The sequence below is a fragment of the Dysgonomonas sp. 521 genome (genome assembly GCF_010501055.1).
Lineage (GTDB): Bacteria > Bacteroidota > Bacteroidia > Bacteroidales > Dysgonomonadaceae > Dysgonomonas.
The window spans coordinates 57,672-111,925 of the sequence record NZ_QVMO01000003.1 but is presented as its reverse complement, the minus strand read 5'-3'; the positions used below and the strand labels follow the sequence as shown (position 1 = coordinate 111,925).

38 protein-coding genes (1 of these 38 only partly in view) are annotated in these 54,254 nt (G+C 42.9%); 26 read left to right on the top strand and 12 right to left on the bottom strand.

Annotated features, from left to right (window positions below; all coding sequences use genetic code 11):
- Nucleotides 1-521: 521 nt before the first annotated feature.
- Complete coding sequence (locus tag D0T84_RS02320) at nt 522-4,766, bottom strand: two-component regulator propeller domain-containing protein (RefSeq protein ID WP_163305526.1); 4,245 nt, start codon at nt 4,764-4,766, stop codon at nt 522-524.
- A 227-nt stretch (nt 4,767-4,993) separates the two neighbouring features.
- Here D0T84_RS02320 and D0T84_RS02315 point away from each other — a divergent pair, with 227 nt between their 5' ends.
- The 9 genes from D0T84_RS02315 to D0T84_RS02275 all read left to right on the top strand — a co-directional run bounded on the left by D0T84_RS02315 (nt 4,994) and on the right by D0T84_RS02275 (nt 23,016).
- Complete coding sequence (locus tag D0T84_RS02315) at nt 4,994-6,007, top strand: glycoside hydrolase family 43 protein (RefSeq protein ID WP_163305523.1); 1,014 nt, start codon at nt 4,994-4,996, stop codon at nt 6,005-6,007.
- Between the two features lie 96 nt (nt 6,008-6,103).
- On the top strand, nt 6,104-7,648 hold the full coding sequence (locus D0T84_RS02310; protein WP_163305520.1) for an alpha-N-arabinofuranosidase: 1,545 nt from the start codon (nt 6,104-6,106) through the stop codon (nt 7,646-7,648).
- Between the two features lie 34 nt (nt 7,649-7,682).
- Nucleotides 7,683-9,164, top strand: coding sequence for an arabinan endo-1,5-alpha-L-arabinosidase (locus tag D0T84_RS02305; RefSeq protein WP_163305518.1), 1,482 nt, complete (start codon nt 7,683-7,685; stop codon nt 9,162-9,164).
- Nucleotides 9,165-9,232: 68 nt separating this feature from the next.
- Nucleotides 9,233-11,026 carry a LamG-like jellyroll fold domain-containing protein gene (locus tag D0T84_RS02300; protein WP_163305516.1) on the top strand — a complete coding sequence of 598 codons (1,794 nt, stop codon included), beginning with the start codon at nt 9,233-9,235 and terminating at the stop codon, nt 11,024-11,026.
- Nucleotides 11,027-11,134: 108 nt separating this feature from the next.
- Nucleotides 11,135-14,269 carry a TonB-dependent receptor gene (locus D0T84_RS02295; RefSeq protein WP_163305514.1) on the top strand — a complete coding sequence of 1,045 codons (3,135 nt, stop codon included), beginning with the start codon at nt 11,135-11,137 and terminating at the stop codon, nt 14,267-14,269.
- A gap of 10 nt (nt 14,270-14,279) precedes the next feature.
- Nucleotides 14,280-16,037, top strand: a complete 1,758-nt coding sequence (locus D0T84_RS02290) for a RagB/SusD family nutrient uptake outer membrane protein (RefSeq protein WP_163305512.1) — start codon at nt 14,280-14,282, stop codon at nt 16,035-16,037.
- A gap of 15 nt (nt 16,038-16,052) precedes the next feature.
- Nucleotides 16,053-19,238 (top strand): TonB-dependent receptor, encoded by a 3,186-nt coding sequence (locus D0T84_RS02285; RefSeq protein ID WP_163305510.1) that lies wholly within the window; start codon nt 16,053-16,055, stop codon nt 19,236-19,238.
- Nucleotides 19,239-19,258: 20 nt separating this feature from the next.
- Nucleotides 19,259-21,088: a RagB/SusD family nutrient uptake outer membrane protein gene (locus D0T84_RS02280; RefSeq protein WP_163305506.1), complete on the top strand. Its 1,830-nt coding sequence runs from the start codon at nt 19,259-19,261 to the stop codon at nt 21,086-21,088.
- Nucleotides 21,089-21,111: 23 nt separating this feature from the next.
- Nucleotides 21,112-23,016, top strand: a complete 1,905-nt coding sequence (locus tag D0T84_RS02275; protein ID WP_163305503.1) for an arabinan endo-1,5-alpha-L-arabinosidase — start codon at nt 21,112-21,114, stop codon at nt 23,014-23,016.
- Between the two features lie 417 nt (nt 23,017-23,433).
- On the opposite strand, the gene D0T84_RS02270 is transcribed toward D0T84_RS02275, so the two are convergent.
- From D0T84_RS02270 to D0T84_RS02250, 5 genes are all read right to left on the bottom strand, one after another.
- The gene (locus tag D0T84_RS02270) at nt 23,434-25,179 is read right to left on the bottom strand and encodes a sodium:solute symporter (protein ID WP_163305501.1); all 1,746 of its coding nucleotides are present in this window, start codon (nt 25,177-25,179) and stop codon (nt 23,434-23,436) included.
- Between the two features lie 92 nt (nt 25,180-25,271).
- On the bottom strand, nt 25,272-26,939 hold the full coding sequence (locus D0T84_RS02265; RefSeq protein WP_163305499.1) for a ribulokinase: 1,668 nt from the start codon (nt 26,937-26,939) through the stop codon (nt 25,272-25,274).
- A 169-nt stretch (nt 26,940-27,108) separates the two neighbouring features.
- Nucleotides 27,109-28,611 carry an L-arabinose isomerase gene (gene araA, locus D0T84_RS02260; protein WP_163305497.1) on the bottom strand — a complete coding sequence of 501 codons (1,503 nt, stop codon included), beginning with the start codon at nt 28,609-28,611 and terminating at the stop codon, nt 27,109-27,111.
- Nucleotides 28,612-28,771: 160 nt separating this feature from the next.
- Nucleotides 28,772-29,455, bottom strand: a complete 684-nt coding sequence (araD, locus tag D0T84_RS02255; protein WP_163305495.1) for an L-ribulose-5-phosphate 4-epimerase — start codon at nt 29,453-29,455, stop codon at nt 28,772-28,774.
- Between the two features lie 541 nt (nt 29,456-29,996).
- Complete coding sequence (locus D0T84_RS02250) at nt 29,997-30,389, bottom strand: barstar family protein (RefSeq protein WP_163305493.1); 393 nt, start codon at nt 30,387-30,389, stop codon at nt 29,997-29,999.
- A 657-nt stretch (nt 30,390-31,046) separates the two neighbouring features.
- Between D0T84_RS02250 and D0T84_RS02245 the strand changes: the two genes are divergently transcribed.
- Both D0T84_RS02245 and mazG read left to right on the top strand, forming a co-directional pair.
- Entirely contained in the window at nt 31,047-33,098 is a 2,052-nt protein-coding gene (locus D0T84_RS02245; RefSeq protein ID WP_163305491.1) for a cytochrome c biogenesis protein CcdA, read from the top strand.
- A gap of 62 nt (nt 33,099-33,160) precedes the next feature.
- Nucleotides 33,161-33,943 (top strand): nucleoside triphosphate pyrophosphohydrolase, encoded by a 783-nt coding sequence (gene mazG / locus D0T84_RS02240; protein WP_163305489.1) that lies wholly within the window; start codon nt 33,161-33,163, stop codon nt 33,941-33,943.
- An 80-nt stretch (nt 33,944-34,023) separates the two neighbouring features.
- Here mazG and glgP read toward each other — a convergent pair whose 3' ends face one another.
- Together glgP and D0T84_RS02230 are read right to left on the bottom strand one after the other, a co-directional pair.
- Nucleotides 34,024-36,609, bottom strand: coding sequence for an alpha-glucan family phosphorylase (glgP, locus tag D0T84_RS02235; RefSeq protein ID WP_163305487.1), 2,586 nt, complete (start codon nt 36,607-36,609; stop codon nt 34,024-34,026).
- A gap of 163 nt (nt 36,610-36,772) precedes the next feature.
- Nucleotides 36,773-38,425 (bottom strand): glycogen/starch synthase, encoded by a 1,653-nt coding sequence (locus D0T84_RS02230; RefSeq protein WP_163305485.1) that lies wholly within the window; start codon nt 38,423-38,425, stop codon nt 36,773-36,775.
- A gap of 142 nt (nt 38,426-38,567) precedes the next feature.
- Here D0T84_RS02230 and D0T84_RS02225 point away from each other — a divergent pair, with 142 nt between their 5' ends.
- The 9 genes from D0T84_RS02225 (at nt 38,568) to D0T84_RS02185 (ending at nt 43,805) form a co-directional block, all read left to right on the top strand.
- The gene (locus D0T84_RS02225; RefSeq protein ID WP_163305483.1) at nt 38,568-38,849 is read left to right on the top strand and encodes a hypothetical protein; all 282 of its coding nucleotides are present in this window, start codon (nt 38,568-38,570) and stop codon (nt 38,847-38,849) included.
- Nucleotides 38,846-39,388, top strand: a complete 543-nt coding sequence (locus D0T84_RS02220; RefSeq protein ID WP_185155673.1) for a 1-acyl-sn-glycerol-3-phosphate acyltransferase — start codon at nt 38,846-38,848, stop codon at nt 39,386-39,388. The genes D0T84_RS02225 and D0T84_RS02220 overlap by 4 nt, the downstream gene beginning before the upstream one ends.
- A 51-nt stretch (nt 39,389-39,439) precedes the next feature.
- Nucleotides 39,440-40,225, top strand: coding sequence for an amidohydrolase (locus D0T84_RS02215; RefSeq protein WP_163305479.1), 786 nt, complete (start codon nt 39,440-39,442; stop codon nt 40,223-40,225).
- 44 nt (nt 40,226-40,269) lie between these two features.
- The gene (locus tag D0T84_RS02210; protein ID WP_255495132.1) at nt 40,270-41,058 is read left to right on the top strand and encodes an META domain-containing protein; all 789 of its coding nucleotides are present in this window, start codon (nt 40,270-40,272) and stop codon (nt 41,056-41,058) included.
- A 200-nt stretch (nt 41,059-41,258) separates the two neighbouring features.
- On the top strand, nt 41,259-41,729 hold the full coding sequence (locus tag D0T84_RS02205; protein WP_163305475.1) for a DUF4252 domain-containing protein: 471 nt from the start codon (nt 41,259-41,261) through the stop codon (nt 41,727-41,729).
- 43 nt (nt 41,730-41,772) lie between these two features.
- The gene (locus tag D0T84_RS02200) at nt 41,773-42,276 is read left to right on the top strand and encodes a DUF4252 domain-containing protein (protein WP_163305473.1); all 504 of its coding nucleotides are present in this window, start codon (nt 41,773-41,775) and stop codon (nt 42,274-42,276) included.
- Between the two features lies 1 nt (nt 42,277).
- Nucleotides 42,278-42,775 carry an RNA polymerase sigma factor gene (locus D0T84_RS02195; RefSeq protein WP_163305471.1) on the top strand — a complete coding sequence of 166 codons (498 nt, stop codon included), beginning with the start codon at nt 42,278-42,280 and terminating at the stop codon, nt 42,773-42,775.
- Nucleotides 42,772-43,329 carry a hypothetical protein gene (locus tag D0T84_RS02190; RefSeq protein WP_163305469.1) on the top strand — a complete coding sequence of 186 codons (558 nt, stop codon included), beginning with the start codon at nt 42,772-42,774 and terminating at the stop codon, nt 43,327-43,329. Before D0T84_RS02195 ends, D0T84_RS02190 begins: the two co-directional genes overlap by 4 nt.
- Complete coding sequence (locus D0T84_RS02185) at nt 43,326-43,805, top strand: DUF4252 domain-containing protein (protein WP_163305467.1); 480 nt, start codon at nt 43,326-43,328, stop codon at nt 43,803-43,805. Before D0T84_RS02190 ends, D0T84_RS02185 begins: the two co-directional genes overlap by 4 nt.
- Before the next feature lie 295 nt (nt 43,806-44,100).
- Here the strand turns inward: D0T84_RS02185 and D0T84_RS22760 are convergent, their stop codons facing one another.
- Nucleotides 44,101-44,235, bottom strand: a complete 135-nt coding sequence (locus D0T84_RS22760) for a hypothetical protein (RefSeq protein ID WP_255495131.1) — start codon at nt 44,233-44,235, stop codon at nt 44,101-44,103.
- Nucleotides 44,236-45,785: 1,550 nt separating this feature from the next.
- Between D0T84_RS22760 and D0T84_RS02180 the strand changes: the two genes are divergently transcribed.
- The gene (locus D0T84_RS02180) at nt 45,786-47,924 is read left to right on the top strand and encodes a S9 family peptidase (RefSeq protein ID WP_163305464.1); all 2,139 of its coding nucleotides are present in this window, start codon (nt 45,786-45,788) and stop codon (nt 47,922-47,924) included.
- Between the two features lie 347 nt (nt 47,925-48,271).
- Here the strand turns inward: D0T84_RS02180 and gap are convergent, their stop codons facing one another.
- The 3 genes from gap to D0T84_RS02165 all read right to left on the bottom strand — a co-directional run bounded on the left by gap (nt 48,272) and on the right by D0T84_RS02165 (nt 51,542).
- Nucleotides 48,272-49,276 carry a type I glyceraldehyde-3-phosphate dehydrogenase gene (gap, locus tag D0T84_RS02175; protein ID WP_163305461.1) on the bottom strand — a complete coding sequence of 335 codons (1,005 nt, stop codon included), beginning with the start codon at nt 49,274-49,276 and terminating at the stop codon, nt 48,272-48,274.
- 263 nt (nt 49,277-49,539) lie between these two features.
- A complete protein-coding gene (rluF, locus tag D0T84_RS02170) occupies nt 49,540-50,418 on the bottom strand; it encodes a 23S rRNA pseudouridine(2604) synthase RluF (RefSeq protein WP_163305458.1) in 879 nt (292 codons plus the stop codon).
- Nucleotides 50,419-50,528: 110 nt separating this feature from the next.
- Nucleotides 50,529-51,542, bottom strand: coding sequence for an NAD(P)-dependent oxidoreductase (locus D0T84_RS02165; protein ID WP_163305456.1), 1,014 nt, complete (start codon nt 51,540-51,542; stop codon nt 50,529-50,531).
- Nucleotides 51,543-51,724: 182 nt separating this feature from the next.
- Here D0T84_RS02165 and rpmB point away from each other — a divergent pair, with 182 nt between their 5' ends.
- The 5 genes from rpmB to rimO form a co-directional block, all read left to right on the top strand.
- Nucleotides 51,725-51,964: a 50S ribosomal protein L28 gene (gene rpmB, locus D0T84_RS02160; protein WP_163305453.1), complete on the top strand. Its 240-nt coding sequence runs from the start codon at nt 51,725-51,727 to the stop codon at nt 51,962-51,964.
- Between the two features lie 18 nt (nt 51,965-51,982).
- Entirely contained in the window at nt 51,983-52,171 is a 189-nt protein-coding gene (gene rpmG / locus D0T84_RS02155) for a 50S ribosomal protein L33 (RefSeq protein ID WP_163305450.1), read from the top strand.
- A gap of 13 nt (nt 52,172-52,184) precedes the next feature.
- Nucleotides 52,185-52,346: a DUF4295 domain-containing protein gene (locus D0T84_RS02150; protein WP_006842173.1), complete on the top strand. Its 162-nt coding sequence runs from the start codon at nt 52,185-52,187 to the stop codon at nt 52,344-52,346.
- A 155-nt stretch (nt 52,347-52,501) separates the two neighbouring features.
- Nucleotides 52,502-53,455, top strand: a complete 954-nt coding sequence (ftsY, locus tag D0T84_RS02145; RefSeq protein ID WP_163305448.1) for a signal recognition particle-docking protein FtsY — start codon at nt 52,502-52,504, stop codon at nt 53,453-53,455.
- A 3-nt stretch (nt 53,456-53,458) separates the two neighbouring features.
- Nucleotides 53,459-54,254 carry the 5' portion of a 30S ribosomal protein S12 methylthiotransferase RimO gene (gene rimO, locus D0T84_RS02140; protein WP_163305445.1) on the top strand. Its footprint extends 500 nt past the window's final position, so the window shows 796 of its 1,296 coding nt (coding positions 1-796); it begins with the start codon at nt 53,459-53,461; its stop codon lies off the right edge, out of view.

The window sequence follows — 54,254 nt, the reverse complement described above, 5'->3', positions numbered from 1 at the left end:
AAACTCATGGCTCAAAGAAGTAAACAGGCATAAAATGCAAGTATGCTACCATCCGGGAATTATTCTTTTTATCAAGAGAATCACCAATATTTGGTCTACCTTTCTTTGAAGCAAGACTCAACAGCAAGTATATTAACATTAGTTGAACTGGTGCTACACTGCCATGAGTTTTTTTCAAAGAAAAGATTTTTATCGTCATTATCGTTTGGTTTATTGGTAAATAATGAGCACTCAGCATGACAAAGAGGAAAAAACTTAACTTAATGACATTGAGGGCTATCCTCTGTCTTGACATTGCGTTGCAACTCCGTGCATAAGTTCCGTTGGTGGGTCGCCGAGGGACGAAGCACTAGCCTTTTGCTTCCTTTTGGGCAATGCCAAAAGGAAGGGCAAGCCCGGGAGGGCGCGGCAGTATGAGCCAATGCTAAAAAGTTTAAACCATGATGGTTTTTGTGCAGAAAATTAAAGAACGTTTATATGAAACATATCTTCCAACTACAGATTGACATGAATAAGTAAGATTAATCCCTGTTGTCACTTTTATTTACCATGCTTGGGCTTACTCCGAAGTGCTTTGTAAAGCATCGGGTAAAATACTTGGGATCGTTAAACCCTACCTCGTAAGCAACTTCGGAAATATTCATGCTGCCCTGACTTTTGATTATTAATTCTTTGGCAATATTCAGTCGGTAATTGCGAATGAAATTACCTGCCGATTGTCCGGTCAGGGTTTGCATTTTCTTATTCAGAAGGCTTTTGCTGACACCCATTTCATCGATAAAATCACTAACCTCATAATATGTGTTCTTATAATTGGCTTTGACCGTTTCCACAGCTTTACGCAGGAACTTATCATCGTTCGATTCTTCGGATATGTTCAGTTCATCAACATTCATTTCCAGGCTGAACTTGCGTTGGTATGTTTTACGCGATTCGAGTATATTGTTTATCCGGGTAAGCAGCAGTTCTTCTTCGAATGGCTTGGGTAAGAACTCATCCACTCCTATTTTATAGCTGCTTATCTGTGTTTCCAGAGAGGTTTTCGCTGTAAGCATCAGGAATGGGATATGCGATATCGAAAGGTCGGCTTTTACCTTTTGCGATAGTTCCAGTCCATCCATCACGGGCATCATCAGGTCGCTGATGATAAAGTCTACCGTCTTTGATTTCAGTATTTTTAGGGCTTCCTGTCCGTTTTCAGCCTCTTCTACTTTATAGTAGTCGGTTAATACCGAACATATATATTTTCGCATGTCGGTATTGTCTTCAACCACAAGAATTACTAATTTCTGTCCTTTTTCCATAGAGGTTTCTTGCAGAGAAACCCCCGGAATGGAATATGTAATATTTGCCTCCTCTTCCAAAGCCGCAGTTTCAGGAACATTTTCGCGTATTATGGGCAGGATAACCCTTAGCGAAGCTCCTGTTGTAGGATTGTTTTTGGCATATATTTTACCGCCAAGCATTTCCACTATGCTTTTGCACAAGTATAATCCTATACCTGTACCGCTTTGCCCGTAAATAGCATATTTGTCGTTCCCTTTCGACTGATAGAACTTGTTGAATACACGGTTGAGATCTTCTTTTTTTATTCCCGAACCGGTATCTTGTACACATATATATAGTTTCTCATTGTTTGTCTTTCTGTCTGTAAAAGAACAAATATATAACGTAACGGAACCGTTGTCGGGGGTAAACTTTATCGCGTTGGACAATAGGTTGGTAATAAGTTTCCTGATCGCTTCCTCATCGAACATTATATAAAGATGTGCCATCCTGTATTTCTCTATTATCCTTATGTTTCGCTCGTTGGCGTGGGACTCGAACGGAGTGAGTATTTCTTTTATCAGGTTTAGTATGTTTCCGGTGGCAAGGCTTATCTTCATCCTGTCCGATTCCACCTTTCTGAAGTCCATCAGCTGGTTGACCAGCGACAGCAAGTGCTTAGAGTTTCGCGCTACGTATTGTAATTGTTCTATTACTTTAGGGTTTGTGCTCAACTTTAAGGCGCGGTCTATCGGACCTATAATAAGGGTAATAGGAGTACGGAATTCATGGGTAATATTTGTGAAAAAAGACATCCTGTCGGCCATTGCCTCCTGTACCTTTTTCGACATGTCCATCAATTGCTTACGCTGCGATGTTATCTTTTCGTTTTGGGTGAATAAGATATTGTTTTGCAGCTTGAGTTCCATTGCTTGTTCTTCGAGCAATTTCTTTTGGTTCTCCAGTTCTTTTGTTCGCTCTTCGACTTTTTTATGCAGCGTTTCGCGTTGTTTTTTCAGAGAAGTGATTCTCCATCTGTAAAACTGTACGGCGAGGATAACTATTAATAATATGCAGATACCTATAAACCAGCTGGTCTTATAGAAAAAAGGATGAACGACTATCTCCAGTTCCGCTATGTCATTCGACCAGTCATAGGCTTTCGACATGCATCTTACCTGCAATGTGTATGTGCCGGGCTGCAGATTCGTATAGCTGATAAATCTCCGGTTGGCTTCCACATCTATCCATTTCTCGTCAAAGCCGACCAAGCGGTACGAGTAGGCTACGGTAGTGGGATTGTCATAATCCAAAGCGGAGAATTCGATTGAAAATGATTTGTCCCTTTCGTGTAGATCAATACGGTTTGTATAGGCAATATCTTTGTTGATATAATCTTTTCCGTTGAACCATACGGTTTCATTCAGGATCTGCAATTTGGTAAATGTAACCTTCTTCTGCTCTTGCTCTTTATCCTGCGGGTTGCTTTTTATCAGGGTAAGCCCCGCAAGGCTGCCGAAATACAAATCTCCGTTGCGGGGCGACTTGTAGCTGGCGTTCCAGTAAAACTGGTCGTTGAGCAATCCATCGTTTTTGGTGTAATTTACAAACCTTTCCGTTTGTGGATTATAACTCGATATTCCCTTGCCTGTACTCGCCCATATCAGGCCTTGCTCATCTTCCAGAAGTCCAAAAACCGTATTATTAGCCAGTCCTTGCGCTGTAGTATATGATTGCGCTGTATATTTATCCTGATATTTAATTAGCCTGCACATTCCGTAGCCATTACTGCCCATCCATATTGAGCCGTCTTTAGCCTGATACAGGCAGGTAATATTCTTCGTGAAAAGCGGCGTTATATTCTGGTTGTCCAGCTTTAAGTATTCTGCCTTATATTGTGCGCCGGAGTGATTATAGGATTTGAGATCGACAACAATTAAGCCTTCGGATGTCCCTATCCATAGTTTATCGTCATTGTCTGTCATAGAGCCTAATGTACCCAATATGTTCCGGGCTATATTTTCAGGCAATGGGTTTCTTATAGAGTTTGTTTGAATGTCGTAAAAGAAAATCTGCCGGTTGGTGCCGATCCACATCCCGTGGTTGATGGAGTCATACCTCAGGAATCCGATATAGCTGAATTCCACATCGGTATATTTATTGTGTATATTCGGTAGTTTGTTTATATCCAATACAGTGATACCGCCTCCCCATGTGCCTACCCACAGATGACCGTCTTTGTCCTGTTCGAGGGCGCTTACAGAATTATGGCTGAGGAATCCGTTACCGGAAGTATAATGTATAAAACGGTTTTCGCCTTTTCGTTTCAGGTTGAGCCCACCTTCGACCGTACCTACCCAGAGATCTCCTTTCCAATCTTCATATATGGCATTGACCGGATTGGGCGATATACTGTTACTGTTATTCGGGTCGTTTGTATAGTTCTGTATGGCCAGTTTCCGGATTGTCATTTTGTTGATTCCGCCTGCTTCGGTGCCTATCCACAGGTTGTTGCCATCCGGCAGCATAGAATTTACAAAATCGTTATTCAGTGTGCTTTCATCTGTACAGTGCGATATATGCTCAAAGCTATCGGACGACGGATCATAAAAGTTTAACCCCATGAGGGTGCCTGCCACCAGTATGCCATCATTTGTCATGCATAGTTCCGTCACCATGTTTTGTGATATCGATGTCTCATCTTTCGGGTTATGAGTATAGAGCTTTATATTTTGGTTCTTTGTGTTGTATTTGTATAAGCCGTTGTCAGCGCCTATCCATATATTATCCCGGTCTTTTAATATAGTAGAAATGAATGTATTTATACCTAAAGATGGTATTTCCTGTATCGGTTGCAGTCTTAGGTTATCCGTTTGGTTATCTGTGATATGAAAGATAGAACCACCGTTGCTTACCCATGTTTCCCCATCTACTGCGTTGATCGTAGTAAATGAAAAGCCGGGAGAGTCCGGCGTTGTGGATATGCGCTGTATGTCGCCTTTGCCATCAAAGCTTATTTTGTATATCTTACCTGTGGTCAATAGCCATATCGAGCCTTTCAGATCCTTATATATTCTGTTTGGTGCTGTATCCAGTACCTTTGCTAATATATCATTTTGCTTAGATATCTTGCTTTCACTCATTGTAGGCAGGTCGATAATATTGATTCCGTTATTGGATACGACCCACAACCTGTCGAAATTGTCCTCGCATGTTTGCCTTATAAAGTTGCTTTTAAGGGAAAATGGGAAACTGTTCACATTGAAGGATACAAATTCATACCCATCGTAGCGGCTCAATCCTCCTCCCTGTGTAGATATCCATATAAAGCCGTGATTGTCCTTATAAATATCGTCTACAAAATTCAGCGGCAGCCCTTCATTGATTGATATAACACTGAAGATATATCTGGAGGCAATATTATTCTGTGACTTGATCCGTTGGCCCGGAAAAAGGAGCAATGAGAGAATGAAAATAATTGTATAGATGATGCTTCTCATGGTTTCAGACTTATAGTGGGGATAAAGATATAAATATTTTGTTAAAAATGTATTTTTTACACTTAAAATACATTTGTCCACCTTAAATGGTCAAATGTCCACCTGTGTATTCTTTATACATTTATATATTTGCCGTAGGAATCAAGAACTGAACCGGTAGAACAAAATAACCAAATGAACCTATATGTAAGTTTGTAGACATTGAATATACACAAAACTATTTAACCATGAAAATCTATAAATCTATTTTTTTATCCATATCCGTAATCATTCCTTCACTATTATATAGTGCAATACAAGATACCGTATTCTATGCACAAGGCAATCCTATAATAAAACATAAATATACAGCTGACCCTGCTGCATTGGTTTATAATGATAAGGTGTATCTGTATGCAGGGCACGATGAGTGTCCTCCACCACACAATCATTATGTATTGAACGAATGGCTGGTGTTCTCTTCCGAAGATTTGGTTAATTGGACAGAACATTCAGTGCCTCTTCGTCCGGACGAATTCAAGTGGGCTAAAGGAGAAGCGTGGGCTTCTCAGGTTATCGAACGCAATGGCAGGTTTTATTGGTATGTGACGGTTGAACATGGTACAATTCAAGGTAAGGCTATAGGTGTAGCTGTCGCAGATAATCCGCTCGGACCTTTTAAAGACGCCAGAGGGTCAGCTTTAATTACAAATGATATGACTACCGAATATACAAAAATCGGCTGGGACGATATCGACCCTACTGTTTGGATAGACGATGACGGGCAGGCATACCTGTTTTGGGGCAATACGCAATGCTATTACGCCAAGCTGAAAGAAAATATGACCGAACTGGATGGCCCTGTTATGACGGTAGATTTGCCGAACTTTACAGAGGCTCCGTGGATACATAAGCATAATGGCTGGTACTATCTGTCATACGCCCAGTTCTTCCCCGAAAAAATCGGTTATTCCATGAGCCGCAATATCAACGGGCCTTGGGAATATAAAGGCATATTGAATGAAATTGCCGGAAACTCCAATACAAACCATCAGGCTATAATAGAATTTAAGGGGCAGTGGTATTTTATATACCACAACGGTGCTATTCCTACACAGGGTGGCAGTTTCCGCCGTTCGGTCTGTATAGACCGCCTCTACTATAATGCGGATAATACTATAAAAAGGATACAGATGACATCCGAAGGGGTGTGTCCCCTAAATTCCCCGAAGGGGGAGCTTACAAAGAGAGTAATTGATTAAAAATTTAAACAGTTTCTTATAAGCATAACATTTATACGGCTTTGCCAAGTCCCCCTTTGGGGGATTTAGGAGGCTTAACTTATAACTTAAAATATCATGAAAAAAAACTTATTGATTTATTTATCTCTATTTGTATGTATAACGGCTTTTTCTCAGCAGAAGGCTGAAGTCGTTGTAAACAATGATCAGGGAAAATACCGGATTAACAAGCATATTTACGGTCATTTTTCCGAGCATCTGGGACGTTGTATCTACGATGGCCTATGGGTTGGCGAAAAGTCTAGTATCCCAAATGTTAATGGTGTTAGAAAAGATATTATCGATGCGTTAAAATATATAAAAATACCGAACCTGCGTTGGCCGGGAGGCTGTTTTGCCGATGAGTATCACTGGATGGATGGTATTGGCCCCAGAGCAGAACGCCCGAAGATGGTAAATACACACTGGGGTGGGGTAGTGGAAGACAATAGTTTTGGTACACACGAATTCCTTAACCTGTGCGAAGCTCTGGAAACCGAAGCCTATATCTGTGGTAATATGGGTAGCGGCACAGTAGAAGAAATGTCTAAATGGGTAGAGTATATTACATTCGATGGTGAAAGCCCGATGTCGAACCTGCGCAAGAAAAACGGCCGTGAAACACCCTGGAAGGTTTCCCTGTGGGGAGTGGGTAACGAAAACTGGGGTTGCGGTGGGAATATGACCGCCGAAGGTTATGCCGAAAACTATCGCCGTTATGCTACGTACTGCCGCAACTATGGTGAAAACAGTCTGTATAAAATAGCCGGAGGGCCAAATGTAGATGATTATCACTGGATGGAAATAATGATGAAGAATATACCTCATCACATGATGAAGGGGGTATCTGTACATAACTATTCGTTTACTTACGCATGGGAAAATAAAGGGAATGCACTGGGATTCAATGAAGACGACTACTTCTCACTGCTGGAACATGGTATGAGAATGGACGAAATAGTAACAAAGCATGCCGCGATCATGGACAAATACGATCCTGAAAAGAAAATAGCTATGATAGTAGATGAGTGGGGCGCATGGTACAACGTAGAACCGGGAACAAATCCGGGTTTCCTTTACCAACAAAACACACTGAGGGATGCTTTGCTGGCCGGAACGATATTGAATATATTCCACAAGCATTGCGACAGGGTACAGATAGCGAATATCGCTCAGTTGGTAAACGTGTTGCAGGCTTTATTCCTTACCGAAGGCGATAAAATGTTACTGACCCCTACATACCATGTGTTCGATATGTACAAAGTACATCAGGATGCGACTATGCTGCCGGTGGACGTAGCAAGCCCGGTATATAGCCGTCTGGGTAAAGAAATAAAATCCGTATCGGCTTCCGCGTCAAAAGATGCAAGCGGGAAGATACATATATCTTTTGTGAATATAGACCCTAACCAGTCTGTGGAAATAACATGTAACCTTAAAGACTTGAAAAACGGAAAACTTATTTCAGGAAACATAATCACTGCGTCTCAGACCGATTCTCACAATACATTTGATAATCCTAATGAGGTAATATTAAAAGATTTTAAGGATGCAAGCTTCAAAAACGGAACAGTGACCGTGAAGATTCCGGCCAAGTCTTTGGTAACATTAGAACTTAATTAAGGAAAGCGTTTACTACACACACTTGCGGTATATTATGAAAACATTATTAAACACCTTATTTATGGGGTGCTGTGCACTCTTTGTCTCTTGTTCACAGCAACCTTTCGAACCGGTACAGCACAAAAACCCCTGGGTTGACGACTATAAAGCTATATCCGGGATGAAAGACTACAAGCAATGGGGGACATACAATGTACACGACCCATCATGTTTGCTGATAGGCGATACATACTATATGTACTCTACCGATGCTATATTCAGGGAAGATAGCGCGGCAATCAAAAATGACAGCTTACCGTTCGGATATATCCAGATGCGCAAATCGAAAGATTTAGTGCATTGGGAATTTGCCGGATGGGCATTCAAAGAAATTCCACAGGAAGCCAAAGCCTGGGTATTGCAACAGAGCGGCGGGGTAGGAGCCACTAACATCTGGGCGCCGTATATACAGGAGTATAAGGGCAAATATCGCCTGTACTACAGCGTGTCGGCTTTCGCAAAACAAACATCGTATATCGGACTGGCAGAATCGCATTCCCCTGAAGGGCCTTGGGAACTTAAAGGCTGTGTTGTGAAAACAAAGACCGGGGACGTGATGAACGCGATCGATCCGAGTATCGTTACCAATCCCGATAATGGCGAACAATGGATGCATTACGGGTCTTACTTCGGAGGCTTACATTGTGTTCAGTTGAATCCCGAAACAGGACTGGCATTGAAGGAAGGAGATCAGGGACATTTGACCGCACGCCGCTTCAATGGGAAGAAGAACAATATAGAAGCACCCGAAATTATCTATAATCAGGATCTGAAAAAATATTTCCTGTTCGTTTCTTATGACCCGTTGATGACAACTTACAATGTGCGTGTAGGCAGATCGGACAAACCGGAAGGCCCGTTCGTTGATTTCTTTGGAAATGATATGCGTGAAGAGGCCGACAATTACCCTATTCTGACCTATCCTTACCAGTTCAAGGGGCATCAGGGATGGGCTGGTACAGCACATTGCTGCGTATTCAAGGATGCCAAAGGAAGCTTCTACATGGCACATCAGGCACGCCTGCAACCGGATAACCACATGATGGACTTGCATGTGAGGGATATGTACTGGACAGCAGACGGATGGCCTGTAGTTTCGCCCGAAAGATATGCGGATACACCTCGAAAGGACATGTCGGAAGGTTATCTGCTTGGCGACTGGGAACTAATAGAAATACATGGAGATGAGCCGGAGCGTAATCTGGAAGCCGGCCAGATACTATGGGGCGAAAACAAGTTGAAAGACAAGGAAGTGAATATGTCGAAAGTAGTGACCTTGAACAAAGATTTCACGCTGACGGGAGAACTCACCGGAAACTGGGCATATCAGGACAATACGCTTATGATTACCATAGCTGATACGGTTACCAATGTACATCTCTTTATGGGACAGGACTGGGAAAATCAAACACAAACTATACTCTTTTCGGGGCTTACACCGAAGGGTTATTCGTTGTGGGGTAAAAAAGTAAAATAAAGGGATTTATACCTTTTTCTAATATATATTTTTTGAAAAATTATTGTTTAACTAAATGGATATTAACAATGAAAAACATTTTTAAACTGTTGACTGTATTCACTGTTATTTGTTTTTCTTCTTGTCAGGAATGGGGAGAGTGGGACGAGCCCGCCGGTAACCAGGTATATCCGACATTGGAAAAACTGGCTACTTATGCATTCGACGAAGAACTTGAATTCGAAACCTTTGAACATCTACTTTATCCGGATGGTAATAAACCGGAACTCATCGAAGACAATGAGCGCGATACCGTGCTTCATCTTAATGGGGGCTATGTAAGAATTGCCAACCCGCTGAATAGCGTGGAAGTACAGAGTGCTGTTTCGCTCACATTCTGGTATAAACAGGCTGTTGCTGAAGATGGGTCACAAGATTTGCAAGGGGCTATTTTCTCTTTCGGTAACGAGGATATTTCGCAACGGATGTTCTTTACGGCCAACGGCTGGTTGAATTACAAAGGCGTGGATGGAACTTATAGCTACAATGATCCTGCATCTGTAAAAACCGGAATGATAACACCGGGCGAATGGCATTATGTAGCGATTTCTGTAACGAATAGCGGATATTATGTATATGTAGACGGGGAAAGAAAAATAGACAGGAACGAGACTGGCTTCGATTGTTCAAAAATCGTACAATCTATGGCGTCTCTGCCTTATTTGTATATTGGCTATGGCTCGGATGTACAGACAAGTGAGATGTGGATCGACGACTTGACCATTTATCGTAATGAGATTACCGATGCCCAGATACGAGTTCCCGATAACGGTGGTGGCGAAGTAGATAATAAGAATTATATTATCGTAGGTAATGAAGATTTCTCTACCGGTTGGTGGTCTGCTTTCTCCGATCTGGTAAGGATGAAAGGCAACAATACTACACATTACGGTTTCTATAACTACACCAATGGCAATGCCAACTGGAACAACTGGCTATTGGTAGCTACCAATGGTAAAGATAGGAACGAAGCAGGCTATGCCGAATACTTCGTAATGCGTGCCGATGCTTTCGGATGGGGAGATGGCAACTATAACGGAGACAATATCTCTCACAACTTCAACTTCGACGATGGCAGCTTTACTACCGATATGCAAGGCGCTTATGTTGACTTAACTGTGAAACGTACAGATAACCGTATAGATATGAAAGCTGTAGTAACCGCAACTAATGGTACAGTTTACACATACACATACTACTATGAGGGCGATGTGGCCGAATCTATCGGTACATTCCTTACTTGCGAGGGTTCTTACCTGAAAATCGATCCGGAAGCTGTGTTTATCGGAGAATCATATACGCCCGGTTCTTATCTGGTGGGTCCTGCAGACTGTAGTGCCGGATGGTGGTCATCCTTCTCCGATTTCTCGAAAATATCGGATGCTTACACCACTTATCCGTTTGTATACACCTTCATCAACAACAATAACAATGGCGCCAACTGGAACAACTGGTTATTAGTCCTTACCAATGGTAAGAACAGGGACGAAGTAGGCTATGCCGAATATTTCGTATTGCGTGCCGATGCCTTCGGATGGGGAGATGGCAGCTATACAGGAGACAATATCTCTGCAAGCTATAACTGGGATACCTATGTGGGACAGATGAAAGGTGCAACCTGTAAGATAATACTGACACGTAGCGGCGACCGTCTGGATATGACGGCTAAGGTTACTACCGCCGAAGGCGAAGAACTGGAAGATTATACATTCTACTATCAGGGGATTACAACTTCCGAAATCGGTATGTTCCTCACTGTAGAGTTAGCTAGCTTGGATATGCGTGCGGTAGGTTACTATCCGTTCTGGTCTGCTATCGAATAATTAAACACTTCTGATGAAACAACGCATGTCTTTTGATGTATGTATGACAAATATGAGGGACAAAAGACATGCGGGTTTCATACAGTCCAAAAAATAAATTAGTATCGTATGAAAAATAAACGAACAAAAGAAAAAGCCTCGCGGAGCAATTTGCTCCTGCGATTGCTGCTGGTGGTTGCCTTGATATTCGCCGGACAAAGCGCGTGGGCGCAATCCAAGCAGGTTTCGGGACACGTGTCAGATAGTAAAGGGGAAGAAATTATCGGAGCCAGTGTAGTAGTGAAAGATGCTCCTACAGTGGGCACTATAACAGATGAGAACGGAGACTTCCAGCTCTCTGTCCCTGCCAACGCCGTCTTGATAATACGTTATTTAGGTTTCCAGACGCAGGAAATTCCGGTAGGTAGCGAAACCCGCTTCCGTGTTATTCTCGAAGAAGACTCGGAAATGCTCGGCGAGGTAGTTGTGGTAGGCTACGGTGAGCAGAAGAAAGAAAGTGTGATCGGTGCCATTTCTACACTCTCGTCTAAAGAGTTATTGAAATCGCCTGCCGCTAATATTTCTCAGGCTATAGCCGGAAAAATTCCGGGAGTTATTACTTCTCAGACATCCGGTGCTCCGGGTGCTGACGATGTGCAGATATTTATTCGTGGTAGGGCTTCTTTTGCCGGAGATAACCAGCCACTGATTATGGTAGACGGGGTTGAACGTGCTTTTTCGCAGATTGCCCCCGATGATATCGAAAGTATCAATACCCTGAAAGATGCTTCTGCTACTGCGGTGTATGGTGTGCGTGGAGCCAACGGTGTTATATTGATTACTACAAAACGTGGCCGGATGGAACAAAAGCCTGTGGTGAGCCTGACTGCTAACTGGCAGTACCAGTCGCCTACAAGGAAAAATACATACCTGAATTCCTACAACTCGGTTTCATTACTCGAAGAAGCTTTGGCCAATGACGGGCTCGCTTCGCAGTACTCGGCCGCTGATCTGGAGATGTACAGGAAATCGTCTGCCGGACAGTTGAGCGGACTCGATGCAATGTTGTATCCGAATGTTGACTGGTACGATACAGTATTGAAAAATACAGCTCCCGCGCAGCGATACAACGTAAATATACAGGGAGGTACCAAACGTCTGAACTATTTTGCTTCGGCAGAATATTATCATCAGGATGGACTGTTCCGCAACTTTAGCCTAGACCAGTACGGAAACAAATCGAATTCGAGTTACAACCGTTACGCGTTCCGTGCCAATCTGGACTTTATCATGACACGAGATCTGACACTGTCGGTTAATTTCGGTACACGTTTCGAAGAGCGTAACGGGCCTAACACAGATGAAAGGCGTGACGGGGCTTTCAGCGAAGTGTATTACGAACTCAACCATACTCCGGGATGGATATTCCCTACCTCGTACAGTGTAGGAGAGGGCGAAGAGCGTCAAACGCTTTATGGAGGTAGCTCACAGTATCAGAACAATATTGTAGGACGGCTAGCCAAAGGTGGTTTCTACCGTGCGACTAATACAATAAACGAAACCAACTTTATCGCTAACTACAAAATGGACTGGTTGACTAAAGGCCTTTCGGCCAGAGCGATGGTCTCGTTTGACTACGATGCGTATTACATGCGATTATTCAGATCCGGTTTTGCTACTTACGAATTGAATGACCGTAACAATTATCAGTCTATAGATGCTTATAATAAATTTAATACTGATACTGAATTAGCTTATGCGGGTGATAACCAAACTACTACGTATAAACTCTATATGGAGGCTCAGTTAAATTATGCCCGCAAGTTCGGTAAGCACGATGTTACAGGTATGCTGATCTATAGCCAGAATGATTACCGTTATCAGGCCGATCTGGCAAAACGTTATCAGGGTATTGCCGCCCGTGGAACTTATGGATATGACGACCGTTATCTCGCTGAGGTAAATATCGGATACAATGGTTCGGAAAACTTTAAGAAAGGTAACCGTTTCGGATTTTTCCCTGCCTTCTCTCTCGGATGGCGTGTTACCAACGAGAAGTTTATGGAAAAGACGCAGGATTGGCTGACCAACCTTAAGATACGTGGATCGTACGGGGAAGTGGGTAATGATATCTACAAGGTAAATAATATACAACAACGTTTCTTATATCAGGCTGTATGGACACAGGTTAGCAACGACTATTATTTTGGTACCACGGGCAATACAGGTATATACGAAAGCCAGTATCCGAACTATGCTGTGACATGGGAACGTGCAAAAAAATACAATCTAGGTCTTGAATTTGGTCTATGGAACGGATTACTGAGCGGTAATGTCGATATTTTCCACGAAAGCCGCAAAGACATCCTTACGCAATATCTTACCCGTCCGCAATGGGTAGGGGTAAATATGGCTGCCGGAAATCTGGGTAAGACTAAGAATGCGGGTTATGAAATAGAATTGAAGCATAATCACAAAATAGGGAAAGACCTGTTCTATAATGTCGGATTCAATTTCTCCCATGCGCGTAACGAAATCATCAGCCGCGACGAACCGGACGGAACACCTGCATACCGTAAACAGGAAGGGCATCCGATCGAACAATACTTCGGGCTGATAAGTGATGGCTTTGTTACCTCCGCCGATCTGGCTGACCCTAATTTCCCGGTTTCAACTTATGGAAATGTGCAGGTGGGTGACCTGAAATACAAGGATATGAATGGAGATGGCTTTATTGACGACAGGGATATGACTTTCATCGGATATAGCAATATTCCTGAAAACACGTATTCACTTTCTTTAGGCCTTGAATACAAGGGTATTGGCCTTAGTGTGATGTTTCAGGGGGTAGATCATGTATCCCGTTATTATGATGCGGAAGCACAATTCGCCTTTGTAAATGGCGGTAAAGTAAAAGAACACCATCTTGGACGCTGGGATCCGGCTCTTTCCGAAGATCAGAACCTGCGTACGGCAACCTATCCGTTGCTTCACTACGATAGCAATGGCGACCACAATCAGCGTGCTAACTCATTCTTCCTCAAAAACGGAAAGTTCATCCGTTTGAAGAATATCGAATTGAGTTACTCTCTTCCTCTTCAGTTTATCAAGAAGTTTTACATGAATGAGTGCCGCTTGTATATCAACGCGAACAACCTCGTTACCTGGGACAAGCTGGATGGTCTTACCGACCCTGAAAGCCAGGGTTCGAACCGCTATCCGATCATGAAAACTGTAAACTTTGGTGTAAACGTCAAATTCTAATAGATAAAATATGAAAAAGACAATAATATATGCTTTAGTTCTTATATTGATGGGAACGGCAGTAACATCGTGTGAGGATGCATTTGGCGACTTTCTCGAAAAAGATCCGAGCAATGAACTTACCGAAGAAGAGGTATTCAGTGATTGGACTACCCTCAAGGCATTCCACTACGATACATATAACTTTTTACGGAACGGAGCCGGACGTGTAAACTATACATGGATGGATGCCGCTACCGATCTGGCTCATACGAGTTTTGCCTACGGTACGCGCACCAGTTTCAATATTGGTAACTATTACGCGACTTCCGCTTCCAACGAGCTAACCGGCACATGGGAACATTATTACAGAGGGATACGCAAGTGTAACATGCTTCTCGAACGTATCGAAGATGTGCCTAAAGCGACTGACCTTTCTAACGAGCAGTTCGCCATTGATAAAGCAAACTACATGGCAGAATCACGTTTTATGAGGGCTTTCTTCTATTGGGAAATGTTCCTGCGATATGGTACTGTTCCATTGGTAAAAGAAGTTCTCGATCCGGATGGAGACCTGTTGAGCGGATATACTACGCGCCCCGACCTGAAAACATATATAGACTGGGTGTTGCAGGAACTTGCCGAATGTGAGCCTAATCTGATGGATAATCCGCTTGCTATAGACCAGAAAGGACGTATTTGCAAAGCGATGGCAAGAGCCTTGGCTTCACGCATCAAACTATATATGGCAAGTGACCGTTTTAGCGCCCAGTCGGGTATTACATGGCAGGCTGCGGCCGATGCTGCGGGTAGCTTCATCGCTGATTATGGGAGCGGGTATGGCCTTTATGTAGGAGACGCAGACCCGAAAGCATGTTATGCAAACGCTATTCTGAAAAATGCGCACGATGAAAGCAACAACGAAGTAATCTTCTGGCGCAATGACCTTAAAATATCATGGTCTACAGTTTATTATGATACTCCGGTAGGCGAAGGAGGTATGGGCGGTTGCTGCCCGTCACAGAATCTGGTGGATATGTACGATATGGCCAATGGCTTATCTCCATTTACTACATACGACAAAACGGGCGCGCCTGTGTATAATGGCACTGCTGTTCCTGCTATCAATTCTGCCAGCGGATATAGCGACAGCGATCCGTATAGCAACCGTGACCCTCGTTTGGCGGCGTCTGTCCTCTTCAACGGGTCTAGCTGGGGCAATGGGGTTATCAATGTGATAAAGGGACAAAGGGACAACCCGGTAGGTAACGCAAACGCTACGCCTACAGGCTATTATATGCGCAAATATATGCCCGAGCAAGTCCTGAACAACAATCATACAGGTAGCAGCTATCGCAACTGGATATTCATCCGTTATGCTGAAATACTGCTGAACTATGCCGAAGCAATGAATGAAGCGAATGGCCCCGGCCCTGAGGTGTTCGACGCATTGCAGCAAATACGCGACCGTGTAGGGATGACAGCTAAGCTGGCCGACCGTGCCGACTTACAGAATAAAGAGGCATTACGCAACTTTATCCGCAAGGAACGTACTATCGAACTGGCCTTCGAAGACCATCGCGCCTGGGACGTACGGCGCTGGAATGTGGCTGTAGAAGCATTGGCACGGCCAATATACGGGATGGATATAGCTAGAGACGGTAATCAACTTACCTATACCCGCAAGGTGGTACAGAACAGGGTGTTCGATACAAAGATGTATCTCTATCCTATCCCTGAAACTGAAGTATGGAAAACAAACATAGAAAATAACCCGGGTTGGGAATAAATCATTGAACGCATTATGAAAATAAAACGTAAAAATATAGGGGCAGGATTTAAACACTTCCTGCTGGTAGCAGCCCTGATACTGACTGGTACTGCATGGGCGCAAGATGGAAGAACGTTGCAGGGACGCGTTGTCGATTCAGAGGGTAAACCTATAGTCGGGGCTATTGTTAACGTGGTAGAAGAGAGCCGTATCGTTATCACAGATAATGAGGGTAACTTCACGTTGAAGAATGTAATAAGCACTGACGATATATATGCAGCCTGTATAGGTTATAAATCGGAGACGATACCTGCCGATTTCGATCAGGATTTTAAAATCGTATTGTCGGCGGATAATGACCCGTATGCTGCAATGGCGCCGCTGCCGTTCACTCAGTTGCCGAAAAAGTTTGTAACCGCGTCTACTTCGGTAGTTACGGGAGAAGAACTTGAAAAACATCCGATAACTGTATTACAGAATGCTTTTACTTCCACTGTGACCGGGGTGCAAACCTATGAGGCCCAGTCGGAACCGGGATGGAGTGAGACATACATGTATATCCGTGGACCTAGAACGATGAATTACTCCCTGAATGCGCGCAGCCCGCTTGTTATTGTAGATAACGTGGAACGCGACCTCTCATTCCTCGATGCTTATCCGATAGAATCTATCACCATAGTGAAAGACGCTGCGGCTACAGCCATATATGGTATGCGTGGTGCCAATGGGGCTATCTTGGTTACTACAAAGCGCGGTAAAGCCGGAAAAACAAAAATCAGCTTTACTCAGGAGTTTGGCTATCAGACATCTGCCGGCATTCCGGAGTCTCAAAACTCATACAACTATGCCTTGACCCGTAACCAGGCGGCTTATCTGGATGGACGCTCCCCTGAATTCTCGGCTACCGATTTGGAATATTACCGCAGGGTATCCAATGGGGAGACACTGGAAGGAATGGCAAAGTATAAATATTTCAACACCAACTGGCATGATGTTATGTTGCGCGATTTAGCTCCGCAGATGCGTACCAACTTTTCGGTAAGTGGCGGCAATGACCGTGCCAGATACTTTGTTTCATTTTCTTATCTCCGTCAGGAAGGTCTTTTCGATTCTAAGTGGACAGAGTGGAACGATGAAGGATACAGCACACAGATGAAGCTGAACCGTTTCAACCTGCGTTCTAATGTGGATATAGATGTAAACAAGTTTCTGAATGTATCACTGGATTTGGGTGGACGTATCGACAATATCACCCAGCCGGGTATCGATATGTGGAATATATTCACATGGGGAGCAGGCGAAAACTTACCGATTTATCCGGTATTCACACCTAACGGAGAATTTTTCATGCCAACCAGTAGTGACAGCAAGAACGGCGCGGCTCAGATAGCCGGACGCGGTATTACTCAAAATCGACGTCGTAACTTGTATTCCACTATTACTGCTACCGGAGATTTGGGCAGTTTGGTTCCGGGATTGAAAGCTAAAATGACATTCAGCTTCGACTCGTATGAAACATTCCAGAAAACACAGGTGGCCGACGTCAATGTATATTACTATAATTTCATGGACAACGTAAACGATGTATCGGACTATACATATCAGCGTATGCGTACCTATATGGCATTGCCGAATGCTACGACTTCGCCGCGCGATTATTATTACAATATCAATATGAACGGAGGTCTTGAATATAGCCGCACTTTCGGTAAACATGCCGTAAATGCGCAGGCCTTTATCCGCTCGTACCAGAATGTAGTTCGCGGGCAGAACTCATCGAACCGTTACCTGTCCTTCAATGGTATGGCGTCATATATCTATGATAACCGATATATCCTTTCCGGTAATATTTCGCACATGGGTAGCGACAACTTTGCCGAAGGCGAGCGTTATGGTACATTCCCCGGAGTTTCGGCGGGTTGGGTAATGTCTGAAGAATCGTGGCTGAAAGATTCTCCGGTAAAATTACTGAAACTCCGCGCGTCTTACGGCCGGGCAGGTCAGGCGGTGATCGGTGGAAGCCGGTATCCATACCAGAGCAGCTTTGCTGAAGGAGGAGGATACAATTTCGGTACATCGCAATCGGTTGTCTCGGGAGCCTATGAGTCTACTGCCGGAAACAGCAATATAAAATGGGAGCTGTCAGATATGCTCAACTTGGGGGTTGACTTTGATATATGGAACAAGAAAATCTATGGTTCGGTAGATGTCTTTAAAGAATGGCGTTCTAATATATTGGTAAACCGCTCTACCATTCCTACCATGTTTGGTATTGCAGCTCCACGGGACTCATACGGGAAAGTAGAAACAAAAGGTACTGAAATTACACTCGGGCACCAGAATAAGGTTGGAAACTTTGAATATTTCATCGATGGTATGTTGACTTACAACACCAATAAGATTACCGAAATGGATGAACTACCCCCAGACTATGATTATCAGGCGCGCACCGGACAACGTATCGACCAGTCATTCCTTTTGAGATTTAAAGAATGGGCAAGCGATGAGTCCAGGATTCCTACAAGCCATCAGGATGCGATAGATAATCCGTGGAAATATCCATATAGCGCTGCCGGACAGTATAAGTTGGGTAATGCAATATTTCAGGATACCAATGGCGACCGTATCATCAATGATTATGATAAGGTAGCCACAGGATATGCGGCTACGGCACTGGATGCGGCTGCCGACAGATATGGCATAGCTGTTCCCGAACTGATACCTAGTGTACGTTTAGGCGTTTCGTGGAAAGGTATCGATGCCCGTGTTATACTGACGGCTTACCTGAACAGAAGTGTGCCTACCCGTGAGAATATGGACTACGGCTTTGGCTGGGGCGGAACAAGTACGCATGCAGTAACCAATACATGGGGTTATTACACTGACGATCCTACCGATCCGCGAAACATAAATGCGAAATATCCTCGCCTGTCTACTTCATTTAGTGACATAGACCGCAACTATCCGTACAATGAATCTGATATATGGGTAGTAAACGGAGATTTCCTGTCGCTGCGTAATGTAGAAATAGGTTATTCACTTCCGTTGAAGTTGATATCCAAATTGAGCATGACCAAGTGCCGTGTATACTTCAGCGGATACAATTTGCATACATGGAGCCATCTGCCTAAAGGGTTCGATCCTGAAAACCCTACAAACTACATTTGGGCGTATCCTAAGACCAAATCGTTTTCAGTGGGTGTAAATATTGAATTTTAACCTGAAAAACAATAACAAGTATGAAAAAAATATCAATATATATTGCAGCAGCGATTCTCCTTCTGGGAGGATTCGCCTGCAGCGATTATCTGGATAAGGAGTTCGACTCTTCATTATCCGAAGAAAAGACTTTCGGGAACGAAGCTCTTACCCGCGGTTTTTTGGCGAATATATATACCAACTTACCGGATGGATTTGCTCCTTTGGGCGACACCCAGTTTACAGGAGCCTCACGCGACTGTATGACTGATAATGCCGTTACTTCATGGGGGTTGCATTATTATACCAAGATTGGTAGTGATGGCTATACTGCGGCTAACCATCCATTGTTAGGATTCTGGAATACAAATACCTATGGTATCCGTAAGTGTAACCAATTTCTGAAAAACGCGAAAGTGTCAGTTGTTGGCAATTATGAAAGGGATGGGGATGATAATAAGCTCTACGACCGCTATTGTGCTGAGGCACGGCTGTTGCGTGCGCTTTTCCATTTCGATCTCGTATGTTGGTTTGGCGATGCTCCGCTTATTGGCGATGACGAAAATGGCGTTCCTGTCGTTTTCGATCTTTCAGATCCTGCGGCAATGAATCAGCCGCGTACTAAGGCCGCTGAAGTACTGGCATGGGTGGCTGCCGAGTGTGACAAGGTAAAAGATGTTCTGCCTTTCCGTTACTCCAACGAAACAAGTAACTGGGGACGTGTAAACGGAGCCGTAGCTTATGCCCTGAAGTCGAGAGCATTGTTGTACCGCGCATCGCCTCTGTACAATTCTTCGGGCGACAAAGCGTTGTGGGCCAGCGCGGCACAGGCGGCTAAAGATTTTATTTCGAGAAATCAACAGCAAAGCAGCCCTTACAAACTGTATAGTACAGGCAATACGGCTAACGACTATTATGAATGCTTTACTGCGAATCCGGTCTATAATAACGAACTTATTTTAGCGCGTTCGGTATGGAATACCAATCAGATAGAACATGTATTCATGCCTGTAGGCTTTACAGGTAGCTTCTCCGCTGCCGGGCGTACCAATCCTACCCAGAATTTCGTAGATGCTTATGAGATGAAGAATGGTAAGCGTATAGATGAAGCAGGTTCAGGATACGATGCTTCCAATCCGTATAAAGACCGCGACCCGCGTCTGGCACAGACCATCTTTTATCAGGGAATGGTGTGGGGGCGCGCCGACAAGGAAGAACAACGGGCTATAGATATGCGCTATACATCCGAGACCGACAAGGGTATTGATTATTCTTCATCTATGGGTGGTACGTACACCGGTTATTACCTGAAGAAATATGTAAATAATATTTCGTGTAAAGAACCTGCGACTTTCCCTCATTCATGGATTATATTCCGTTATGGAGAAATCTTGTTGAACGCGGCGGAAGCTGTTAATGAAGCGGAAGGCGCTGACAATGCCCGCCAGTATGTGAATGAGTTGCGTGCGCGTGCGGGGATGCCTGCTTACTCCGGTATGACTCAGGATCAGCTTCGCGAACGTATCCGCAACGAGCGCCGTATCGAACTCGGTTTCGAAGACCATCGCTTTGTAGACTCACGTCGCTGGAAACTGTTTGAAGGTGTAACTCTTGCCAATGAGAAATCAAAACCATATTACAACCAATTATTAAACCTGTATGGCGTACATATTACCGGTACGGAAAGTGCTCCGGTGTATACATTTGGCTTGGCGGAAACAGTAAATTCGAGGGTGTTTAACAATCCGAAGAATTATCATTTCCCTATTCCTGCCGACGAAGTGAAGCGGGCTCCTAACCTTGGACAAAATCCGGGATGGGAAACTAGCGGAACGGATGATGCGGAAACGGACGATACTGGTTCGGAATAAAGAAATATGGATATCTTTACATCATGAATAAAATAAAAATAATTATATTGTTGTTCTGCATGCTCGGTTGGGCATGCAGCGACGACAATAGTGACGGGGGAAGTACCCCTGTTTCTGTTATGAGTGTTAGTTATGCTAACCTCACATATAACAGTGTCACATTGTCTTCTTCTTACAAAGGAGAAAACCAAAATGTTACAAAGAAGGGATTCTGTTACTCCACCGAACCGAATGTAGATGTTTTTAAGCAAATACTCGAAGTTAGCGGCAGCGGTATGGATATTCGGGGAGAATTGACCAACCTGTCGGCAGGTACGACCTATTATGTAAAGGCATTCGCTATGGTACATAATGAATCTACTGTTTACTCGGCGGAAACATCGTTCACTACTCCCGGCCTTACCGAAAATGACGAACTGGCTAACTATAAGGCTCCCGAGTATGTTGACAATTATACAGGAATAGCCGGTTGGGCACAACGTAGCCAGTGGAATCTGGCCAATGTACATGACCCTACTGTAATGAAGGCCAATGATGGCTATTACTACATGTATCAGACCGATGCGTCGTATGGCAACGCGCATGACGGACACGGACATTTTCATGCCCGCCGTTCCAAAGATCTTGTCAACTGGGAATACCTTGGCGCTACAATGTCCGCCGCACCCGCTTGGGTAAAAACCAAGCTCAACGAGTACCGTGCTACACAGGGACTTGCCGCTATAGACAATCCCAGCTACGGCTATTGGGCTCCTGTAGCCCGCAATCTGGGCAATGGCAAGTACCGCATGTATTACAGTATAGTGGTAGACAACTACATCAAGACAGGCGCGGCCAATACGGCAGCCAACTTTGATAATTCGTGGACAGAACGCGCCTTTATAGGTATGATGGAAACATCAGACCCTGCAAGTAATACATGGGAAGATAAAGGCTTTATAATCTGCTCGTCTTCTGATAAGGCGATGGATGGATGGGCGCGCACTTCTACTTCCGATTGGTTCGCTTATTTTAAATACAACGCGATCGACCCTACCTATACTGTTACGAAGGAAGGGCAGCATTGGCTTACATACGGTTCGTGGCACAGCGGCATCGTTACCTTGCAGGTTGATGCTCAAACAGGGTTGCCGCTTACCCGGTTGGCTGCGCCGTGGGATATTACCGATGCTTCGGGCTATGGCTCTTTGATAGAAACAAGAGACAATGGCCGCTGGCAAGGTTCGGAAGCTCCGGAAATAATATATAATGCCAAAACAGGCTATTACTATCTGTTCGTTGCCTACGATGAACTTTCGGTAGCTTACAATACCCGTGTGGCGCGTTCTGCCAATATCAATGGCCCATATATAGGCATCGATGGTAAAAACGTTACCGAAGGAGGGGATATCTTACCTGTCGTTACTCATCCGTACAAATTCTCGGAAGGTCATGGCTGGGTAGGGATTTCACATTGCGCCGTGTTCGACGATGGCGCCGGTAACTGGTTCTATGCTTCACAAGGTCGTTTTCCGAATAATGTTTCGGGTATAAATGCAAGTAACGCCATTATGATGGGGCATGTGCGCAGTATCCGCTGGACTTCAGATGGCTGGCCGTTGGTAATGCCAGAACGTTACGGGAATGTTCCGAAGGTCGAAATAAAAGAGAGTGAGCTTGTGGGCAATTGGGAACACATCGACCTTTCTTATCGTTATGGAGAGCAGAGACCTGCGAATATGATGACCCTGAGTGCCGACCATAAGATTACAGCCGGTACATGGAAAGGAGGCACCTGGAGTTATGATGAAACGAACCAGATACTTACGGCGAATGGCGTAGAACTATACCTGCAACGCGAAGTAGATTGGGAAGCCAGTCCGCGTAAAGCGACCATTGTGTATGCCGGATACACTCCTTCAAAAACATATTGGGGAAAGAAGAAATAATATAAGGAAGTCGGTCTTAACTTTGTCCTGCCTTTCAGCCAACAGAACCAGACCTTCATAACCACAGGCAACGCTTCGCTCGCCTGCGGTTATGAAGGTCTGGTTTTTTCAAGTCATTCTTCACATACGCTTCGCGCCTGTGATCTTGATTCACATTATTGATAGAAAAACTAATTTTAAGTTAGCACTTAAGAGCCTGTTTAAATTTTAGCGAAAATTTTTATTACAGGTTCTGGCCAATAGTTCTTAGCAATTTTTTATGCTCTTTTTAGCGTCTTTTAAGGCGGTTATGAAGATTAAGTCCTTCGGGTTGAAACAGATACACCTAATTCAGATGATATCATTAAAGGTCAAAAAAAATAAAAGGCCATTTACTGGAAAAGTAAATGGCCTTTTGTATTTCGGTTTATCTATTTCTTACCAGAAATACCAATAGAACAATCCACATAGAGCAACAACACCGAGCGATGCGATAACATCCCACTTGTTCCAGCTCTTTCCGATCTGTTTTTTATAATCATCTGTAAACGTGATAGCTTCTATCTGCTGAGCAGTAGGTTTCGGTGTAAAGAACGACACTACAACCATCAGCAACATGATGAAGACAAGCAGCCATATCTCGAAGATAAGCCAGTTAGTCTGCCAAAACCATGTTGTACTTTCCCAGAATCCGCCTGTCATCACAGCTTTACCTGTATCGGTAAAGATATTGGTCAGCAAGCGCACCATACCAATGATAAAACCTACTATCATACCCACTTCACCAGCCTTAGGTGTAATTCGCTTGGAGAATATACCCAATGCAAATACAGCTACCATTGCCGGAGCAAGCAGTGACTGGATACCTTGCAGATAGTCGTAAAGGCTGCCCAGGCTCATCATGATAGGAATCCATACGATACCAAGTACCACTACAACCATAGTTGCAACACGGCCTACCATTACGTATGTAGTTTCGCTCTTTCCTTTGAACATTGGCTTATAGAAGTCTTCTGTAAACAGTGTAGCGCAAGAGTTGAAGAATGCCGCCAAAGACGCAACCAATGCCGATATAAAGCCAATGGTTACAATACCTTTCACTCCTGCTGGCAATACAAACTTAACCATCGAACCGAATGCGGTATCTGGGTCGTTGAGCGTGAAGCCACTGTCGGGACGCGCAGCCAGTGCCGCAGCTATCATACCTGGTATAAGGAACATAAACACAGGCAGCAATTTGAAATAACCGGCAGCGATAGTACCTCTGCGCGCACGTTTCATTACTTCTTCATTAGATTCGCCTTTGCGTTGTCCAAGTACACGCTGAACGATGTGCTGGTCGGTACACCAATACCAGAAACCGATAATAGATGCTCCGATAAATACCCAAAAGCCGGGATAGTCGTCATACAACGGGTCGCCCGTATTGAAGTGGAACATGTGGTTCGTACCATATGCAACGCCGTCTGCTCCTATATTCTGTGTCCTGGAAAATTCCATCATTGCAGTCCAGCCTTCGGTAATACTACCACCCCCGAGGGCTGCTAATCCTAAGAAAAGCACAAGGAAGGAACCAAGTATAAGGATAGGAGTCTGGATAGCAGAAAGAGTCATTACCCCTTTCATACCTCCCAGAACTGTAAAGATACCTGTCAGAACTATCAGGCCAATTGCTCCATACCAAAACGGCAAGCCAAGAAGACTTTCCATAAAGATACCTCCGGTGAATGCTGTTACACTCACTTTAGTCAACACGTATGCGATAAGAGTGATGATAGACAGCCACGAACCAGTCTTAGGAGTATAGCGGTATTTGAGGAAGTCCGGCATTGTGATGATTTTCCCCATCTTATTGTTCATAAGCTGGTAAAACGGCACAAAAAGCCATCCCAGAATAAGTATCATCCATCCTTGCATCTCCCAGTGCGCCATACCTACTCCCGATTTGGCACCCGTTCCGGCAAGCCCTACAAGGTGCTCCGAACCGATGTTTGCTGCAAAGATAGCCGCACCGATGATATACCACGGTTCACCTTTACCAAAGAGGTAATCTTCGCTGTCGGCGCCCTGCTGCAAACGCTTGTCTTTTTGTATCGAACGCCACACAGCCCACGATACGCCCAATATCCCAACTACGATAATCACCCAGTCGAGCCAAATAAATTCATGCGAATTCCAATTCATAGTATATTTAATTAAAAATGAAGAATTAAAAATGAAGAATTTGATTATCACCGTTTTGCGCGATTCTTAATTCTTCATTTCTAATTTTTAATTTATTGAAATAATTCTTTTTCTGTAAACTGACCTAGTTTCTGGTATTTAGCATATATTTTCATATATACCTCATGTTTTTCCATATCAGGCTTATATTCGAATGCAAAGCCCTGTCCCATTGCTTTCTGCGCAGCTTTGATATCCGGATGGATTCCTGCCGCCACCGAAGCAAACATGGCTGCACCGAATGCACAGGCCTGCTCAGATTTGGCAACCTTGATAGGCATACCTAGCACGTCAGCAAGTGTTTGCATCACCAATGGCGATTTCAGGGAAATGCCACCGATACCGATAACGCTTTCTATTTCAATTCCATTTTCCAGGAAACGGTCGACAATGGCCTTAGAACCAAAAGCAGTAGCCTCCACCAATGCTTTGAAAATAAGCGGAGCCGAACTAGCCAGGTTAAGTCCTGTGATCGTTCCTTTTACCATCTGATTGGCATCCGGTGTACGGCGTCCGTTCATCCAGTCGATAGCTAATGCGGAACTTTCTGTGGTCGGTATTTTCGCAGCTTCCTTCGATAGTTCAGGAATCATTTTGTCTAAAGCTTCTTCTATCAATTTAGCCTTTGTAGCTTCATCTACAAGTGACGATTCTTTCAATATCTTTTCGAATGGCCATGCCAGAACCGACTTGAACCATGCGTAGATGTCCCCGAATCCCGACTGTCCGGCTTCAAGACCTATCATGCCCGGAATAACCGAACCATCTACCTGCCCGCAAATACCCGGAACAAGCTTGCCATGCATATCTTCATACGAAGCTACCATAATATCGCAGGTGGAAGTACCGATAACACGCACAAATGTCTTTGGTTCTATCTCGGCTCCTACTGCACCCATGTGGCAGTCGAAAGCACCAACCCCAACGGCCACATCCGTGGTCAGTCCAAGCCTGTCAGCCCATTCCTGAGTAAGGTTACCTACCTTCACATCGCTGGTATATGTTTCGTGGAACAAGTGTTCTCTAAATCCTTTCAGTTCGGGAGCAATCTCTACCAAGAAGTCTTCTGTTGGCAGTCCGTCCCATTCTTTCAGCCACATCGCCTTATGTCCGGCAGCACAACGCCCGCGAACTATTTCGGCCGGTTTGGTCTTTCCTGTGATAAGGGCAGGCATCCAGTCGCAATGTTCCACCCAGCTATATGCGTCATTCACAATCGACTTATCAGCTTTCAATACATGTGCAACCTTAGCCCATACCCATTCGCTGGAGTAGATTCCACCTTCGTAGGCTGTATAGTCAATCGGCCATTTCTTTGCTATTTCGTTTATTCTGGCAGCTTCCTTAATGGCTGTATGATCTTTCCAGAGGATAAACATCGCATTCGGATTCTCTGCAAATTCAGGACGCAAAGCCAGTATTTGCCCGTCTTTATCTATCAATGCCGGTGTAGAACCTGTAGTGTCGAAAGACATACCAACCACAGCCTCGGCAGTGCCTGACGGGGATTTGCTCAGAGCCTCTTTTACAGATTCTTCCAGTGCTTCTATATAATCCAGAGGATGTTGCCTGTACTGGTTATTAGCAGGATCGCAGTATTTACCCTGCACCCAACGCTTGTAATATTTTACTGATGAAGCAACCTCTTTTCCGGTTTGTGCTTCAATGATTACCGCCCGACAGGAGTCTGAACCGTAATCAAGTCCGATAGTATATTTCATGTTTATATTAGTTTAGGCCCCCTCAATCCCCCAGAGGGGGAAGCCAGAGAGGCTATCGTTTTGTATTTGCAAATTTACCCCCTTTTTGCTGATTCCCCCTCCGGGGGACAGGAGGCTTAAAGTAAGTAAAGGGAGTATCACTACTCCCGATACTCAAAAAAACAATCTTTTAGCTTAACGCTTTATTTAATAAGTAGTATACTTCATTGACTTTTAGTTCAAACTTGAAGTTATTTATAGTAGTGTTCTTATCAATTGTAACCAATTCGATATTTGCTATTTCGGCATAATCTTCGAGCATTTCCGTTGTAACAGAGAATGAGAAGCTTGAATGGTGAGTTCCACCAGCTATGATCCAAGCGCCTGCACCTATCTCAAAGTTAGGCATTGGTTTCCACAATGCGCATGCAACCGGAAGTTTAGGAAGCGGTTTTGGTTCTTGTACCTCTACTTCGTTTACTATCATGCGGAAGCGGTTACCCATATCTACGATGGTAGCAGCAACACCTTCTCCCTTGTGAGCCTGGAATACCAGACGGGCGCAAGTACGTGCATCGCCAATTCCAAGGAAGTGTACTTCGATACGGGGTTTTGTGCCTGTAATATCCGGATTGATTTCCAGCATATGCGATTGAAGGATAGTGCTGTTTTCTCCATCGAAGTTCAATGTGTAGTCTTCAAGGAACGATTGTCCACCCGGAAGGCCTTGTCCCATTACCCACATTGTGCGTACAAGGGCAGCAGATTTCCAGTCTCCTTCGGCTCCAAATCCGTATCCTTCTGCCATCAGGCGCTGAGAAGCGAATCCCATCAATTGTTTCATACCTTCCAGTTCGTTGAAGCTGGTAGTGAAACCCTTAGCCCCCTTGTCCTGCAAGAAGCGGCGAAGTCCTATTTCCTGAGCTGCTGCATCGCGTACAAACTGGTGTTTTTCCGCACCTTTTTTGCAGTCGTCTGCAAAGTCATATATCTTTTCATATTCTGCAACAAGCGCATCTATTTCAGCATCAGTTACGGCCTCTATATAGGGAACCAGAGTTGCAATAGGAGCATTGTCAACATGATAACCCAAACGAATTTCGGCTTCCACTTTATCGCCGTCTGTTACGGCTACGTTGTTCATATTATCCCCGAAACGAACGATAAGCATATCCTGTGAATCTGCCCATCCTGCACACACACGCATCCATGATGCTATCTTGCTTTGTGTATCTTTATCTTTCCAGTAACCTACTACAACCTTACGAGGCTTGCGCAGACGGCTTGTAATATGTCCGAATTCGCGGTCGCCGTGAGCCGACTGGTTCAGGTTCATGAAATCCATATCGATTTCATTCCACGGAATTTCTTTATTGTACTGGGTATGGAAGTGGAGCAACGGTTTCTTATAATCCAGTAAGCCATGTATCCACATCTTAGCAGGAGAGAATGTGTGCATCCATGTTATCATACCCACACATTTGGTATCGCCATTAGCGGCGCGCATTATAGCGGATATTTCTGCTGACGAGTTGGCTGTACCTTTATAGACCACTTTGATAGGCAGGATGCCTGAATCGTTTAATCCTTTCACCATTTCAGTTGAATGTGCATCAACCTGAACCACAGCGTCGCCACCATAAAGTAATTGTGCTCCGGTTACAAACCAAACTTCTAAATCTTTGAAATCCATGATATTATGTTTTTAAATTATAAATTATGAGTTATGAATTAATGTGCCAATTTGCAAATATGCCAATATGCCAATGACGCAAGCGATGAATTATGAGTTATAAATAAGTGTTTTACTAAATTTCTTACTGTTGACTGTTGACTGCTAACTGTTTACTGTTTCACTGTCCGTAATAGGCACCCGGACCATGTTTTCTGAAAAAGTGCTTTTTAATAAGCTCGTCATTCATCTTCAGTTGAGGATTAACGTTGAATGAAATAAATGCCATTTTGGCCACCTGCTCCAGTACTACTGCATTGTGAACCGCTGTGTGCGCGTCTTTCCCCCACGAGAAAGGCCCGTGGTTGTTTACTAATACGCCGGGTGTATAGTCTGCGTTTAGTTCCGAAAAACGTTCAACAATGACATTGCCTGTCTCAAGTTCATACTTCCCTTCAATCTCAGCTTTTGTCATTTGTCTTGTGCAGGGAATCTCATCTTTGAAATAATCGGCATGTGTAGTCCCAATATTCGGAATATCGCAACCTGCCTGTGCCCAAGCCGTAGCATACGTTGAATGTGTATGCACGATACCACCCACATTCGGAAAAGCCTTATATAGTACAAGGTGTGTAGGTGTGTCGGATGACGGTTTCAGCTTTCCTTCCACGATGTTTCCATCCAGGTCGAGCACTACCATATCATCGGCCTTCATGGTATCATAAGATACTCCGGATGGCTTTATGACAACCAACCCCTTTTCCCTGTCTATCGCGCTAACATTGCCCCATGTAAATATCACAAGGCCATGCTTTACCAAATCTAGATTTGCTTCAAATACTTCTTTTTTGAGTGATTCCAACATGATGTTGCAAGTTTTATTAAATAAGTGTACTCTTTACACTTGCAATATTAATAATAAGTGTTTGATTCTACACTTATTTTTGTTATGTTGTAAAACATATTTTGAAAAAAGTATTTCCAAAATAAAAAAGAGAGTTTGAAGAGAGAGCTTGAAGTGATTCAGCACATTTTAGGAAGAGCCAGGGATTCCGCCACATATTTTCTTCGCTGTGAACTCTGGAAAAGGAAGCGGCCATACCATCGAAATTCATCGTGTGTTTGAGCATCTTCTTTTTCTTATGTTCGTTGCCACAGGTCATCCCTGCGAGAGTTTGTCTACTTTTAGCGTGAAATTTATCTTATTATAGAACGGTCTTTGAAATAATAATTTTAGTCTTTAACAGATGAAAAAGGTAACAATAACAAACTGTGGAATAGTTGTAACTTTTGTCACTTTTTTATTTATTGCCGGCGGTCTTATTTGTTTATAATTAGCATGTTATGGGATAAAGTGCCAAGGTGGATAGTGTCACTTTTTGCAGCGTCTTTCTAATGATGTTTATTTATTGGGCGATCAGTTTTATATTAGGATGCTCACTTATGATTTCCAGAATGATTTCGAAATAGGTTTTTCCTGTACCGTTCTCTAATTCGGCAAGCTTTTCAAGTATAAATTCCTGATTAAATACTGAAGGGGATGTTAATTTGTTTTGATAATAAGCTCTGGTAAGTTCAAGCCCTAAATCCTTTCTGTTTTGCTCAAAATCTTTCCAGATCAGGCAAATCTTTTCATTCCCTTTTATTTGGCCGTAACCACCATAAAACATGTCGTTGAGCGCATCCAGGCTAGCACCGAGTTTCCAGTCTTCGTCCGGCATAAATACGCGGTTTATTTCTTCGTAGAAAGAAGGTATATTATGTATCCTGCTGCCATCAATGATAATTGTCTTGTCCATAAATGTATGTTTTATGATTGTCAAAAGTAGTATTAGAATCAGATATTTCCAATTTTGGATTCCTAAGTAACTGTTTAAATTTTATACGAATATTTTATTATATCTTTTTCTTCGTTCATTTTTAGTCTGTTTTCGGCTGTTTTTTTCTTTCTCTCAACTCAAATAGCCCGCTATTATCGTTTCGAGGAAGAAAAAAACATCTCTAAAACATCTCTAAAAATTTGAACGAATAAAATTTAAACAGTTACTAAATAAAATGAAAAAGGAATGCTGTTATTTCCCTAATATACACTCTTTTTCTTAACTTTGCGTCCCTTGAGGCCTTGTGCCTGTGTATTGTTTTATATACACAACAGTAACAGATAGTTACCTTGGGAAATTGAAGAGTTCGATTTTTATTGTCGTTTATTAGAGTTTATATTCAATAAGATTATATATGGTTTATTCTCTGTGATTTAATTGCCTCCTGCTTTAGCAGGAGGATAATAGTCTAATCAGATAATGGCTTTAGCCAAAATGTTTTGACTAAAGTCGTTTTCTATCTGTATTATTATCCACGACTTGAAAGTCGTGGCAACAAAAACTCCTAAAAATATGCATCTTACTCTTTTATTGAATATAAACCCTATTATATAATCACTTATATAGATATTCTTTATGAAAAAAATAGTAGTATTACTGATTCTGTCGATTGTTGCAGCCATTTCGGCTCATGCGCAGCAACCGGCTTCGTGGACAACTAAGCTTATAGATAAAGGAAACGGGGAAGTAGAGTTGACAACCACATTCCGTATCGATCCTACATGGCATATATTTGATATTACTATACCCGAGAACGGGCCAATGCCTACAACCATATCAATAGATAAGCTGAAAGGCGCAACGAAAGTAGGTAACCTAAAAGCCGTCAATTCCAAGTTGAAGCGGAAATATGACGATATATTCCAGATGGAATACGGCTATTATGAGAATCAGGCTACATTTGTTCAAACTCTTAAGATAACAGATAAGGCCGCTTTCTTGCTCGAAGGAGATTTTCGCGGTCAGGTCTGTAGCGAAATAGACGGTCAGTGTATCCCGATAAAGATCGATTTGGACTTTAAGCCTAAAGACCTTCCTGCCTCAGTGGTAGCCGCTGCGGATAGTAGTACGGGCAGCCCTACGGGTGAGGCTCCATCGGGAGGGGAGACGGTAGCGTTGGTTCCGGTTGATAGCTTATCACTGTCTTCTGCCAGTACAACCGTAAATGCAACCAGTGACGAACTTTGGGCTCCTGTGACAGATGAACTGAAAGCGTATGGTGCTGCGGGCGATACATCCGACCAGTCTCTGTTTTGGATTTTTCTCGGAGGTTTTGGCGGGGGGCTGATTGCCTTGCTTACCCCGTGTGTATGGCCTATGATCCCGATGACCGTCAGCTTCTTCCTCAAACGCAATAAGAAAAGCAGGGGAAAGGCGATAAAAGACGCGGTAACTTATGGCATAGGCATCATTCTCATCTATGTGACCCTTGGGCTGTTGATTACAGGTATATTCGGTGCCAGCGCGCTGAATGACCTGGCTACCAGTGCTATATTCAACCTTATATTCTTTGCCCTGCTGGTGGTATTTGCCATATCGTTCTTCGGAGCTTTTGAGATGGTTCTGCCTTCTTCGTGGACAAACAAGATGGATCAGAAAGCCGATTCTACCACAGGTATTATCAGCATATTCTTTATGGCGTTTACATTGGCGCTGGTTTCATTCTCTTGTACCGGGCCTATTATTGGGACATTACTGGTACAGGCCGCCGGTTCGGGCAGTATTGTGGCGCCGGCTATAGGAATGTTTGGCTTTGCCGTGGCACTGGCTATACCATTTTCGTTGTTTGCCATTTTTCCGTCATGGCTTGAGAGTATGCCGAAGTCGGGCGGATGGTTGAATTCGGTGAAGGTAGTGTTGGGATTCCTCGAACTGGCTTTAGCGCTTAAGTTCTTATCGGTAGCCGATTTGGCATATAAATGGGGAATCCTTGACCGCGAAATATTCCTTGTATTATGGATTGTGATATTCGTACTGCTTGGCGTATACTTGCTGGGCAAATTGAAACTGCCTCACGACAGCGACCTGAAGCATGTTTCGGTGCCTCGTTTGTTTATGGCTATCATTTCATTCGCGTTTGCCATATATATGGTGCCCGGGTTATGGGGTGCGCCACTGAAAGCGATTAGTGCGTTTGCTCCGCCTTTGTATACACAGGATTTCAGTTTATACGACGGAGTCGTCCATGCCAAGTTTGAAGACTACGAAGCAGGTATGAAATATGCGCAGGAAAAGAACAAGCCTGTTATGATTGATTTCTCGGGTTATGGTTGTGTCAATTGCCGTAAGATGGAAGCATCTGTGTGGACAGACCCGCGGGTAAAGCAACTGCTCGATGAAGAATATGTGCTGATTACCCTTATGGTAGACGATAAGACGAAGCTTAAGGAAGAGAAAGAGGTAGAACTTAACGGGAAAAAGACAAAGCTGAAAACGATAGGCGATAAGTGGAGTTATCTCCAAAGTCATAAATTCGGCTTTATCTCACAGCCATATTATGTCCTTCTCGATTATAACGGAAAACCGATAGGCCCGTCTTATGCCTACGATGAAGATATCGATAAATATATCGAATTCCTGAAGAAAGGCCTGGATAACTTTAAGAAGAAGAAAGAAGAGGTAAAATAAAATGGAAGCAGGTAGAAAGCTTTCTTTTCTAAATTAAGTTCTATCATTTACTTATATTACAAATGCATACAAGAGAGCAGAAGATGGAAGCCTTCGGAAGGCTTCTGGACATCATGGACGAATTGCGGGTAAAGTGCCCGTGGGACGCCAAACAAACAAACGAGAGCCTGCGTACAAATACAATAGAAGAAGTATATGAACTGTGCGAGGCCATTATACAGAACAGTGACGAAGCCATAAAGAAAGAATTGGGAGATGTTCTGCTTCATGTCATCTTTTATTCGAAGATAGGAGAAGAAAAGGGAGCGTACGATGTCGCTGATGTATGCAATGCACTTTGTGATAAGCTTATATTCCGTCATCCTCATGTTTTTGGCGACGATGCGGCCAAGACAGCCGGAGAGGTGGAGAAATCGTGGGAGCAGATAAAATTGAAGGAAAAAGGGGGGAACAAGACTATCCTTGAGGGGGTTCCGGCTTCACTGCCATCCATCGCTAAAGCTCACCGTATACAAGACAAGGCCCGTAACGCCGGTTTTGACTGGGAGAAGAAAGAGGACGTGTGGGATAAGGTGTCGGAAGAGTTTCAGGAACTGAAAGCGGAAATATCCGGCATGGATGAAGATAAAGTGGAAGCTGAGTTCGGGGATGTATTCTTTAGCCTTATCAATGCGGCACGCTTGTATAAGGTCAACCCTGATAATGCATTGGAACGTACAAACCAGAAGTTTATCCGCCGCTTCAATTATATAGAACAGGAAGCAAAGAAGCAGAATAAGAACCTCAAGGATATGACCCTTGCCGAGATGGACATCCTGTGGGATGAGGCTAAGGGGAAGGAATAGGCTTCCGGCTTTCTTTTGTTGAGAAACAAAAAAGCTGCATTACCATGTAATGCAGCTTTTTCTATAATAGTGCTTGTCGTTTAAATCCAGCGTACAAAAGCAAAGTCCTGACGGTGTGCCATATCCGGATGTTTAGGATATACACGGTAAGCGAAGTTGCATATACCCGGAATCTTAGCTACGGCGTTCAATTCAAAGTATAATTTAGAGCCTTCTGTCTTAACCAGCTTGAACTCTTCGGAAGACAGGAACTTGTCAACTTTCTTTTCTGCATCATATTCAGTAAGAACGCCGTCAACACCCAGATCTCCGGTCATGTCTTTTCTGTCGATGATTACTTCCACCTTCATTTTCTCTCCTTCGGTAAAGCTTGTGGATGGGAAAGCGTTTCCGTCTTTTATATCCTGACCGTTGAACGTCAGTTTCTCAACAGTGAATTTATCCCAGTTGGCAGCCGTATTTTCTTTCCATGCAGCCAGCTCTTTCGCTTTGGCATAGTTGTTAGCTGTCACCAGTTTTACACGGGCTTGCTCAGGCTTATAGAAGTTCTTGATATAATCGTCTATCATGCGCTTTGTAGTATACTCAGGCGCGATATGGGCGATAGAGTTCTTAATATATTGTACCCACTCAGGAGAATAACCCTTAGAATTGCGGGCATAATAAAGAGGCAGTATTTCGTTTTCGAAAGTAGAATAGATCTCTGCCGCATCCAGTTCGTCCTGATATGCCTGATTAGAATATGTACGCTTGTCGGTCAGGCACCAGCCTGCATCCTTGCGGTATCCTTCGTACCACCAGCCATCGAGTACAGAGAAGTTAAGTACACCGTTCATTTCGGCTTTTTCGCCGGATGTACCCGAAGCCTCCAACGGACGGGTAGGTGTATTCAACCAGATATCCACACCTGATATAAGGCGCTTCGCTAAACGCATATCGTAATTCTCAAGGAAGATAATCTTGCCAAGGAATTCAGGGCGGCGGGATATTTCCACTATTTGTTTGATCAAACCTTGTCCGGCACCATCGGCAGGATGTGCTTTGCCTGTATATAAGAACTGTATCGGATATTTCTCGTTGTTAACCAGCTTAGCCAAACGGTCAAGATCGGTAAACAACAGATGCGCACGCTTATATGTAGCAAAACGGCGTCCAAAACCTACTAACAGTGCATCCGGATTGATTTTGTCTACAATGTTGAATATTGCCGAAGGGGCTTTCTGGCTCTTTATCCAGCCTTCTTTCATCTGTTCCTGAACATAGTTGATAAGGCGTTTTTTCAGGATAAGACGTACATTCCACAGGTCTTCGTCTTTTACGCTGTAAATGTTATCCCATATCTCGTGGTTAGACTGGTCTTCATAGAAGTTCTTATCGAAGGTCTTTTCATACAATACCTTCATTTCCTTTGCTGTCCATGTTGGCAAGTGAACGCCATTGGTAACATGTCCTACATGCAGTTCTTCGGGGAAGTAAGCCGGCCATACAGGCTGGAACATGTGGCGCGATACTATTCCGTGCAGGTAACTTACACCATTTGCTTCGAGGCAAGTATTCAGCGCGAATACACTCATGCTGAATTTCTCTCCGCTTCCCGGATGCTCGCGGCCCATATCTACAAACTCCTGCCACGAAATACCTAATCTTGCAGGGTAGCTTCCAAGGTATTTACCCAGAAGGCCTTCGTCGAAATAGTCGTGTCCTGCAGGCACAGGCGTATGCACTGTATATAAGCCCGAAGCACGTACAACTTCAAGTGCCTGATTGAATGTCAAGCCTTCTCCTTCGATGAGGTCAAGCAGGCGCTGAACATTGATCAGGGCTGCATGTCCTTCGTTACAGTGATAGACTTCTTTTTTGATACCCAGCTTGTTAAGTAAGAGGATACCACCGATACCTAACAGGTATTCCTGTTTCAGGCGGTTTTCCCAGTCCCCGCCATATAACTGGTGTGTGATCGGCTTGTCGTATTCACTGTTTGGATCTATATCGGTATCAAGTAAGTAAAGGCTGATACGGCCTACATTTACTCTCCATACATTTGCGTATATATCTCTGTCGGGATAAGGTACGGCAAGGATCATTTGATTTCCGTCCTCATTCAATACCGGTTCAAGAGGCAGGTCGGCGAAGTTTTGCGACTCATAGTTTGCTACTTGTTGGCCGTCGGGAGAGATCGATTGGGTAAAATAACCGTAACGATACAAGAACCCGACTCCGGTAAGGTCTACATGACTGTCGCTAGCCTCTTTCAGGTAGTCGCCGGCAAGTACGCCTAACCCCCCTGAGTATATTTTCAATACATGCGAAAAACCATATTCCATACTGAAATATGCGATTGATGGTTTTGATGTATCGTACTTTTGAGACATATATGTGTCGAATTTCTTGATGACGTTTTTGACTTTGCTCATTAAAGTCGCGTCTTTCAGAATTTCGTCTATTCTTTCATAAGATAGCTTTTGTAGTAAGATAACAGGATTGTTGTCTGATTCTTTCCATAGTTTCGGATCGAATTCTGCAAACAGGTCGGTTGCATCGTTGTTCCATACCCACCATAGGTTGCGTGAAATTTTCTCCAGCGGTAATAGCTCCTTTGGCAGATTTACTTGTGTATGCGCACTTCTCCATGTAGGAGCGTTCGAATAACTTGCTTTAATTCTCATAAATGTTAATATATTTAAACTTGTATAGATTATTCCCTAAATCGAATAAAAAACTGTTTGTGTATACGTCACAAGGTACAAATATAACATATTTGCAGCCCCTTATGTTTGTAATTTGTGAATATAGTTATCATAAAAGTTGCAAACGTTTGCAGAGGACAGCTTACTTTCTGCCGGCTGCCGCGTTCAATGCGATATCGTAGGCTTCTTCGTAATATTTGAAAAAATGAGCCCAGTCGGCCAGTGCCGCCCTGTCCAGTGCCGCTTGGCGCAGGATGCGTTCCTGTTCGGCACTTTTGGTGGTCATCTCAAATACCCTGTTGCAGATATCTTCCGAAACCTCGATGAAGTTGTAATCGTCGCGTGTAACGACTTCCGCTCCGTCATCCATACCCCTTTCATCTCCCATCTTACGCATCCAGAGACCGAATCCGGCGAGTGAAGTAGTGATGGTAGGAACAGAAAAGGCGATGCTTTCGTGTGGAGTATATCCCCACGGCTCATAGTATGACGGGAAAACCGTCACATCCATACCAATGAGCAGGTCGTAATAAGGAACATTGAAAATGCCGTCATTGCCATTCAGGTACGACGGAACGAAAATGATCTTTACCCGGTCTTCTTTTCCGTTCTGCATACGCAGGTATGAAATCTGATTCAATATCGAATCGTTATTCATATTCTTGATCCAGTGGGTAATATGGGGGTAACTCAATGATGAGTCGGGAGTCTTCTTTCCTTTCAGCCGTTCCTGCAGATCGGAGCGTGGAGAATCGATCCATGCGGGAACCATTATGAAGGCTATGACATCTTTTTCAAGCTGTTTGATGTGTTCCAAGCGGTTCATCGCGTCAATGAATACGTCTATACCTTTGTTCCTGTATTCGTACCGGCCGCTGGTAGCTACCAGAAGCGCATCTTCCTGGATGTCATACCCCAATAGTTTCTCGCTTACGTTTATCAGCATTTTGCGGGCTGCCAGGCGCTTTGTCTCATGTGCTTTATCCACAGGGATAAAGTCTTTCTCAAACCCGTTAGGTGTTACCAATGGGTCGCGGTGCAACAACTGGCGGCATTCTTTTGCCGTAATGTCGCTAACTGTAGTGAAGCAATCGACTTGTTGGGCGGCGATCTTTTCTACCGAATGTTTCGACTCCATATTCAGCTCGCGTGCCATCTGGTCGCTGTCGTATACCGATAAATAATTATATAACGGTTTGCCGTTTCCGGCTATAGAGCGCCCTATAGATGTGGCATGTGTAGTAAATATAGTACCTACCTTCGGCAAACGGTCTTTTATATATAATGCGCCCATTCCCAGCATCCATTCGTTGAAGTGGGCTATCACCTTTTTCTTTTCCAGGTGGTAGAATTTGTAGAAGCTTTCGATAACGGTGCCTGTGGTGTAAGCAAACATGCAGGCTTCATCATAGTCGCCGTAAGCATGGAGGGAATCCACTCCGAATTTGTTCCACATGTATCCGTAGATGGCATCCTTGTGTGGATACATTTTTTCGAATCCGGTTAATATGACAATCGGTTTGCCGGGAACCAGCCATCTGCCGACCCTTACATCCAGCCTGTCGTACGCTCTGGCTGTTTCCACCCAATCTGCGAATAAATCCTTATCTTCTTCAAACCAGGGATTTTCTTTATCTTTCCAAATATCAGGACCGATAAATATAGCTTTGTCCTTATGTTGGTCTTGCATCGTTTTTGCCTTGGTGGAAAGAACGGTGTAAATTCCTCCTACTTTGTTGCATACCTCCCAACTGGTCTCAAAAATATAATCGGGATTATTGATTCGCTTTGCCATATTTGATATTAGCTACTGCCTTTTTGTTTAAACTTAAAAACTATTAAATAGGGTGACAAGTATCTTTTTTTAGTACCTTTGCCACGGTTTTTACGGACGCCAAAGATAGCAAAGATAATAACATATTAAATATAATTTGACTGTGAGTAGTAGAAGAATGCTTAAAAAAAGTATAAATGCAGCGATGGACTTGCTCTATATCGATTGCATATTTTACAAAGTTTTTGTCGTGGATGCCGATCAGGCGGCGGCAGATAAAGTAATAAACCGCATAGCTGAAACTCAGTCCGAATTCCTGAAACGGGTAAATGTGAATGAGGGCAAGGATGTGAAAGGAAGAGTTAAAGCTTACTTCAAAAAAGTGCAGGCTGATTTTAAGGAGCAGGTTAATGCTATTGCTAAAGAAATAGAAGCACTCGGTTGATGAAGAGTTTATGTAACTTTATACTCCGTCTTATAGGATGGAAAATAACTGGGCAGACCGCATTGCCCGATAAATGCGTTATTTGTGTAGCCCCTCATACAAGTAACTGGGATTTGCCGCTGGGACTGATCGTTTATAAATCGATGGGAAGGAAAGCCTCATTCCTTATAAAAAAAGAATGGTTCTTTTTCCCGATGAATATTTTGTTCAGGGCATTGGGCGGAATCCCCGTAGACCGTTCCAGAAAATCGTCACTGACCGAACAGATGGCGGAGATATATGCGCGCAAAGACAACTTCCAGTTAGCGATAACCCCCGAAGCTACGCGTAAGGCAAATGCCGAATGGAAAAAAGGATTCTACTTTATAGCCATGGAAGCCGAAGTAGCTATTGTAGTTGCCGCCCTCGACTATGGGAAGAAAGAGGCCGACTTTAAGGCTATTGTGATGCCTACAGGCAACGTGGAAGATGATATATCTAAGATAAAAACTTATTATAAAGGTGTGACAGCCCGTCATCCCGAATATTTTTCGATGTAAGCCCCTCCAACCTCCCCGAAGGGAGGCTTGAGGTTTGTAATTAATAAAAATATGGGAGATATTGTGCTTAGAGTGAGCCTCGTACAATATGATATTGTCTGGGAAGACAAGAAGGCTAATCTGGACTATGTAGAGAATGCAATTAAAGAACTTGCAGGAACTACAGACCTCATCGTACTGCCCGAAATGTTTTCTACAGGATTTACGATGAACAGCCATAATATGGCGGAACCTGTTGATGGAGAAACTATCTCCCGTCTGAAAGAATGTGCCCGACAATATGATGTAGCTATCTGCGGGAGTTATATTGCCAAAGACGGAGATAGCTATTACAACCGTGGATTTTTTATTACCCCACAGAAAGAATACTATTATGACAAACGCCATTTGTTCCGCATGGGAAGCGAGCCTCAATCGTTTTCTGCCGGAGAAAAACGATTGATCGTTGAACATAATGGCTTCAATATCTGTTTGCTTATATGTTACGACCTTCGGTTCCCGGTATGGGCGCGCAATGTCGACAACGAGTACGATCTGCTTATCTATACCGCTAATTGGCCGGCCTCGCGCCGGAAGGTATGGGACGCATTGCTGACAGCACGAGCCTTGGAGAATATGGCTTATGTATGCGGCGTAAACCGGATAGGTGTTGATGGTAACGGCTTGTCGCATAGCGGACTTTCTAAGATGATAAACGCCCGTGGCGAGGATATGTTATCGATAGAACCGGATACAGAACAAACAAAGACTGTCTCCATATCGAAGGATGAACTGGAGCACTTCAGGGCAAAATTTCCTGTTTGGAAAGATGCCGATAGGTTTGATATTAAAATTTAAAAATAAGATTGACTATGAAATGTTTTTTTAAAACTGCTGCTACTATGCTTGCAGTACTTACATTTACTTTTGCTACACAAAGTTGTAGCTCTGTAAAGCCTTTGGATAAAGCTCAGTTGGAAAATCAGACATGGGCGTTGAAAACGCTTAACGGCGAAGATGCAAAACTGTCATTTACAGGTAAAATACCTGATCTGAAATTTGATTTCTCAAAGAATACCGTGTCGGGAAACGGCGGCTGTAACGGATATGGCGGCGACTTTACACTGAACGAACAGAATGTATTTTCCGCGCCTAATCTGGTATCTACAATGATGGCCTGCATGGACGCAAATAAAGAGCCGGAATTTTTCAAATTACTCTCTACCCCTGATCTGGAGGTAAACCTGACCGAAGATAGCCTGCTCACTTTTTCGCAAGGGGATAAAGTTGTCCTCGAATTCCAGCCTGTCGTATCTTTTACATCTCCTGTAATCTCTAAAGGCCTTGATGTCTCTCCCGAAAACCTGTCGGGGAAATGGAACCTGACTTCCATCGCAGGAGAAGATATGGCTGCGCTGTTCCCTGACAAAGTGCCTACAATGGAGATAGCGGATGGTAAAGTATCCGGCAATGCAGGATGTAATAACTATCGCTGTACGTTTAAGTTGCAAGATAATGTAATCACGTTTGGCCCTGCTATGGCAACCAAAATGGCTTGTCCTGCACTGAAAGGAGAAACTACATTCTTATCTAAACTGGCAACACCGCTACAGGTAAGTTTAAATGAAAATGGGCTCGTACTTATGCAAGAAGGGAATGAGGTTCTTACATTTGCACGGGTAGCGGAATAATATAAAGGATATATATTTTTTTACAGGCTGTATTTTATTGAAATACAGCCTTTTTTGTTTTATGCGATTTTTTTTTCACTTTTGCTGTAACAAATTTATATACTGCTCCGTCTTAATAATTGAAAACAGATGATAGCGCACATCGGATAAGTTTTTTATTATTATAGAATGTATAACAGCAACAATTAAAAAAAACGATTATGAAAAAGTATATATTTTGTCTGGTTTTAGTTCTTTCACTAAGTCAATTATCATATAGCCAAAGTTTGGGCAACCTGATGAACAGCGTATCGAAAGCGGAGAATGTGGATAAGGTAAAGATAGGGCGTTTTATGATGAGCCTGGGGAAAACTTTCGGCGGAGTAGGCAACATGCCGGTAGCCAGAGGGATACACTCACTGGAAGTATACGATTTGTCGGGGTGCGACGCCGCTTTTAAGCAAAACCTGCAGGAGCAAATGTACACATTGAAGGACGGAGACGGGTATGAGACATTGATGACAGTAAATGACAAAGAAAACAATGTGCGTATCATGATGAAGAAAGATAAAAATATAATCAAAGATATGATAATCCTTTGCCTTGGCGATGACGACCCTGCCATTGTAAAATTTTCGGGTAAAATAAAAGAAGGCGACATCGCCGAATTGATTAAGAAGTATGATAAATAGTATCCTATAAGATATAACGTAAACACAATTAAAAGTAAAAATTATGAAAAAGTATCTGTTCTCTTTGGTAGTAGCTTTAATCGCCACTCAATTTATTTCGGCACAGGATTTAAACGCTTTGATGCAAGACATGTCTAAAGTAGAAGGAGTGCAACATCAGGTAGTAGACAGGGCTATGTTGGATATGTCAATAAAAGCTGCTTTAGAAACTGATTCGACAGGAGAACTAAAATCGAATATGCCGGCCTTTATGGAAAAACTCGATTCGGTGGTCGTAGTTGCTATAGAAAATTATAGTCCGGAGGTAAAAACGAGGTTCGAAAGCGAACTTCAAAATTTCAAAGACGGCAACGGCTATACAACACTACTGACAGTGAAAGACGGTAGTGATAATGTACGCATCATTTCTTACAAAGAAGGAGACCGCCCTAAAGGAGTTTTTATACTGGTGCTGGACGAAGAAGATGCTGTAGTCGTAAAAATGTCGGGCGAACTCGATGAATCGGATCTGGAAGAAATAATTAAAGAACAGGGTAAAAACAAATAGGATGGATGCGGAAACTTTCAAGAAAGTGTTTCTCCCATACCATCAGAAATTATACAGGATAGCATACCGGATAGTGCAGGATGCGGCAAACGCCGAAGATATAGTTCAGGAATCATTTATAAAACTCTGGAACAAACGGGATGAGCTGGGGAATATAGATAATACGGAGGCTTTCGCCATTATCATCCTTCGCAATACATGCCTCGATTACCTGAGAAAAACAAAGAATGACTACCATACATCTTATGATGCGGATATACCGGAAACGACATCATTGTCCACGCAGATAGAAATACAGGATGATGCCAAATATGTGAAGTCATTGATAAATAAATTACCTGAACAGCAACGGCAGGTAATGATGCTAAAGCACTGGGACGGATACACGGATGAGGAGATAGAGAACATGACGGGGATCAGCCCGGGCAATATACGGGTTATACTGTCGAGGGCACGTAAAACCATCAGGGAACAATATACTAAAATAGAACAGCGATGAATACATACGATATAAAGAAATTGATAGAGGCTTTCTACCTCGGCGAGACTACAGCGGAAGAAGAACTGCGACTGTTGAGCTATTTTCAGGGAGAGGATGTAGCAGATGAGCTGCTTGACGAAAAAGAGGTCTTTCTTGCTATGTATAAATCCGAAACTATTGATGTTCCGGCAGGATTAGAATCGAAGTTGAACAATCTGATTGACGGTCTGGCATCGCAGGAAACTACCGAAGCACCTCTGGAAAATACAGCACGCAGGCGGTCGTTATGGTTGAAGGCAGGCAGTATAGCAGCCGGGATAGCCATCCTTGTCTCAGCCGGAGTTTACTTCAATAGCAAAGCGGATACGACCCCTCCTATAGCGGAAGGACAGAGCGGAACGATGAGCAAAGAGGATGAACAGAAAATAAAAGAGGCGCAGGAAGCATTGATCTTATTATCATCCAAATTTAACAAAGGATTGGATCAGTTGGCTGTAGCGTCGGAAAATATGGATAAGACAAACGAAATATTAAACAAAACTTTCAACCGTAAAAAAGATAAAGAATCATGAAACTAAAAGGATTATTATTGATGTTGGTGTTTATGTTCAGCTTTATAGCTGTACAGGCACAAGATAAGATGTTTGAGCGATTTTCCAATAACAAGGATATTACTACTGTGTATATTTCAAAAGCATTACTCTCTATGGTACCTAATATGGCAGGTGCGGATATGGGCGGAGTGAATGTGAAATCGTTAGCAAATAAACTGGAGCAACTCGAAATATATACAAGTGATAGCAAAAAGGCGTTCAAGGAAATGCTCTCTGAGGCAGATGCCATGAAAAAGAATAAAGCGTACGAAACGCTGATGTCAGTCAAAGATAAAGATCAGGTAGTCAATTTTTATGCGCAGAGAGACGGGAATGGCAAATTCAAAGACCTGATAATGTTTGTGAATGAAGAGAGCGAATGTACGGTTATCCGCATCGTAGGTAACTTTACTATGGAAGATCTGCAAAAGGTTGTGAATAGCGCCAATGACTAAAAGGTTGGATATTAAGAAGCTGGAACGTTTGCTGTCGCATGTCATCCTGACCGCAGGAAAGGATTCCGACCCTAAAAGAGTCACGCGGTGTTTCGTTCCTCAGCATGTCCCGATGACCAGGCTTTTCAAGCCATTTTTCTAACTCTTGATGCGTATTGAAACCTAAACGGTAGGAGACCCCGGGTGAGAATTCTCCGGGGTCTTTAGTAACTGTTTAAATTTGATTGGCATTATTTCAAATATATTTTTTTCTTTTTATCCGCAGGTTTAGCGGGCTAAACCAAGAGTAAAAAGTCTAAGTACATGACAAAATTTTATATCCTGTTGTAGGGGCATCCCCTTGTGGGTGCCCGTAAACGATGACAAGCGGGCAGGGACAAGCCACTGCCCCTACATCGTCTCCAAATCGTGTTTGAATAATTTTTGTCATGTACTGTGGTAAAAAGTAGAAAATAGAGAAAGAAGAATAAAAATAAGAGCCAAAGAGCAATCAAAAACAGTTATATGAAATATTTTCGGTAAAATTTAAACAACTACTTATTTTGGTCGGAAAAAATTATCTTATATAGAGTCTGTTTAAATTTTACCAAAATATTTTATTATTAATGTGAATCAGTATTTCGTTTTGTTTAAATTATGTGTTCTTTCATTTTTTGCATAAAAGCCATCTTGGTTTAAAGCTTTTATCATTAGCTTCCTGCTGCCGCGCCCTCCCGGGCTTGCCCTTCCTTTTGGCATTGCCCAAAAGGAAGCAAAAGGCTAGTGCTTCGTCCCTCGGCGACCCACCAACGGCTTGCCGGCTAAACGGGACGAAACTCGCCTTCGGCTCGGACAACATCCCGTTTCACGCCGTCTGCACCGGGTGGGTACCCCGCCTGCGGAACTTATGCACGGAGCCGCAATGCGATGACAAGTATTTCGAAAACGGCTATTCTCGTCAGGCGTCAGCCAGCGCCGTTAGCAAGCGTACGGGATACCCACCCGGTGCAGGCGGCGTAGAATGAAGTGCGGGCGCTTTTAAGCATCGTCTGCCAATCATCGCAAAGATGAGATTTTCATCACTTCATTCAGCCGACAAGCCGATGGTGGGTCGTACAGCGAAGCGGGGCGCAATGCTTTTTTGCTTACTTTTGGAGCTTCGGCCAAAAGTAAGGTAAGCAATCTGCGATTGCGCGCAGGATAAAAAATAAAAGAACGTTTTAAGTAGCGAGAGCAGAACTGAATTAAAAATTCATGTTATGCCGAGTCACGCAAAACGACTAATGAAATTGAACGTTTTAAGTAGCGAGAGCAGAACTGAATTAAAAATTCATGTTATGCCGAGTCACGACAAACAACGTTCACAGGAGCGAAGCGTATGTAAAAAACTATCTCAAAAATAGTACTAAAAATTTGAACGAATAAAATTTAAACAGACTCTAAAGCTCTTTCCCGTAATTAGGTTGAAGAAGAAGTGACAATCCGAAACAATAAAAGAAGTGTCACCTTTGTCACTTTTTCAGAAAGAGACTGTAACTTTTGCGCCGAAAAAGGAGGCTTTGAAGAGTCTTTGGGGCTAAAACTCTGAAGTTCACTTTGTGTACTCCGTGGTAAAAAGCAAATTGCTCAGAGAAAAAAGATAACAATGGAAAAGAATAAAGAAGTGCGATGAAAGAAGTGTCACTTTTTTGGGTAGGTTGTCAAAAATAAGAAGTTTAAAAAATTATAACTAATGCGAATCAAGGGTTAAATATGCTATTCTTGTCCCTTTAGGGACTGAATGTTGGTAGAAAGATGCTTTAACCTGTCTATTACGTGCCGTCAGGTACGCAATATGTGCATAACAATTCACGTTTTGTACCTGACGGCACAAAAAAACGAATTTCATTCATGTTTTTACCAATATGATGTGCCTGACGGCACATTTAACCCTTGATTCGCATAACTATATAATAACGTCAATACAGTTTGAATAATAACTTAATCTTGCATTTAATTCGTATGAAGAAAATAATATTTTGTAGTCTTACATTATTTATTCTTATGTCGTGTACAACAAATGACAAAGGGGGCTTTAAGCAAGCCGCTGCTCCCGTTGCAGAAAAGAAAGAGCATGTCCGTATCATACATGGCGATACGGTAGTTGATAATTATTACTGGATGTACGATTATTTCGGAAAAGGGCCAGACAGCACACTTGTTGTAGATTACCTGAAAGCAGAGAATGCCTATCTGGATACCGTGATGAGCGGAACGGTGCAATTTCAGGATGCTTTGTATAACGAAATGAAAGGCCGTATAAAGGAGACTGACGAGAGTGTCCCTGTACTTAGGAACGGATACTATTACTATAGCCGTACAGAAGAAGGGAAGCAATACTTCAAATATTGCAGGAAAAAAGGCAGCCTCGCTGCTCCTGAAGAGATTTTGCTGGATGTGGATAAAATGGCAGAAGGGCATTCATATTATGCAGTGGGTGGTATTTCTATCAGCGATGACAACAAGCTGATGGCTTACGGTGTGGACGAAGTGAGCCGCAGGCAATACACCATCTATTTTAAAAACCTGGAGACAGGAGAAGTGTATAAAGAAACGATTCCTAACACCGGTGGCGGCGCTACATGGGCGGGTGACAATAAAACAGTCTTCTATGTGTCAAAGAATCCGGTAACACTGTTGACTGAGAAAATCAAACGTCATATCTTAGGTACAGATGTCTCATCAGATGTTGTCGTTTACGAAGAAAAAGATAAGAGTAACTATATCGGAGTAGGCAAAAGCAAGAACCGGAAATATATCTATATCCAGTCACAGGCAACGATGTCTTCCGAAACCTTCTATATCGAGGCCAGTAAGCCGGCATCTGCTTTCAAATCTTTTCAGCCGAGAATGAAAGATGTCATCTATTTTGTAACACCATTGGCTGATAAGTTCCTCATCTATACCAATAAGGATGCCAGGAACTTTAAAGTGATGGAATGCCCGTTGGATAAGACCGGAGTTGAAAACTGGAAAGAATATATTCCCCATCGTGCAGATGTCTTGTTGGAAGGAATTGATGAATTTGAGGATTTTATTGTTATAGAAGAACGTAAAAACGGGTTGGTTCAGCTCTGCGTACGCAACCTGAAGGACGGCGGTGAGCATTATATCGATTTCGGGGAGCCGGCTTACACTGCATATACATCTTCCAATCCGGAGTATAATACCACCGTGTTGCGTTATCGCTATACATCACTGACTACACCAAGCTCTACCTACGACTACGACATGGTTAGCCATAAAAAGACATTGATGAAGCAGCAGGAAGTTGTAGGCGGTTACAATGTAGGCGATTACCAGACCGAAAGGCTGTACGCGACAGCCAAGGATGGTACCAAAGTGCCTATCTCGCTTGTGTATAAAAAGACAACGCAGAAAAGCAGTTCTACCCCTTTGTTACTCTATGGCTACGGTAGCTATGGCAGCAGTATGGATGCGTCGTTCAGCAGTACACGGTTGAGCCTGCTTAACAGAGGTTTCATTTATGCGATTGCCCATATCCGTGGCGGCCAGGAAATGGGACGCCAGTGGTACGAAGACGGTAAATTGCAAAAGAAGATAAATACATTTACCGACTTTATCGACTGTGGCGAATACCTCGTTTCTGAGAAATATACAGGAAAAGGACATCTGTATGCATCCGGAGGCAGTGCCGGAGGCCTGCTGGTAGGGGCGGTTATCAATATGCAGCCCGACCTGTGGCATGGGGTGGTTGCAGACGTGCCTTTCGTAGATGTGGTAAACACGATGCTGGATGAGAGTATTCCCCTTACTACCAATGAGTTTGACGAATGGGGCAATCCGAAGGACAAGGAAGCCTATGATTATATGAAGAGTTACAGCCCTTACGAGAATGTAGAGAAGAAGAATTATCCGAATATTCTGGTTACAACAGGTTTGCACGACAGTCAGGTACAATATTTTGAACCGGCCAAGTGGGTAGCTAAACTTCGTGAGATGAAGACCGATAATAATGTACTGATACTGAAAACCAATATGGAGTTCGGGCATGGAGGTGCCAGCGGACGGTTCGATTATCTGAAAGATGTGGCATTGGAATATGCATTCCTGTTCACACTGGAAGGGATTGATAAATAAGAGTAAGGAATGGGAATTGTCGCTGATTGTAAGAATTAACGCCACGAAGTGGCAGGTTACTTCAGCCCAATGTAAAGCGTTGGGGGCAGAAATGCGCAAGGATTAAGAGACGCGCTGAAAGCGCAGGTTATAGTACTCTGTATATTGGATTTAACCTGCGCTTTCAGCGCGCTGTTTCCACTTTGTCTTATTTACCCAAGGAGGCACTTCGTTTGCCATTGGGCTGAACTAAGGCAGGCTTTCAGCCCTGAACGACAATATGGGATACATCCGTTTGGGACAGAGATCTTTGAAATAAAAAAGAGCTACCCATTTGAGCAGCTCTTTCTATATTGAGATAATAGCTATTATGCGTTAACTTTAGCCATGTGAGCGATAAGTTCAAGCATCTTAGTAGAGAATCCCCACTCGTTGTCATACCAGCTAACAACTTTTACGAAAGTCGGGCTCAATTGGATACCGGCTTTAGCGTCGAAGATAGAAGTGCGAGGGTCGCCGATAAAGTCAGAAGAAACAACAGCATCTTCAGTATATCCAAGAACACCTTTCAATTCGCCTTCCGAAGCTTCTTTCATAGCTTTACAGATTTCTTCGTAAGAAGTTTCTTTAGCAAGACGAGCAGTCAAGTCAACAACAGAAACGTCAAGAGTAGGAACACGCATTGACATACCGGTAAGTTTTCCGTTCAGTTCAGGGATAACTTTACCTACAGCCTTAGCAGCACCTGTTGATGAAGGGATGATGTTGCCGGCAGCAGCACGTCCGCCTCTCCAGTCTTTAGCTGAAGGTCCGTCTACTGTTTTCTGAGTAGCAGTAGTAGCGTGTACTGTAGTCATCAAAGCTTCTACGATACCGAATTTGTCATTCAATACTTTAGCGATAGGAGCAAGGCAGTTAGTAGTACAAGAAGCGTTAGAAACGAATTGTTCACCTTTTTGGTAAGTCTTTTCGTTCACACCGCAAACGAACATACGAGTGTCGTCTTTTGAAGGACCCGACATTACTACGTATTTTGCACCTGCATCGATATGTAATTGAGCTTTTTCTTTTTCAAGGAAAAGACCAGTTGATTCAACGATATATTCTGCACCTACTTCGTTCCATTTCAAATCAGCAGGATTTCTTTCAGCTGTTACGCGGATAGCGTTCCCGTTTACAACCAATTTACCGTCTTTAACTTCAACTGTACCGTTGAATTTGCCGTGAATTGTGTCGTATTTCAGCATATATGCCATGTATTCAACGTCGATAAGGTCGTTGATACCAACAACTTGAATGTCATTTCTGCTTTGTGCAGCACGGAATACAAGACGACCGATACGTCCAAAACCGTTAATACCTACTTTAATCATTTTGTTTTAATTTTTATAGTTAAAAAATCGAGTATATCCTATATAAACGCTTTAGAATCAGATAAAGATTTATGTTATAAAACATGCTTTTCTAAAGGCTGTACAAAGATAGTAAAAATATTTATTAAATGGTTTATAGTTTACTTATTTTTAAGATTGAAAAGCTCGTTCTTTGTAGTGGTAATCACATTTTTAGCTATTTTGTAAAGTCGAGGTTGCGATCCAATGTCTTTAGTTAAATTGAATGCTTCTCATTAATTATTTTAAGGTCGGCGTCGCGGCGTCGCCTTTGTTTTACCATTCCGTTGACCTGACGGTTTATTCTCTTTATAACTTGTTGATTTATTCCACTCTTTATTTGTGTTGTTGGCCGGTTTCTTTTTAGGTTGGGATGTTTTCACAGGTTGTTGTGGTTTCACTTTCTTTTTGGGTGAACTTTCTGTTTTTACAGATGATGCTGTCTTTTTTCGCAGTATTTCCACCTCCTCTTGTGTGAGATTGCGCCATTTGCCTGTTTTTATATTACCCAGTTTAATGTGCATGATGCGTACACGCTCCAGCCTGAGTACTTTATATCCCAGATATTCACACATGCGTCGTATTTGCCTGTTCAGCCCTTGTCGCAGTACGATGTTGAATGAATGGGTTCCGGTTTTTACGACTTCGCATTTGCGGGTAACGATACCCAGTATTGGTATGCCGTTTTGCATTTTATTTACAAAATCCTCATTTATGAGCTTGTCCACTATAACGGAATATTCCTTTTCATGGTTGTTGTCAGCCCTCAGCATTTTATTTACAATGTCTCCTTCATTGGTCAATATAATCAGGCCTTGCGAGTCTTTATCGAGCCGCCCTATCGGGAAAATCCGTTCTTCATGTCCTACTGCATCAAGTATATTGTTATGTTCACCGGGGTCTGTGGTGCTGACAATCCCCAGAGGTTTATTATAAGCTATGAAGATGGGGCGGTTATTGTTAATGATTGTTTCCCCATATATTTTCACCTCCTGCCCATCGAGAACCTGGCTGCCAATGGTAGCTCTCTTCCCGTTTATGGTTACACTCCCCTGTTCGATAAGCTTATCTGCTTCGCGACGTGAGCAATAGCCACTATCGCTTATGTATTTATTTATACGCATAATTCAGTTACAAGTTGCTTTGCCCTTTGGGCAGTTATGAGTTATAAGTTGATTGGCAAATAACTTTGCCGCTTTGCACCAATGGCTGGTTTGCTAATCGGCATATTAACCTATAGCCAGTTATTGTCTTTATACCATTTTACCGATTCTTCCAATCCTCTTCTTAAGTTATATTTGGGGGAGAAGCCAAGGTCGTTTACCAGTGGAGTAATATCACACTCCCAGTTGCGTTGCTTCATTATTTTATATTTATCCCTGTTGAGTGTCGAAGGTTTCTTTGTCAGTTTGGATATGTCTTCTGCTATTACCGATATTCCTTTTAGCAGCCAAAGAGGTACTTTCAGGCTGAGTACATGCTTTCTCCCTATTACCTCCTTTACCAGTTGTGTATATTCTTTATCTGTATATACGTCTCCGTCTGCGACAAAATAGTCTTTGTTTTGTACATGGCTCTCAAGTCCAGTAAATATGATGTCTACAAGGTCTTTTACATATATGAATGTCAGATGCTGGGGCTTAAAGCCTGCTCCGACATCCAGTCCTGCCTTTACGGTCTTTATCATCAGGAAGTAATCCTTCTCCCGTGGGCCGTATACTCCTGTCGGACGGAATATCAGATATGGGAAGCCGCTTGTCGCCTGAAGGTATTTTTCGGCCTTCAGTTTGCTTATCCCATAAGCCGTATTCGGATTTGGGGTGTCTGTTATTTTTAGGGGGGTATAGTTTATTTCGTCCCCAAGGCCGAATGCGCTCAGGCTACTCATTAATACGAATTTTTCGGGAACCGTATCTGCTTCTTTTAAGGCATCTATAAAGTTTGCCGTATTCCGAAAATTGACTTTGTCAAAGTCGTCAGGATTTAAGCACTTTGTCACTCCTGCATTGTGTATAATATAATCCAGCTTGCCATGCTTCTCCTTGAATTCTAATAGCTGCGCAATCAGTCTCTCTTTATTATTGAATTCTAGATCGAGAAACTGAATACGCTGATCCTGCAGGTATTCGCGGCTGCTGCTTTTGCGTATGCCTGCCCAAACCTGATAACCCTTTTCTAGCGCTTTCTCTACGAGGAAGCTGCCTATAAATCCACTGGCTCCGGTTATTAATATTTTCTTTGTTCCCATCTCATGTGCAAATTTACAATATATATTGTATTGCCTGTATTTTAATACGAAGAAATTTATTTGTCAAAAAAAAGAAGAACTTTAACCTTTTAAATATTTGTAAGTTTGAAAAATATAACTAAATTTGCAACCCGAAATTGCACGCGGAATAATAAAAAACGAATATAAAAATAACGATAGCGATGTCCAAAATTTGTCAAATTACAGGAAAAAAAGCTATGGTTGGCAATAATGTTTCTCACTCTAACAGAAAGACAAAGAGAAAGTTTAATGTCAATCTTTTCAGAAAAAAATTCTACTGGGTAGAAGAAGATTGTTGGATCAGCCTGAATGTTTCTGCTGCCGGTCTTCGTACAATTAATAAAATTGGTTTGGATGCTGCACTGAAAAAAGCGGCTACAGACGGGTACTTGAACGCTTAATAAAAGGAGACCGAAGAAATGGCTAAGAAAGCAAAAGGAAACAGAATTCAAGTGATATTGGAGTGCACAGAGCACAAAGCCAGTGGTATGCCAGGCACATCACGTTACATCACTACTAAAAACAGAAAGAATACAACAGAAAGACTTGAGTTGAAGAAATACAACCCGGTTCTTAGGAAAATGACTGTTCATAAAGAAATCAAGTAAAACAATATAAACCATGGCAAAGAAAGCAGTAGCGGGTTATCGTGATGCATCTTCTAAAGATGGTCGTAACTATGCGAAAGTAATAAAAATGGTAAAGTCGCCGAAAACAGGTGCTTATACATTTAAAGAAGAAATGGTTCCGAACGAATCAGTAAAGGATTATTTTACGAAATAATTTTGTTAAAAATATTTAAAAAGCCTCCTTCATTCTCATGTAGGGAGGTTTTTTATTATCCATTTTGTAGCTTTGTATTAGCATGATACAAGGCTATATATGTTCGATAACAACTAGTGTCAGACGATGCTTGAAATTCAAAAAGAATAAAATCTATGGGATTATTTGATTTCTTTTCAAAACAGAAAAAAGAAACGCTAGATAAAGGCCTGGAAAAGACCAAAGAGTCAATGTTCTCCAAGTTGTCTCGTGTTGTCGCCGGAAAATCGAAAGTAGATGAAGATGTACTGGATGATTTGGAGGAAGTATTGATCGCTTCCGATGTGGGCGTAAATACAACATTGAAAATTATAGGACGGATAGAGAATCGTGTTGCTAAAGATAAGTACGTCAATACAGATGAACTCAATTCTATACTCAGAGATGAAATAGCAGACTTGCTGACAGAGAATAATACGACAGATTCGGATGATTTCTCTATCGCCGAAGGCCATAAACCCTATGTGATAATGGTTGTAGGTGTAAATGGTGTAGGGAAAACAACTACTATAGGTAAACTTGCAAACCAGTTTAAGAAGGCAGGGAAGTCTGTTTATCTTGGAGCCGCCGATACCTTTCGTGCCGCTGCTGTAGAGCAATTGGTTATCTGGGGCGAGAGGGTAGGAGTGCCGGTCGTAAAACAGTCGATGGGGTCTGATCCTGCTTCCGTTGCGTTTGATACATTGAGTTCGGCAAAAGCAAATAATGCCGATGTAGTCATTATAGATACCGCAGGCCGTCTGCACAATAAGATTGGGCTGATGAACGAACTTACCAAGATTAAAAAAGTAATGGATAAGATTGTTCCCGGAGCGCCACATGAGGTTTTACTCGTGCTGGATGGCTCCACAGGGCAGAATGCCTTTGAGCAGGCTACCCAATTTACGGCGGCTACCGATGTTACGGCGTTGGCTATTACCAAACTGGATGGAACGGCAAAAGGTGGTGTTGTAATAGGAATCTCGGATCAGTTTAAGATTCCGGTAAAATATATTGGACTAGGAGAAGGTATTGACGATTTGCAGGTCTTTAGGCGTAAAGAGTTTGTCGATAGCCTTTTTGGAGCATAAAGAATGAAGAAAAACAGAATTGACGTCATAACGCTGGGTTGTTCTAAAAATCTGGTAGACTCAGAGTTGCTGATGAAGCAGCTTCTGGCAAATGGCTACACAGTAAAACATGACCCAGATAAATCGGAAGGGGAAATTGTTGTAATCAATACCTGCGGATTTATAGGCGATGCAAAAGAAGAGTCTATTAATATGATTCTTGAATTTGCTGAAGCAAAGAAAGAGAGGAAGCTAAACAAACTTTTTGTAATGGGATGCCTTACAGAGAGGTATATGGATGAGCTGAGAGCAGAGATTCCGGAGGTTGACAACTTCTATGGAAAGTTCAATTGGAAAGCCCTTATCTCCGATTTAGGCAAGTCATTCAATCAGGATATTGCGTTGGAAAGGAGTATTACTACACCAAAGCATTATGCTTACCTGAAAATTTCGGAGGGGTGTAACAGAACATGCTCTTATTGCTCTATCCCCATTATGACAGGAAAACACCAGTCGCGTCCAATGGAGGAGATTGAAGAAGAAGTGAAACGTCTGGTTGCTGAAGGAGTGAAGGAGTTTCAGGTAATAGCGCAGGATCTGTCTTTCTATGGATATGATAATTACAAACAGGCCAAGCTTCCTGAGCTGATTGAACGTGTAGCAAAGATAGAAGGAGTAGAATGGATACGCCTTCATTATGCATATCCGGCCAACTTCCCTTACGACTTGCTAAGGGTAATGCGCGAAAATGATAACGTGTGTAAGTATCTGGATATCGCATTGCAGCATGTAAGCGATAATATGCTTTCGAAGATGCGGC

What these genes read in the sequence shown, in the direction of transcription:
- D0T84_RS02320 (WP_163305526.1), bottom strand. Translation starts at nt 4,766, where the DNA reads ATGAGAAGCATCATCTATACAATTATTTTCATTCTCTCATTGCTCCTT.
- D0T84_RS02315 (WP_163305523.1), top strand. Translation starts at nt 4,994, where the DNA reads ATGAAAATCTATAAATCTATTTTTTTATCCATATCCGTAATCATTCCT.
- D0T84_RS02310 (WP_163305520.1), top strand. Translation starts at nt 6,104, where the DNA reads ATGAAAAAAAACTTATTGATTTATTTATCTCTATTTGTATGTATAACG.
- D0T84_RS02305 (WP_163305518.1), top strand. Translation starts at nt 7,683, where the DNA reads ATGAAAACATTATTAAACACCTTATTTATGGGGTGCTGTGCACTCTTT.
- D0T84_RS02300 (WP_163305516.1), top strand. Translation starts at nt 9,233, where the DNA reads ATGAAAAACATTTTTAAACTGTTGACTGTATTCACTGTTATTTGTTTT.
- D0T84_RS02295 (WP_163305514.1), top strand. Translation starts at nt 11,135, where the DNA reads ATGAAAAATAAACGAACAAAAGAAAAAGCCTCGCGGAGCAATTTGCTC.
- D0T84_RS02290 (WP_163305512.1), top strand. Translation starts at nt 14,280, where the DNA reads ATGAAAAAGACAATAATATATGCTTTAGTTCTTATATTGATGGGAACG.
- D0T84_RS02285 (WP_163305510.1), top strand. Translation starts at nt 16,053, where the DNA reads ATGAAAATAAAACGTAAAAATATAGGGGCAGGATTTAAACACTTCCTG.
- D0T84_RS02280 (WP_163305506.1), top strand. Translation starts at nt 19,259, where the DNA reads ATGAAAAAAATATCAATATATATTGCAGCAGCGATTCTCCTTCTGGGA.
- D0T84_RS02275 (WP_163305503.1), top strand. Translation starts at nt 21,112, where the DNA reads ATGAATAAAATAAAAATAATTATATTGTTGTTCTGCATGCTCGGTTGG.
- D0T84_RS02270 (WP_163305501.1), bottom strand. Translation starts at nt 25,179, where the DNA reads ATGAATTGGAATTCGCATGAATTTATTTGGCTCGACTGGGTGATTATC.
- D0T84_RS02265 (WP_163305499.1), bottom strand. Translation starts at nt 26,939, where the DNA reads ATGAAATATACTATCGGACTTGATTACGGTTCAGACTCCTGTCGGGCG.
- araA (WP_163305497.1), bottom strand. Translation starts at nt 28,611, where the DNA reads ATGGATTTCAAAGATTTAGAAGTTTGGTTTGTAACCGGAGCACAATTA.
- araD (WP_163305495.1), bottom strand. Translation starts at nt 29,455, where the DNA reads ATGTTGGAATCACTCAAAAAAGAAGTATTTGAAGCAAATCTAGATTTG.
- D0T84_RS02250 (WP_163305493.1), bottom strand. Translation starts at nt 30,389, where the DNA reads ATGGACAAGACAATTATCATTGATGGCAGCAGGATACATAATATACCT.
- D0T84_RS02245 (WP_163305491.1), top strand. Translation starts at nt 31,047, where the DNA reads ATGAAAAAAATAGTAGTATTACTGATTCTGTCGATTGTTGCAGCCATT.
- mazG (WP_163305489.1), top strand. Translation starts at nt 33,161, where the DNA reads ATGCATACAAGAGAGCAGAAGATGGAAGCCTTCGGAAGGCTTCTGGAC.
- glgP (WP_163305487.1), bottom strand. Translation starts at nt 36,609, where the DNA reads ATGAGAATTAAAGCAAGTTATTCGAACGCTCCTACATGGAGAAGTGCG.
- D0T84_RS02230 (WP_163305485.1), bottom strand. Translation starts at nt 38,425, where the DNA reads ATGGCAAAGCGAATCAATAATCCCGATTATATTTTTGAGACCAGTTGG.
- D0T84_RS02215 (WP_163305479.1), top strand. Translation starts at nt 39,440, where the DNA reads ATGGGAGATATTGTGCTTAGAGTGAGCCTCGTACAATATGATATTGTC.
- D0T84_RS02210 (WP_255495132.1), top strand. Translation starts at nt 40,270, where the DNA reads ATGCTTGCAGTACTTACATTTACTTTTGCTACACAAAGTTGTAGCTCT.
- D0T84_RS02205 (WP_163305475.1), top strand. Translation starts at nt 41,259, where the DNA reads ATGAAAAAGTATATATTTTGTCTGGTTTTAGTTCTTTCACTAAGTCAA.
- D0T84_RS02200 (WP_163305473.1), top strand. Translation starts at nt 41,773, where the DNA reads ATGAAAAAGTATCTGTTCTCTTTGGTAGTAGCTTTAATCGCCACTCAA.
- D0T84_RS02195 (WP_163305471.1), top strand. Translation starts at nt 42,278, where the DNA reads ATGGATGCGGAAACTTTCAAGAAAGTGTTTCTCCCATACCATCAGAAA.
- D0T84_RS02190 (WP_163305469.1), top strand. Translation starts at nt 42,772, where the DNA reads ATGAATACATACGATATAAAGAAATTGATAGAGGCTTTCTACCTCGGC.
- D0T84_RS02185 (WP_163305467.1), top strand. Translation starts at nt 43,326, where the DNA reads ATGAAACTAAAAGGATTATTATTGATGTTGGTGTTTATGTTCAGCTTT.
- D0T84_RS22760 (WP_255495131.1), bottom strand. Translation starts at nt 44,235, where the DNA reads ATGACAAAAATTATTCAAACACGATTTGGAGACGATGTAGGGGCAGTG.
- D0T84_RS02180 (WP_163305464.1), top strand. Translation starts at nt 45,786, where the DNA reads ATGAAGAAAATAATATTTTGTAGTCTTACATTATTTATTCTTATGTCG.
- gap (WP_163305461.1), bottom strand. Translation starts at nt 49,276, where the DNA reads ATGATTAAAGTAGGTATTAACGGTTTTGGACGTATCGGTCGTCTTGTA.
- rluF (WP_163305458.1), bottom strand. Translation starts at nt 50,418, where the DNA reads ATGCGTATAAATAAATACATAAGCGATAGTGGCTATTGCTCACGTCGC.
- D0T84_RS02165 (WP_163305456.1), bottom strand. Translation starts at nt 51,542, where the DNA reads ATGGGAACAAAGAAAATATTAATAACCGGAGCCAGTGGATTTATAGGC.
- rpmB (WP_163305453.1), top strand. Translation starts at nt 51,725, where the DNA reads ATGTCCAAAATTTGTCAAATTACAGGAAAAAAAGCTATGGTTGGCAAT.
- rpmG (WP_163305450.1), top strand. Translation starts at nt 51,983, where the DNA reads ATGGCTAAGAAAGCAAAAGGAAACAGAATTCAAGTGATATTGGAGTGC.
- D0T84_RS02150 (WP_006842173.1), top strand. Translation starts at nt 52,185, where the DNA reads ATGGCAAAGAAAGCAGTAGCGGGTTATCGTGATGCATCTTCTAAAGAT.
- ftsY (WP_163305448.1), top strand. Translation starts at nt 52,502, where the DNA reads ATGGGATTATTTGATTTCTTTTCAAAACAGAAAAAAGAAACGCTAGAT.